The sequence below is a fragment of the Mycobacterium sp. ACS4331 genome (assembly GCF_001667265.1).
Taxonomy (GTDB): Bacteria; Actinomycetota; Actinomycetes; order Mycobacteriales; family Mycobacteriaceae; genus Mycobacterium.
Map to the genome: position 1 here is coordinate 1 of NZ_LZHW01000106.1, position 48,490 is coordinate 48,490.

Below are 48,490 nucleotides of genomic sequence, written 5' to 3' on the forward strand. Positions count from 1 at the left end.
CCCCCCCCCCCCCCCCCCCCCCCCCCCCCCCCCCCCCCCCCCCCCCCCCCCCCCCCCCCCCCCCCCCCCCCCCCCGGCGGGGCCCCCCCCCCCCCCCCCCGCCCGGTCCCTCATTGCCGAGAGTTCAGATCATCAGGGCTTCAGGTTGGCGACCATCGGCGCAACCTTCGTGCCGACCAGTTCGAAGCTCTTGCGGTAGACCTCCGGGTTGTCGGTGTACTCGTGACCGAACGAGATCAGGCTGCCGAACCCGCCGACCTCCTGGTAGAGCGCCTCGATCTTGGCCGCGACGGTCTCCGGCGAGCCCACGAGGTGGAAGTTGTCCACCATCCACTCGGCCGACAGCTCATCCGGCGAGATCGTGCCGCCGGTCATCAGTTCGCCCAGACCGAGGCTGATGAAGGTGGGGATGTTGTAGTTGCCCCACAGATCACCCATCGAACCGTTGAGGTAGGCGTCCCGCGCCTCTTCGTCGGAATCGGCCACGAGGACGTCGCGGCAGATCCGCCAGTCGCCGCGATCCGGGGTGTGACCCGCCGACTCCGCCGCGGCAGCGTAGGTGGCCCAGTGCTCACGCAGCACCGACGCATGCACCTGCTGGCTCATCGGGAAGTACCCGTTCTTGCCGGCGACGGTCAGGGTCGGCGACTTGGCCTGCATACCAGTCATGATCACCGGGATGCGGTCCTGAAGCGGCTTGAGGTGCGGGCCGTGGATGTCGTCCGAGTAGGCCGGCATGTCGACGGTCCAGTACTTGCCCTCGATGCGGAAAGGACCCTTGCGGGACCAGATCGCCTCGATGATCTCGATGGCCTCGGTCATCATCTCGGGGTTGTTCTTGCCCGTGTTGAACAGCTGAGCGTCACTGGGGAACGCGCCCGGCGCGAAACCGGCGATGTAGCGTCCGCCGGTCAGGTGGTCCAGCCACATGGTGCGGTGCGCCAGGGCAATCGGGTTGTGGTAGGCCAGGAGGTGAGCGGCGGCACCCAGTTTGATCTGTGACGTGATCTGCGAGGCTGCGGCGATCATGGCATCGGGGGCCGGGCTGGGCTCCCCACCGAGGGTGTAGTGCTCGGCGAAATATGCCTCAGACCAGTTGTACTCGTCGGCCCACTTGGTGATCTGGAGATCCCAGTCGGCGACCTGCTTGGCGGTGCGCTTCCCGTGGGAGTATCCGCGCGAATAGGGGATGTTGAAGATGCCGAACTTCATAGCTCGTCCTTTCTGCGGCGAGGGTGCAGAACCGGGAAGTCTCATCACCCGGCCTGTTGGCCCGAACCTGCCTCGAATCGGCAGGTCAGATCGCGTTGATCGCACTTTGTACATCTGTTGAAAGTGTCGTCACGGTCAACGTAATGCGGGGCGAGCAGGGTGTCAACAGGAACTTGAAGAGAAATGTTTCGAGTCCATATCGCCCTGTGGCACAGGGATATTGACCAGCCTGCGGGCCCTCCACCCCGTCCGAGCCCGGCAGCGCCCTGACCTGCACTTTCTACGCACGTAGGAGGGCGGCGACGTGCAGCTTGCACCTTCCGGTCGACCGGATTGCGGTATTCTCGGCGCCGTACGCGAGGGGGCACTGGTTAACCGGTGCGAAAGAGTATGGGAGTCCATGGGTGAAGAGATCGGGCAGCCGCTCGGAGGCGACAGCCATGGCCCTCGTGGAGGCGGCCCTGCAGATCATCCGTGAATCCGGGGTCAAGAGTGTCACCCACCGCAAGGTGTGCAGCTACGCCGGCGTCGCCCTGGGCAGCAGCACCTACCACTACGAGACCCTCGACAACCTGATCCTCGACGCGTTCGCGCACTACGTGGACGCCGTCTCGTCGAAGTACGAGGCCCACTTCGAAGGCGCCACGTCCGACGACGACCTGATCGAAGGCACATTGGCGCTGGTCAACGCGCTGACCACCGACGTGGGGAATGCGATCCTGGAATGGGAGCTGTTCGCCGAGGCGGGCCGCCAGGCCGCCTATCAGGAGCTGGGCCACAAGTGGTCACACCGGGCACGCACGGCGATCGAGCGGTACGTGTCGCCCAAGACCGCACACATGATGGAGGCCATCTGGGATGGTTCCACGGTGCAGCGGGTTCTCAACGGCGATGAGATGACCGACGACATGATCCGCGAACTCATGCGCGCAGCACTGGAATTGGACTCGACCAGGGGTTATCCCCGCCAGCAGGAGCCCATCAAACCCGCAAAACCGGCGAAGAAGGCCGGGGCGAAGCCCTCGACGAAGACAGCTGCGAAGCCCGCGAAGAAGGCTGGGTCGGCGGCGATCGCGAAGGCGACCGGGAAACCCGCGGAGAAGGCGGCGACGAAGCGCGCAGCGGCGACAGCGCGTCGCACCAAGGCCTCGTAGCCGCCTGCCGCGTCGTCACTGATTGATGACGAACACCTTCCGGATCTTCTCGTGCACGGTCCAGGTCATCTTCTCGCCCGGCTGGCACACGAGCACATCGCCGGGGCCGACTTCGACGGTCTTGCCCGACCCACCCTCGACAGTGGCGCGGCCCTGCAGGATCACGACGGTCTCCTGCCCCTGGTATTCGCTGTGCACACCGGGTTCGGCCTCCCACACGCCGTGCTTCTGGCCACCCTCGGCGTACAACACCGCGGAGCGGACGGGCGCGGTGCTCGCGGGCCGGTCCGCCTCGGTGAGCTCCACAGTCAGCGGGTCGTAGCGGTCGATCACAGTTGTCCTCACTTCTCTCTATCTGTTTCAGCCGGCCACAAGGGCCGGTTGGTCAAGCCGACGGAACTTCGAACGGAAGAACACCAGCGGCTGTGAATCCTGGTCGGACGCGGTGCGCATGCTCAGCACGTGTGCCGTGACGATCATGTGGTCCCCGCCTTCATAGGTTTGGGCCACTTCGGCCTCGATCCATGCCTGACACCCCTCGATCAACGGCGATCCCGTCTCCGGACCTGCAGCCCAACTGATTTCGGCGAACTTGTCGGTGCCGGACTTCGCGAAGGTCATCGCGACCCCCTCCTGCCCCTGTGCCAGGACGTTCACCGCCAACCTGCCGGTCGCCGCGATCAGCGGCCAACTGGTCGAACCGCGGTCCACCGACAGCAGGATCATCCGCGGTCGCAGGGACAGCGCCATGAACGACTGCACCGTCAATCCCACCGGGGCGTCGGCGCAGAATCCGGTCACGACCACCACACCCGTGGGGAAATGGCCCATGACCGTACGGTATTCGGCGGACAAGTCCTCATCTGTCGGCAAGGCACTGCTCCGATCTTTCGATACGACTGGCTCGAGCTGAGTTTCTACATATGATGAAACTATTAGTTGGCGGGCTCGTCAACCGATACGCACCCGCGAAAGAAAGGTCATCACATGAAGACCACCCTGACCGTCCAGACCGACGAACCAGCCCCCGTCTCCCACCTGGGCTCCGACCGAACCCGCGTGGCCTGCGACGCGTTGAAAAGCGGCAGGATGGTCGTCCTGTCGGACGGGCGTGAAGCGACACTCGTACTCTCGGCCGCCACCGCCACCGCCGGGTCCGTCGCCCAGATGATCCGGATGGGATCCGGACTGGTGTGCGTGTCAATGAGTCGAGACCGTCTGCGGCAGTTGTCGATTCCCCGGATGGCGGCCGAGGACGAGTCGCCCGCCAGCCGCTTCCACGTCGCGGGCGACGCCGCGGCCGGAATCGGGACCGGCATCTCGGCGGTCGACCGCGCCCACACTCTGCGCCTGCTCAGCGACCAGTCGAGCGTCAGCGCCGACTTCACCCGTCCCGGACACGTCATCCCAGTCAACGGCGACATCGACTCCCGGGTCTCACCCGGAACCGCAGAACTGGCCCTCATCCTGGTCGGGCTGACCAATGATCCCTCACCCGCGGCCGCATACTGCGCGCTGACCTCGGATCGGGATCCGTGCGAAGTGGCCGGGCCCGAGGAGGGTGCCGCGTTCGCAACGGAACACGGCCTGGCCTTCCTCGAACGGGAGGACGTCCTCACTGCGTTCTACCGGCAGTGAGGACGCCCGCCCCGCAGGTCACTCGTGGGGCATCTTGAAGGGGCCCATCGCGCCGGCGTCGACCACCATGGTCGTGCCGGTGACGTAGCGGCTGGCGTCAGACGCGAGGTAGAGCACCGCGTTGCTGATGTCCTCGGGCTGAACGAAGGGGATCGGCAGCGCATTCATGCCCATCAGGGCGGGAATCGAATCCTCCTGCGTGGCATTGGGTTTGCCACCTGAGAACAGCGTGTTGTACGCGTCGTTGTTGATCATCAGGGTGTCGACATTGGTCGGATTGACCGAGTTGACCCGGATGTGATGCGGCGCCAGCTCACCCGCCAGAGTGCGCATCAGGCCGTTCGCGCCATGCTTGGAGGCGGCGTAGTGGCCCACGTTGAGTTCAGCCACCAACCCGGAGATCGAGCTGATGATGATCACCGATCCCCCCTGCCCCTGGGCGAGCAGGTGCGGCACGGTGGCCTTGATGGTCTTCCACACGCCGGTGAGGTTGACGTCGAGCTGATCCTGGAACTGCTGCTCGGTGAGCTCCCACATCGGGGCGATGTCATTGACCGTGCCGGCGTTGGCCACCACCACATCGAGCCGTCCCAGTTCCCTGAAGCCGTCGTCGACGAAGGTTTTCAGGGCAGCGAAATCGCGGACGTCCACCTGACCTGCGATGATGCGCCGCCCGGTCTCACTCACCAGACGCACGGTCTCGTCCAGATCCTCCGGCGTCGACATCGCATACGGCACGGTGTCGATCTGCCTGCAGATGTCGACGGCCAGGATGTCCGCGCCCTGCTCGGCAAGTTTGATGGCGTGCGAGCGCCCCTGCCCTCGGGCCGCGCCGGTGACCAGCGCGACTTTGCCGGTCAGGTCGAGCGGATTGCTCATGAGTTCACTCCCAAGTGCTGAATTATTCCGACATTTGTAGGAATCGAGTGCACCGTACGGGCGCGGCCACGCCCTGTCAATGGATAGGGGGAACTCAATCCGTCTGTGCATCAACGTGTTAGCGGAGCGCACGCGAATTCAGGGCGCCGGGTTGACACCATCGCGAACCACCCCTACTGTAACCGCGATCACACTTTCAACAAATGTACACATTCGGGTCGCGGGGCCAGCTGTGAGCTGGCACGATCCTCGACTATCGGGGCTGACCCGATCCATCCGGATCACTTGTTGACAGCGGACAACGACGCAGCGTGCCGAGCGGCACAGCACTGACAGAAGGGCACAGACACAGATGACGACGCCTCGCCGACTCGTCGGACGAATCGCACTGGTGACGGGCGGCAGTAACGGCCAGGGCGCCGGACACACCCGCCGGCTGGCACAGGAGGGTGCGATCGTCTACTTCACCGACGTCGACACCGAGTCCGGATCCGCGCTCGAAGCGAGCCTGCGCGAAGAGGGCCTGGAGGTGCACTTCCGCAAGCATGACGTCGCCAGCTTCCAGGACTGGCAGGACATCGCGTCCGAGATCGACACCGACCAGGGCCGCCTCGACATCCTGGTCAACAACGCCGGAATCCTGGACCTGTTCACTGCCGAGGACGCCACCGAGCAGTCCTGGCAGCGCACGCTCGACATCAACACCAAGAGCATCTTCCTGGCCGTCAAGGCCACGCTGCCTCTGCTGCGCAAGAGCACGGCGGCCTCGGTGATCAACACCTCGAGCATCTTCGGCCTGATCGGCGCCGACGGCTACCTCGCCTACATCGCCTCCAAGGGCGCGGTGACCACGATGACGAAGTCGCTCGCCCTCACCTATGGCCGGGAAGGTATCCGGTTCAACAGCATTCACCCCGGCTACATCGACACCCCGATGCTTCGCGAGGAACTCGCCGGGCTTCCCGAGGGCTCAGCCGAGTCGATCCTGCAGACCGTCCCGCTGGGCCGCTTCGCGCTCGGCGAGGAGATCTCACCGTCCGTGGCTTTCCTGGCCTCCGACGATGCCGCCTACATCACCGGTGCCGAACTGATCATCGACGGCGGACACCTGGCTGGACGCTGAGCAGCGTCCCGCTATCTTCAACCACTGAATTGAGAGGGTGATTCACCTTGGAACTTCTCGGACAGCTGATCATCTGGGCGATGATGGCTTGTATGGTCGTAGGCGCCGGCGCCTACATCCTGCGGCCGGACTCGCCACTGGCGGGTGAATTCCGGGACGGCATCGGCGTCCTGGGACAGATCTTCATCCCCGTGGCCGGCATGATGGGCATCATCCCCCTGCTGGTGCCCGCCATCAACGCGACCGTCGGCCCGGTCTACGAGTGGCTGCATTCGGATCCTTCGATCGCGGTCGCCACCTTCCTGCCCAGCGACCAGGGCTCCTACGCGCTGGGGCTGGAGGTCGCCAACAGCCACGGCGCATGGATCCTGGCCTTCACCGTGGGCCTCACTGCAGGTGCGGTGATCGCCTTCTCGATCCCGGTCGGCCTGGCGCTCCTGGACAAGAAGCACCACAAGTACCTGGCGCTGGGCACGATGTGCGGCCTGCTGGCCATCCCCGTCACCTCGGTGATCATGGCAGTGATGCTGATGCAGTCCGGCGTTCTGCTCCGCGAGGAGATCGACACCGCGGGCCCGGGCACCAAGCCGTTCGACCTGTCCTTCGGTGAGGTGCTGCTGAATCTCATCCCGCTGGTCATCATCATGGTGGCGATGGCGCTGGCGCTGAGGTTCTTCACCGACCTCACGGTCAAGGCGTTCCTGGTCTTCGCCAAGGTCATCGTGGTCGTCACGACCGTCTCGATGACGGCGAACGTGGTCGAGTACTTCACCGGTGTCTTCACCAAGATCTTCGGCTCGTTCCCGCTGGCACCGTTCATCGCCGACGCCGACGACCAGTTCCGCGCGCTCGAGGTGTGCGGCTACGTCGCGGTGATGCTGGCTGGCGCGTTCCCGATGGTGTACCTGATCCGCACCGGTCTGGCCAAGCCGCTGCAGTCGGTCGGTGACCGATTCGGCGTCTCCGAGGCGGGTATCACCGGCTTCCTGGCCGGCGCCACCAACATCCTGGCGCTGTACCGCGTCATTCCGTTGATGCCGCCCCGCGACCGCGTGCTGACCATCGCCTTCTCGGTGTGTGCGGCGTTCGCCATCGGCGACTACCTGGCCTTCACCGCGAACTTCCAGCCGAACATGATCGTTCCGATGATCGTCGGAAAGCTGGCGGGCGGCGTACTCGCGGTCGTGATCGCGATGTGGTTGGCCGTGCCCTACCTCAAGCGGTTCGCCGCCGAGGACGAGGACGATATTGAATCGCCGGAACTCGAGGCCGACAAGGTCTAAAGGGATCCGACAACTGCGGCCGGCTCGTGCACCAGCGAGCCGGCCGCAGTGCATTGTCGACCCGGACGTCAATTCGCGAAGTAGGATTCCGCGCTGGAATGGGACGCATCAGCGTGCCATCGGAGCAAGGAGCTTCACGCAATGCATTTCGACTGGGACGCTTTCTGGGGACTGCTGTGGTACTCGCTGGTGATCTTCGCGTTCATCGCGTACCTGATCATCCTGTTCAACATCATCGTCGACCTGTTCTGGCGCGACCATAAGACGTCCGGCTGGCTCAAGGCCATCTGGGTGATCTTCCTGATCGTCTTCCCGTACCTGACCGCCTTCGTCTACCTGATCGTGCGCGGGCGCGGCATGGCACTGCGGGCCCAGCGAGCCGCTTCCGAGGCCAAGCTGGAGACCGACAAGTACATCCGGTCGGCCGCGGGACGCTCCCCGGCGCAGGAGATCGCCGACGCCAAGGAGCTTCTCGACGCCGGCACCATCACGGCTGACGAGTTCAACTCACTGAAGGCAAAGGCGCTCAGCTAGTTCGACCACGCGCACCGATGCGCCGGCCTTGTGACGGCGTATCGGGGCGTGTCCGGAACCGACTGACCCACAACCTCTTTCAGAACAACACGAACTGACCGCCGTCGGGCGTGGCGTCGACGAACTCCTCGATCCCCGTCCCGCAGACGACGTCGCCGACGTGCGCCATGAACTCTCCGTCGGAGACCACTGGAACCCCGAACTCCTTGGCCAGGAAGCCCTTTCCCTGTTCGGGCCGCGCCTCGTTGCAGATGACCAGCGATGTCTCGGGGTCGACATTGTCACAGTAGGCCAAGCCCGCGTGCAGGATTCGCTCCACCAGTTCCTCGTGCGTGCGGGTGCACTCGGCGGACAGCGCGACCCGCATGCCCTGCACCAGCGGACGACCCCGCACATACCGGCCCGGGTTCTGATACGGGCACGGCATCCGCGACGCCAACGCCTTCAACGGTCGTATCTCCTCATGCGTCACCCGCCCGTTGGGCCAGCGTCGCCGCATCGCGGGCCGCACCGGCAACCACACGTCACGCTGCCGTGCGCGCTCGAGCACCGGTGTCAGCAGGCGTGACAGGACCAGCGCATCGTCGAACGCATCGTGCGCCCGGGTCTGTGGGACGCCCCAGTGCCGGGCGAGCGTCTCGAGGCGCAGGTTGTCCAGGCCCAGCTCCAGCCGTCGGGCCAATTCCACCGTGCACATCACGGTGTCGACCGGCAGCACCGTGCCGGCCTGCTCGGCCTCAGCTGCGAGAAATCCGTAGTCGAATGCCACGTTGTGGGCCACCAGCGTGCGACCCTGCAGCAGGCTCATCAGATCACCGGCGATCTCATCGAAGGTCGGCTGATCCTCCAGCATCTCGGCCGTCAAACCGTGCACGTGGGTGGGCCCGGGATCAACCCCCGGGTTCAGCAGACTGGCCACCGACTGCTCGACCTGCCCGTCCGCGTCCAGCGCGAGCGCCGCGACGCTGATCACGCGGGCTTGGCCGGGACGGAAACCCGACGTCTCGACATCGACCACGGCCCAGCCCTCACCGGGTGCTGTCGCCGGTCGACCCCAGGAATGGCTCACAGCCTCAGAATGGCACGCACCGGTGACAAACCAGGCGTTGTGCGCAACCGTGTCTTCCCTCAGTAGATTGACTCCCGTGATCACCGCCCGAGGACGCCTGGCCCTGGCCGCGGGGTCGACCGCGCGCTGGGCCTCGCGGGTGACGGGCCGCGGTGCCGGCGCGATGATCGGCGGCCTGATCGCCATGACACTGGACCGCTCCATCCTGCGCCAACTGGGCCAGGGACGCCGCTGCGTGGTCGTGACCGGCACAAACGGCAAGTCGACCACCACCCGGATGACCGCCGCGGCGCTGGCCACTCTGGGCGAGGTCGCCACCAACGCCGAGGGCGCCAACATGGACGCGGGCCTGGTCGCCGCGCTGGCAGCCCGTCGTGACGCTTCACTGGCGGCCCTCGAAGTCGACGAGATGCATGTGCCCCACGTCTGCGATGCGGTCGATCCCGCGGTCATCGTGCTGCTCAATCTGTCGCGTGACCAGCTTGACCGCGTGGGTGAGATCAACCACATCGAACGCACCCTGCGCACGGGGCTGGCGCGCCATCCCGGCGCCGTCGTCATCGCCAACTGTGACGACGTGTTGATGACCTCGGCCGCCTACGACTGCCCCAACGTCGTGTGGGTCGCTGCTGGTGGAAGCTGGTCGAACGACTCCGTGAGCTGCCCGCGCAGCGGGGAGATCATCGTCCGCGAGGGCAGCGACTGGTCCTCGACCGGCACCGACTTCAAGCGGCCCAGCCCGCAGTGGTGGTTCGACGACGACACGCTGTACGGCCCCGACGGGCTGGCGCTGCCGATGAGCCTGGCGCTGCCCGGAGCGGTCAACCGCGGCAATGCCGCACAGGCCGTGGCCGCCGCCGTCACCCTCGGCGCCGACCCGGTGGCCGCCGTCGCCGCCGTCTCGGGCGTCGACGAGGTGGCCGGACGCTATCGGACCGTGCGGGTGGGTGACCACACCGTCCGGGTGCTGCTGGCCAAGAACCCGGCCGGCTGGCAGGAGGCGCTGTCCATGGTCGACACCTCGGCCGCGGGCGTGGTGATCTCGGTCAACGGTCAGGTGCCCGACGGCGAGGACCTGTCCTGGCTGTGGGACGTCAACTTCGAGCACTTCGTCGATCACCCCGTCGTCGCCGCAGGTGAGCGCGGTACCGATCTGGCCGTCCGGTTGGGCTACGCCGGCGTCGGGCACACGCTTGTCCACGACACCCTGACGGCGATCGCATCCTGCCCGGCCGGGCACGTCGAGGTCGTCGCCAACTACACCGCGTTCCTGCAGCTGAACCGGCGGTTGTCATGACGGTGCGGATCGGATTGGTGCTGCCCGACGTGATGGGCACCTATGGCGACGGCGGCAACGCCGTGGTGCTGCGCCAGCGACTGCGGTTGCGCGGAATCGACGCCGAGATCGTCGAGATCACGCTGTCCGATCCCGTGCCCGAGTCGTTGGACCTCTACACGCTCGGGGGCGCGGAGGACTACGCGCAGCGCCTGGCCACGAAGCATCTGATCCGGTACCCGGGTCTGCAGCGCGCTGCCGAGCGCGGCGCACCGGTGCTGGCGATCTGCGCGGCCATTCAGGTGCTCGGGCACTGGTATGAGACCTCTGCCGGTGAGCGCGTCGACGGCGTCGGTCTGCTGGACGTCACGACGTCACCGCAGGAGACCCGCACCATCGGCGAGGTGGCCGCCACCCCGCTGATCGACGGGCTTTCACAACCGCTGACGGGCTTCGAAAACCACCGCGGCGGTACGGTTCTCGGCTCCGCGGCGCGACCCTTGGCGGCCGTGACCAAGGGGGCGGGCAACCGCCTCGGCGACGGCTATGACGGTGCGGTGCAGGGGTCGGTGGTCGCCACGTACCTGCATGGCTGCTGTCTGGCCCGCAATCCGGAGTTGGCCGATCATCTGCTCTCCCAGGTGGTGGGGCCGTTGCCGCCGCTGGACCTGCCCGAGGTCGAGCAGTTGCGGCGCGAGCGCCTGGCCGCACCCCGCCGGGTCTAAGCGGCCGCTCCCCCTTTTTTGCCATAACAACGTTTGGGCGAGTTTGTGCGAGTGGATCGCGCCATTTCGTCGAGTTCGGCGCCGCCGCGACGCAGATACGCCTCCCGCACCCAGGTGACGACCTTCGCCTCGGAATCCTCCTTGAGGACGCGGATCACCTCCCACCCCTTCCGCTCGACCATCGGCAGCCGCCTGACATCCCGCACATACTGCATGCGATCGGTGCGATGCTGTTCGCCGTCGTACTCGACGGCCAGTTGAAGCTCACGCCAACCCATGTCCAGGAACGCAACTGGCACACCGTTCTCCAGCACCGGAATCTGCGTCTCCGGAACTTGAAAACCCTTGTCCACAAGGAGAAGTCGCAGCCAGCTCTCTTTAGGGGACGCCGCGCCCGCATCGACCAGCGGCAACAACTCCCGCAGTTGGCGTACACCCCGTGCCGGCCCGTATCGATCGATGAGCGCCAGGACTTCCCCGGCATCGAACGGAGCGGCCCGCATCAGCGCATCCATCCGGGCGATCGCGGCGTAGCGTTTGGCGAGCCTGCCGAGGTCATAAGCCGTGCGCGCCCCGTTGGTGACGGGCAGACCCGAGATCTCACAGACCTCGTCCTGGGCGTACCGGTCCATTCGAATGGCGAGGCCCTGCTGGCGTCGACGTTCGGTTCCCAGGAGCTCGACCGCGGCGGTGGCGTCCACCCAGTCCGCACCATGTAGCGCCGATGCGGCGACACCCGCGATCACACCTGTGCGATCAGAGGTCAGCCACGCACCGAGGCAGCGGTCTTGGAGCGTCGGCACGGCACGGTTGGGGACGTAGACTCCACGAAAAAGAGGCCGATAGAACCGGCGTAGATCACTGCGGGACATTCCGTCCGCGAGGGCTTCTCGGCCCAGGAAAACTTCCGTCATGCGCGCATAGTGAGCCTGAGCACTGACAGGACCCGCCGAGATCGACGAAATGGCGAAGGTTACTCACAGAAATGCGCCCAAACGTTGTTATGGGCGCCCAAAACCTAGGCCATGGCGCGGCGGCCGGCCAGCGCACGGCCCAGCGTCAACTCGTCGGCGAACTCCAGGTCACCGCCCATCGGCAGCCCAGACGCAATCCGCGTGACGGTCAGGCCCGGGATGTCGCGCAGCATGCGGACCAGGTAGGTCGCGGTCGCCTCGCCCTCGGTGTTCGGATCGGTGGCGATGATGACCTCGGTGATGTCGACGCCGTCGACACGTTCACCGATGCGGTTGAGCAGTTCACGGATCCGCAACTGCTCGGGCCCCACCCCCGACAACGGGTCCAGCGCACCACCGAGCACGTGGTAGCGGCCGCGGAACTCGCGCGTGCGCTCGACGGCCTGCACGTCCTTGGGCTCCTCGACGACACACACCAGCGTGCCGTCGCGGCGCGGATCGCTGCAGATGCGGCAGCGCTGTTCGTCGGAGACGTTGCCGCACATATCGCAGAACGTCACCCCGTCCCGGACCCGCCCCAGCACCGCGGTCAGCCGGTCGATGTCCGGCGGCTCCACCGACAGGAGGTGGAAGGCGATGCGTTGCGCGCTCTTCGGACCGATGCCGGGCAGCTTGCCCAGCTCATCGATCAAGTCCTGGACGGGGCCTTCGAACAAGTCAGAACCCCGGCATCCCCAGCGCGTTGCCCATGCCGCCGGCCAGCGGACCCAGCTTGGACTGCGCCAGGATCGTCACCTGAGAGGACGCATCCGCGAGCGCACCGACGATCAGGTCCTGCAGTGTCTCGGGATCGGACGGATCGATCACCTTGGGATCGATCGCGATGCCGACGACCTCGCCACTGCCCTTGACCGTCACCTGCACCAGGCCGCCACCGGCCTGACCGTGCACCTCGGTGTTGGCGAGCTTCTCCTGCGCCTCCATCAACTGCTGCTGCATCTGCTGCGCCTGCGCGAGCAGAGCGGACATGTCGGGTGCGCCTCCACCGGGTTGCATGCCTGATCCCTTCACATGTTGGTTGCGGCCGAGTCTCGACTTGGTTTCGCATGGGCGTTCTTGCGGTCTCGGCGCTTCAAGCGTAGTCGTCAGGAGGCTACGGTGGCGCAGTGCCCATACCAGCCTGCCTGCGTGTCGGCGCGCCGCTCGCCGCCGGCGTGCTCGTCGCCGCGTCCGTGATGATCTCGCCCACCGCCGTCGCCGCACCGTCGATCGCCGGGATGATCGTCTTCCTCGACCCCGGGCACAACGCCGTCAACGACGGCAACAGCAGACAGGTGCCCACCGGTCGCGGCGGCACCAAGGACTGCCAGACCAGCGGCACCGCGACGGACGACGGGTTCACCGAGCACTCGTTCACCTGGGACACCACGCTGCGGATCCGCGCCGAACTGATGAAGTACGGCGTCCGCACCGCGATGTCCCGCGGCGACGACAACTCCGCGGGACCCTGCGTCGACGAACGCGCGGCCCTGGCCAACTCGGTCCGGCCCAACGCCATCGTGTCGGTGCACGCCGACGGCGGACCGCCGTCGGGTCGCGGGTTCCACGTGCTGTACTCCAACCCGCCGTTGAACCAGGCCCAGGCCGGCCCCGCAGTGCGCCTGGCCACCACCATGCGGGACCAGTTGATGGCCTCCGGCATCCCGGCGTCGAACTACATCGGCTCGAATGGGCTGAACCCGCGCTCGGACATCGCGGGCCTCAACCTGGCGCAGTACCCGTCGGTGCTGGTCGAGCTGGGCAACATGAAGAACCCGGCCGACTCGGCGCTGATGAAGACGCCGGAGGGACGGCAGAAGTACGCCAGCGCCGTGGTGCGCGGCATCACGACCTACCTGGCAACCCAGCCCGCCGCCGTCAGCTGACACTCGCCCGATTGCGCCGGACGCCCCACACCCCGGTCAGAATCACGGCCACGGCGCTGGCCGCGGTGAACCACGGCAGCCCGATCGCGGTGATCAGCGGTACCGACAGCGCCGTCAGCAGCCCACCGCCCAGCAGCGGTTCGTACAGCAGCTGCTTGTAGCCGTAGGCGTCCGCGGTGGTGGTCTGACGACGCGGATCCACCATGTCGGCCAGGACGAATCCGGTCGCCACGTTGCCCTGGGACTGCCCGAAGTCGGCGATGGCGTGCTCGAACCAGTCCTCGCGATGGAACCGGCGGCCCACCCACAGCAGCGTGACGACGCTCCACCCCACCCCGATGACGGTGAAGATCACGATCGCCGGGACGTTCGAGCCGATGGTGGCCAGCGACATCGTGCCGATTGCGCACACCAGCAGGATGTCGAGCGCGATCGACGAGATCCCCGCCACGGCGCGCTTGTCCACCAAGTGCGCGCACCCGGTTCGCACCACCACCCACTGCACCAGGAAGCCGCCGACGACCGCGACGGGAAACAGCGGGAACGTGTCGAGGACATCGGACCCGAACGCCCTGACGACAGCGCGCGCACCCCACAGCATCGCGACCGACACCATGATCGCCACGCCGATGAGGGCGAATGCCACGGTCGCGGGGTGCAGACCCGTCTCTGCCTGCGGTCGGGTGTCCGACGGTGCGACGTGGATGTCATCGACGTCGTAGCGCTCGTCGCGGCGCAGCGGCTCATTGCGCCGCACGGAGACCTTCGGACTGCGCACCGCCCAGCGCACCAGGGCCGACCCCACGACGACGCCGGTCACCATGCTGATGGTGGCCAGCCCGAGACCGACGTCGACGAGTTCGGGTGCGCCGGCGTCAGTGAGCAGCTGACCCATCCCGGCGATGGTCCCGTGCCCGCCGGCAAACGACAGTTCCAGCAGGGAACCCGCTTCCGGCGCAAGCCCGAACACGGGGGTCAACACCAGCAGCACCGCCAGCCCGCCCAACGCGAACTGGCCGAAGGACAGGAATGACCCGAGCAGCGCGTGCGGCGCGGCCGCCTCCCACAGCTCACCCGGCTTGGGCAGGGTCTTCCCGATCATGATGGCGGCGAACACCACGTTGATCATCAGGCCGGGGATCACCCGCCAGATGTCGACGACCTGCTGCGGAAACAGGCCGTCGGTGCCGGTGAGTTCCCCCAGCACCTGCGGACCGAGCAGCAGCACCAGGAACCCGGCCACCACGCTGGCGGGGATGAACAGCGCGTTGAGCGCACGCACTTTGGCCCGCACCAGCCAGGAGACCAACAGCACGCCGCCGAGGATCGCGAGCGCGAGGCCAACACGTTGAGCGTCGCCGAGATGGGCAGTCACCGTCAGTCCTCCGATCGGTGGTGGCTGCCCAAGTCAATCAGGCTTCGAGTTCCTTCTTCAGGTTCTCCAGCACCTCTGCCTGAATCTTCTTGAGCCCCAACGGCGCGAAGGTCTTCTCGAAGAAGCCCTTGATGCCGCCGGCACCCGTCCAGGTGGTCTTGGTGGTGACGGTCGACCCCGTGCCCGCCGGCGCGACGGTCCAGTTGGTCACCATCGACGAGTTGGCATCCTTCTCGATGACGGTCTTACCCGCGACATCGACCGAGTTCTGCACTTCACGCACGCGTGACTTGGTGGCCTGCAGCTTCCACTTCACCACCGTGCCCGCACCCACGCCGCCCTGCAGCACCTCGTAGCTGCTGTACTGCGACGACAGGATCTTCGGGCGAACCGTCTGATAGTCGGCGACGGCGGCGAGCACCGCGTCGGGAGCGGCGTTGACCAGGACCGTGCTGGACGCGCTGACCTGTCCCATGATTCCCAAAAACTCCTCGTTGTGGTTCGTGCGGTCGCGTGGACCGCGCCCTGCGACTAGCGTATATCCGTGTCTGTTCTGGAAACCGACGCACCATCTGCCCACGCCCGCGGCGTGGAGCGGCTCCTTCGCAGCTACCGCGCGATTCCGGCGGCAGCGACCGTCCGATTGGCCAAGCAGACTTCCAACCTGTTCCGGGCTCGCGCCAAGAGCAACGCGCCGGGTCTCGACGTCTCCGGCCTGACCGGCGTCATCTCCGTCGACGCACACAACCGCACGGCCGACGTCGCCGGCATGTGCACATACGAGGATCTGGTCGCGGCCACGCTGCCGTACGGGCTGTCACCGCTGGTGGTTCCGCAGTTGAAGACCATCACCCTCGGTGGTGCCGTCACAGGCCTGGGCATCGAGTCGACGTCGTTCCGCAACGGTCTGCCGCATGAGTCGGTGCTCGAGATGGACATCCTGACCGGCGACGGCCGGATCGTCACGGCGGCACCCGACCGTCACCCGGATCTGTTCCGGGCGTTCCCCAACTCCTATGGCACGTTGGGCTATTCCGTGCGGTTGAGGATCGAGCTCGAACCGGTGAAGCCGTTCGTCGCGCTCGAGCACGTCCGTTTTCACTCCGTACCCGACCTGGTCGACGCCCTTGCGCGCATCGTGGAGACGGGCCGCCACGACGGGGTTCCGGTCGATTACCTCGACGGGGTGGTGTTCAGCGCCGACGAGTCCTACCTGTGCCTCGGCCGACAGACGCGCACCGCTGGCCCGGTCAGCGACTACACCGGCGACCAGATCTATTACCGGTCCATCCAGCACGCCGAGGGCAGCAGGCACGACCGTCTGACCATCCACGATTATCTGTGGCGGTGGGACACCGATTGGTTCTGGTGTTCCCGCGCATTCGGCGCGCAGAACCCGCGAATCCGCCGATGGTGGCCGCGGCGGTATCGGCGCAGCAGCTTCTACTGGAAGCTGATCGGCTACGACCAGCGGTTCAACATCGCCGACCGGATCGAGAAGCGCAACGGTCGCCCGCCCCGCGAGAGGGTGGTCCAGGACGTGGAGGTCCCGGTCGAACGAACCGCCGAGTTCGTCGACTGGTTCCTCAACAACGTGCCGATCGAGCCGATCTGGTTGTGCCCGCTGCGATTACGTGATCAGGACCGCTGGCCGCTGTATCCGCTGCAGCCCGGCCACACCTACGTCAACGTCGGCTTCTGGTCGTCGGTACCGGTGGGGCCGACACCGGGCCACACCAACCGACTCATCGAGGCCAAGGTCAGCGAACTCGACGGGCACAAGTCGCTGTACTCCGACGCCTATTACAGCCCAGAGGAGTTCGACGAACTCTACGGAGGGGAAACCTACAGAAGCATCAAGAAGACCTATGACCCCGACTCACGTCTGCTCGATCTCTATGCGAAGGCGGTGCAACGGCGATGACCACGTTCAAAGAACAGCCACTGACCAGGACCGGCAGGCTGAGCCTGGCGGAGATTCTCGAGATCTTCACCGCGGGCAGCGAGGTGCCGCTGAAGTTCACGGCCTACGACGGCAGCGCGGCCGGTCCAGAGGACGCCAGCCTCGGGTTGGACCTGCTGACTCCGCGCGGCACGACGTACCTGGCCACCGCGCCCGGCGATCTGGGCCTGGCCCGGGCCTATGTGTCCGGGGACCTCGAACCCCACGGCGTGCATCCGGGCGACCCCTACGACCTGCTGCGCGCACTGGCGCATCAGTTGGACTTCAAGCGTCCACCAGCACGGCTGTTGGCGCAGATCGTGCGTTCGATCGGCATCGAGCACCTCAGGCCCATCGCTCCGCCGCCGCAGGAGGCCCTGCCCCGGTGGCGACGGATCGCCGAAGGGATCCGGCACAGCAGGACTCGTGACGCCGAGGCCATCCACCACCATTACGACGTCTCGAACACGTTCTACGAGTGGGTGCTTGGACCGTCGATGACCTACACCTGCGCGTGCTACCCGACCGAGGACGCCTCGCTTGAAGAGGCCCAGGACAACAAGTACCGCCTGGTGTTCGAGAAGTTGCGGCTCAAGCCGGGCGACCGCCTCCTCGACGTCGGCTGTGGTTGGGGTGGCATGGTGCGTTACGCCGCCAGGCATGGCGTCCGGGCGATCGGGGTGACACTGTCGGCCGAGCAGGCGTCCTGGGCCCAGAAGGCCATCGCTGACGAAGGACTCGGCGATCTCGCAGAGGTGCGTCACTCGGACTACCGCGACGTCCGCGAGTCCGGTTTCGACGCGGTGTCCTCGATCGGGCTCACCGAACACATCGGGGTGCACAACTATCCGTCGTACTTCGGCTTTCTGCAGTCCAAGATGCGGCCGGGCGCACTGCTGCTCAACCACTGCATCACCCGTCCCGACAACCGGTCGAACGCCAGCGCAGGCGGATTCATCGACCGCTACGTCTTCCCAGACGGCGAGCTCACCGGATCGGGACGCATCATCACCGAGGCCCAGGACGTCGGGCTCGAGGTGGTGCACGAGGAGAATCTGCGACACCACTACGCGATGACTCTGCGGGACTGGTGCCGCAACCTGGTCGAGCACTGGGACGAGGCCGTCGAGGAGGTTGGACTGCCGACCGCCAAGGTGTGGGGTCTGTACATGGCCGGCTCACGCCTGGGCTTCGAGACCAATGTGATTCAGCTGCACCAGGTGTTGGCCGTCAAGCTCGACGAGAAGGGCCGCGACGGCGGGTTGCCGCTGCGGCCGTGGTGGCAGGCCTGAGGTCACTCCGCGGCTGCGGTGACGCTCGCCTGGCGACAGGCGTGCGACATCCGCGCACCGTGAAGCGTCAGCCCTCGATCTTGCGGGCACCCAATTCGTTCTGCAGCAGTTCCAGGGCCACCTCTTCAGGGTCCCGCCGCGGGCCCGCCTCGATGGGCTCCTCGGCGGCCTCGGCCAGCATCGACTCCTCTTCACTGCGCGGATCCACCACGGGCGGCGGCGCAGCGACAGGGGCTGCGGCAGCAGCGGATTCGGGCGGGGCGGCGTAGGTTCCGCCTGCTTCGCAGCGCACGCGCCAGTTGACGCCCAGTGCATCGCGCAGAGCCTCCCGGATGATCTCGACGTTGCGATCTTCGTTGAGCCGCTTGGCAAGTGGCGCCGCCGGGTGGCTGAGCACCAGGACGTCACCCTCGACCGCGAGCACCGTGGCGCCGTCGAGCATGACGTCGGTGGGCCGGCGCAGGTTGCGGACCTTCTCCCGCACCGTGGGCCACATGCTGCGGACGGCGGCGGCATTGGGCTGACCGACGGCGGCGGCCGCGGGGGCCGGTGCGGCCGCAGGCGTGGGGGCGGCCGGCGACGAGGCAGGGGCCGGTGTGGGCGCCGGCGGCGTGGGAGCCGGTGCCGACGGTTGCGCGACGGGTTCCGGGCGCGCCACAGGCTCGGGCCGGGCCACGGGTTCGGGCCGGGCCACCGGTTCGGGCCGGGCCACGGGTTCGGGCCGGGCCACCGGCTCGGCTGGCGGCGGCTCAGGTGCCGGCGGCGCGGGTGCCGCCGGTGCGTCGGCCTCGGGCGCGGGCGCCGCCGGTGCGGCGGGCTGCTGGGTCTTGCGGACGAACTGCTTGGGCGCGCGCGCAGCAGGAGCACCCTGCCCGGCCTCGGCGGCCGGGATCGACATGTCCAGACGCGTCTCGATGCGCTCAACCCGCTGCAGCAGCGCGGCCTCGCTGTCGCTGGCCGACGGCAGCAGCAGCCGCGCGCAGACCACCTCGAGCAGCAGTCTCGGAGCGGTCGCGCCGCGCATTTCACCGAGGCCGGCATGCACCACTTCGGCGTACCGAGTCAGGGTCCCGGGCCCGATCCGGCTGGCCTGGCCACGCATCTTCTCCAGCTCGTCCTCGGGTGCGTCGACGACACCGCGGGTCACCGCATCCGGCACGGCCTGCAGCACCAGCAGATCCCGGAAACGTTCAAGGAGGTCCATCGCGAACCGGCGGGGGTCATGGCCGGCGTCGATCACCGACTCGACGGCGCCGAACAACGCCGCGGCGTCCCCGGCGGCCAGCGCCTCGACCGCGTCGTCGATGAGGGCGACGTCGGTGGCCCCCAGCAGCGCGAGAGCCCGCTGGTAGGCCACATGGTTACCCTCGGCCCCGGCCAGCAGCTGGTCGAGAACGCTGAGGGTGTCACGCGGCGAGCCGCCGCCGGCGCGGATCACCAGCGGATACACGGCATCGTCGACGCGGACGTCCTCGGAGGCGGTGATCTTCTCGATGAGGCTGCGCATGGTGCGCGGGGCCAGCAGCCGGAACGGATAGTGATGCGTGCGCGACCGGATGGTCGGCAGGACCTTCTCGGGTTCGGTGGTGGCGAACACGAAGATCAGATGCTCGGGTGGCTCCTCCACGATCTTGAGCAGGGCGTTGAAGCCCGCCGTGGTGACCATGTGCGCCTCGTCGATGATGAAGATGCGGTACCGGGACTGGGCGGGCGCGTAGAACGCCCGGTCGCGCAGTTCACGGGTGTCGTCGACACCGCCGTGGCTGGCCGCATCCAACTCGACGACGTCGACGTTGCCGGGCCCGTTGGGCGCGAGCGCGACACAGGAGTCGCACGTGCCGCACGGTGTCGGTGTCGGTCCCTGCTCACAGTTGAGTGAGCGGGCCAGGATCCGGGCCGACGAGGTCTTGCCGCAGCCACGCGGACCCGAGAACAGGTAGGCGTGGTTGATGCGCCCCGCCTCAAGCGCGGTGCACAGCGGCGCAGTGACATGCTCCTGCCCCACGACTTCGGCGAAGGTTGCCGGTCGATACTTGCGGTAGAGAGCCACGACAGCAGGGTACCGAGTGCGTCGGACAGGCTCGCGGCCTAATCCGCACCCAGCAGTGACTCGGTGGCGGCCAGCAGCGTGCAGGTCGCCAGGCCGTCGATGGCCTCCCGCAGGTCAGGCAGCGACGGGAACGATGGTGCGATGCGAATGTTCTTGTCGTCGGGGTCTTTTCGATACGGGAACGCCGAGCCGGCCTCGGTGACGGCGATGCCCGCATCCTTGGCGAGCGCCACCGTGCGCCTGGCCGTTCCGGGCAGCACGTCCAGGCTCACGAAGTAACCGCCCTTGGGGTCGGTCCACGACGCGACCTTCGAGTCGCCCAGCCGGGACTCCAGGATCTCGGCGACGAGCGCGAACTTCGGCGCCAGGATCTGCTGGTGCTTCTGCATGAGCAGGCGCACGCCGTCAGCGTCGCCGAAGTACAACAGATGCCGAAGCTGATTGACCTTGTCCGGGCCGATCGTCTTCTTGCCGGCGTACTGCAGGTACCACGCGATGTTGCCGAGCGAACCGCCGAAGAAGCTCACCCCGGCACCCGCGAAGGTGATCTTCGACGTCGAGGCGAACACCAGGGGGCGATGCGGGTTACCGGCGGCCTCGGCCAGGCCGAGGATGTCGACCTGCTGCGGGAAGTCGTGGGTGAGCGTGTGCACCGCGTAGGCGTTGTCCCAGAACAACTTGAAATCTGGTGCGGCCGTGCGCATCTGGACAAGGCGGCGGACGACTTCCCAGGAGTACACGGTGCCCGTGGGGTTGGCGAAGACCGGTACGGCCCACATCCCCTTGATGGCGGGGTCAGCGGCCACCAGTTCCTCGATCAGGTCGACGTCCGGTCCGTCCTCGCCCATCGGGACCGGGATCATCTCGATGCCCATGGTCTCGGTGATCGCGAAGTGCCTGTCGTACCCGGGTGCCGGGCACAGGAACTTGACGCCGCCACCAGCCAGGTCCTGAATCCAGGGCCGGGGCGAGTCGACCGTGCCGTGCAGCAGTGCGAACACCACCGCGTCGTGCATCATCTCCAGGCTCGCGTTGTTGCCCGCGATGAGATTCGGCACCGGGATGCCCAACAGGTCACTGAAGATCGCGCGCAGTGCGGGCAGACCGTGCAGGCCACCGTAGTTGCGGGTGTCGGTGCCGTCGGGATCCTTGAACGAACCGGGTTCGTTGCCGGGCAGCGCCAGCAGCGCGTTGGACAGGTCCAACTGCTCGGGTGACGGCTTCCCGCGGGTGAGATCCAGCTTGAGGCCCTTGGCCTGCAGAGCGGTGTAGTCCCGCTGCTGCTGCGCATGCTCGGCTTCGAGGTCCGCACGACCAAGGGTGGAAAACGACACGTCGTGCCTTTCACATGCTGGAGAAAGATAGGGGACCCCGCGCACCCGACAGAGCCCGTTGACCCTTGCTGCCTTCCGGCCCTGGGGGAGTTCACAGGATAGACGCCGCGCGGGGTCCGTCGGCCAGTCTATCTTGTCGCCCGATTCGGCCGCCCGGCACCAGCGGTTCGGGATCTGGCGGGGTCCTCGGTTACCATTGCCGACGGAGGATTCGCCTAGTGGCCTATGGCGCTCGCCTGGAACGCGGGTTGGGTTAACAGCCCTCAGGGGTTCAAATCCCCTATCCTCCGCACTCGGTCCGGGGTGCCGGTGACTTCATCGGCACCCCGGACTCACGTGAGCGACCCAAGGAGGGGTATGCGGCGCGGCATCGCGGTGACCTGGCATTCGCTCGCTTTCCTGGCCGCGGCCGTCCTCTACTTCGTGTTCGTGCTGCCGCGCTGGTGGGAACTGCTCGGCACGTGGCCGCACGGCGTGGGCACCGCGGGCCGCATCCTGACCGGTCTGGTGCTGGCCTCCGCCGCGATTCCCGTGGTGTTGACCCACGTCAGGACCAGCAGGCCGGAGTTCGGGGTGCCCAAACTGGCCCTGACCCTGCGGCTGTGGTCGATCATCGGCCACGTCGCGGCCGGCACGTTGATCGTCGGCACCGCGATCGCCGAGATCTGGCTCGATCTCGACTCCTTCGGCCGTGGCCTCTTCGCCATCTACGGCGCCGCCGCGGCGCTGGCGCTGCTGGGTGCGACGGCCTTCCACCTGGCCTACGCCGCCGAGTTGCCGCCGCCCGCGCCCAAGCCGCTCAAGCTCGACCCCAAGTCCGCCGAGGAGGACTCCACCGGCGCCGCCGAGGAGAGCGACGACGCGGCCTCCTCCGAGAAGGCCGGCACCGAAGATGCCGCCCCCAAGGACGACGCTGACCGGCCCGACCCCGAAGAGTCCGAAGTCGAAGAGTCCGAAGTCGCCAGCACCGAGGTGGCCGACGAGGACACCCCGGCCCCGGCGTCCAAGCGCGGTCTGCGCAACCGCCGGCCCGCCAGAAACGCCACCACCAAAAACTGAGTCGGTCTAACTGATTTCGGCCCGAGACCACGTTCGGCCTCCTATGCTGAGCGAGTGCTCAACACTTCCACAGATTCCCGTCAGTACCGCGTCGTGCAGTGGACCACCGGCAATGTCGGCAAGAGCTCCGTGGCGGCGATCGCCAAGAATCCGACCTTCAACCTGATCGGCTGCTACGCCTGGTCCCCCGACAAGGTCGGGCGCGATGTCGGTGAACTCGCCGGCATCGAACCCCTGGGCGTGACCGCGACCAATGACGTCGACGAACTGCTGGCGCTCAAACCCGACGTCGTCGTCTACAACCCGATGTGGATCGACGTCGACGAACTCGTGCGCATCCTCGAGGCCGGCATCAACGTCGTGGCCACGGCATCGTTCATCACGGGCCACAACCAGGGCGACGGGCGCGACCGGATCGAACAGGCCTGCCAGCGCGGCGGGTCCAGCATGTTCGGATCCGGCATCAGCCCCGGTTACGTCAACCAGCTGTCGATCGTCGCGGCGGGCATCTGCGACCGAGTCGACCGCATCACGGTGAACGAGGCCGCCGACACCACGTTCTACGACTCCCCCGCCACCGAGAAGCCCGTCGGCTTCGGCCAGCCCATCGACAGCCCCGACCTGCAGGCCATGACCTCTCACGGCACCGGCGTCTTCGGTGAGGCCGTCCGAATGGTCGCCGACGCACTCGGCGTCGAACTCGACGAGGTGCGCTGCGACGCCGAGTACGCGCAGACCACCGCGGACCTCGACCTCGGCTCCTGGACCATCCCCGCGGGCTGCGTCGCCGGTGTCTACGCCAGCTGGAAGGGCATCGTCGCCGGTCAGACCCGCGTCGAGATCAACGTCCGCTGGCGCAAGGGCCAGACCCTGGAACCGGACTGGCAGATCGACCAGGACGGCTGGGTCATCGAGGTGGCCGGTCGGCCCACGGTGACCATGAAGGTCGGGTTCCTGCCCCCGCCGGACTTCGAGGCGACCACGCTCGAGGAGTTCATGGTGCTCGGGCACATCATGACCGCGACTCCGCCGCTGAACGCCATCCCGGCCGTCGTCGCCGCACCTCCGGGCATCGTGACCTACACCGATCTGCCGCTGATCCTGCCGCGAGGGGTCGTCGCCAGCTGACAATCCGGTTGAATTCGGCGCTGCCAGGCAATATAGAGAGGTAACGAACCGAACCTTCGCCCCGAGAGGCAAGTGATGGCTGTGATCCGACGAACCACGAGGGCAGCGCTTTGCGTGCTCACCGCGCTGCTGCTTGCCCTGGTCGCGCCACTGACACAGCCGGGTGCCGCGACCGCCGCGCCGCTGGACGCCGCGGCGGTGTCCGCGCGGGTCGAGCCGGGCCTGGTCCAGATCACGACGATGAACGACTTCCAGGGCATCATCGGCAACGGCACCGGGATTGTGTTGTCCCCCGAAGGCGAAGTGCTGACCAACCACCACGTGGTCCAGGGCGCCAACAGCATCCGGGCCACCCTGGCCACGGGGCAGGTGTTCGACGCCGACGTGCTGGGTTACGACCGCGACGACGACGTCGCACTGCTGCGCCTTCGAGGTGCTGGCGGGCTGACGCCGGCCCCGCTGGGTGACTCCAACACGGTGGCCCTCGGCGACCCGGTCATCACGCTGGGCAACGCCAACGGCACCGGCGCCCCGCTGACCCACGAGCAGGGCGCGGTGACCGCGCTCGCAAAGACCATCAGCGCTGAGGACGAACTGACCGGAAGCTCACACTCACTGGGCGGCCTGATCGAGTCGTCCACCAACCTGCGCTCGGGTGACTCGGGCGGCGCACTGGTCAACAGCGCGGGGCAGGTCGTCGGCATGAACGCCGCGGCCACGATCAACTTCCGCCTCGACGGTGAGTCCGAACCGGGCGGTCAGGGCTATGCGATCCCGATCAACCGGGCACTGGACATCGCCAACCAGATCCGCGCGGGCGCCGCGTCGCCGGAGGTGCACATCGGGCCGTCGGCCATGCTGGGCGTCGGAATCGACGCCAATGGTCGCAGCCGCTCCGGCGGCCTGCCGATCCGGTCGCTGCTGCGCGGCGGTCCGGCCGATCTCGCCGGCCTGCGCGCCGGCGACATCATCATGAGCATCGACGGCGTGCCGATCAGTTCTGCCAACGACCTCACCGACCTTCTCGATCAGCGCTATCCGGGCAACGTCATCGACGTGAACTGGATCGACCGCGCGGGGACGCCGTTCAACGGCAAGGTCACGCTGACGCCTGGCCCGGTCAGTTAGAGGCTCTGTCTCCGCGCGCGGCCCGTGGTCCTCTCATCCGCGGGCGGGCTGGGGTGGCTGGGGTCCCCGCTTGCGGGCGTCTGTACGACGACATGCCGTGCGCACTCCTGCCCCAGAGCGAGACTGGTCGCTGCGCCGGTGGGCGGAGTCCGCGCGCAGACCCCTCGCACCTAATGGTGCCGAGAGGCCGCTACCGCTATGGCCTGCAGTGTTTCCGCCGGACACTTGCCGGTGAACATCTCCATGCCCGACAGGAGCAATCCGGACAGATTGATCAGGCCGGTGATGAGGCCGTCGGTGCCATCCGGTTCTGATGCGTACGCAGCGATCCGCGCGCGTACGAAGTCGGAGTCGTCGTCCTGCTGCGCCCAGGCCGTCATCACATCCACAGCCCATCGGGTCAGTTCATCGTCAACCACAGCCGCACTCCGTACCGACAAGTGTCCAGATGAATTGGAGCGGGACAGCCGCGACGTCTCGCCGTCCCCGAAGGCCGACTCCTGAGTGACGTGGTGCATCGGCTGTTCCACGCAGCCAGCCTATGTGTCCATATTAACAGATGAACATATGATGAGATGGACAGATGGGATGACGCGCTCCAGCGAAGCGCGACAGCCCACACTTCACGACCATCAGAGAGGACCCGCATGGCCGAGTACACCCTGCCCGATCTGGACTACGACTACAGCGCACTGGAACCCCATATCTCCGGGCAGATCAACGAGATTCACCATTCCAAGCATCACGCCACCTATGTCAAAGGGCTCAACGACACCCTGGCCAAGCTCGAAGAGGCGCGCGCCAACGGTGACCACGGCGCGATCTTCCTCCACGAAAAGAACCTCGCCTTCCACCTGGGCGGGCACGTCAACCACACGATCTGGTGGAAGAACCTGTCTCCCAACGGTGGAGATAAGCCGACCGGCGACTTGGCAGATGCCATTGCCGATCAATTCGGTTCGTTCGACCAGTTTCGCGCCCAGTTCACCGCTGCCGCCAACGGATTGCAGGGATCAGGCTGGGCGGTGCTGGGCTATGACACGCTCGGTCAGAAGCTGCTGACGTTCCAGTTGTACGACCAGCAGGCCAATGTTCCGCTGGGCATCATTCCCCTGCTTCAGGTCGACATGTGGGAGCACGCGTACTACCTGCAGTACAAGAACGTCAAAGCCGATTACGTGACAGCGTTCTGGAACGTGGTGAATTGGGAAGACGTCCAGAATCGGTTCGCCTCCGCCAGGAGCAGGGCTCAAGGTCTGATCTTCTAAAGACTCGCGGCAGCGGGTGACCGGTGTTGCCTCCGGTCACCCGCGCCTTTGGGGTCTGTGTCCACGTCAGCAGGAGCGGCCCTCGTCACCGCTACGAAGTGACTTCAGCGTCTCAGGCGCCCGGCAGGGTGATCGGCCGAGCCGGCGTTGTGCTCGAACCTCCTATCTGCGGTTGCCCTCCTCGTCCCAGTTCGCCGCCACCTTCTTGCTGGGCTGCACGCGCGGGGGTTCGCCCGGCATCTTGGGGTAGTTCGGCGGATACGGCAGATCCCCGAGGCCACGCTGCTCGTCCTCGGCGACCATGTCCAGCAGCGGTCGCAGCGACTGCCGGTGCTCATCGATGCCCGCCCACGGGTCGTCACGCTCGGCGACAATCCCGGGCACGGTCAGCATGGTGTAGTCGTCGGGATCCGCGTCGCCCACCTCGGCCCAGGTCAGCGGCATCGACACCGTCGCGATCCGAGTGCGGCGCACCGAATACGGCGATGCCATCGTCCGGTCGCGGGCGTTCTGGTTGAAGTCGATGAAGATCCGCTGGCCCCGCTCCTCCTTCCACCACGACGTGGTCACCGCCTCCGGAGCACGCCGCTCGAGTTCGCGGGCCAGCGCGATGCCGGCCCGACGGACCTCGATGAAGTCCCAGTCCGCGGTGATGGGGATGAACACATGCACACCACGACCGCCGGAGGTCTTGGGGTAGCCGCGCAGGCCCAGTTCGTCGAGCAGGGGTTTGAGGACGTCGACGGCGACGCTGCGCGCCTCACGGAATCCCGTGCCGGGTTGCGGGTCGAGGTCGATGCGCAGTTCGTCGGGATGGTCGGTGTCCGCACAGCGCACCGGCCACGGATGCAGTGTCACGGTGCCCATCTGCGCGGCCCACACGATCGCGGCGGCATGGTCGATCTTCAACGCGTCGGCCGTGCGCCCCGACGGGAAGGTCACCACGCAGGTGTGCAGGTAGTCGGGGTGTTTCTGCGGCACACGCTTCTGATAGATCTCCTCGCCGTCGATGCCGTCGGGGAATCGCTGCAGATGCGTCGGACGGTCCCGCAGCAGTGTGACCATCGGATCGGCGACGGCGCGGTAGTAGTCGATCAGCCTGCCCTTGGTGCCGTCGGCGCCGAGGTCGGGGAAGAACGGCTTGTCCGGGTTGGTGACGCGCACAAGGACGCCGTCGACGTCGAGTTCGGTTGCCTTGCCTGCCATCATCGCGACTCCAGCACGTCGTAGAGGTCGTAGTGCACGGGCACGTCGAGTTGGTCGAAGGTGCAGCTTCGCGGTTCCCGGTCCGGCCGCCAGCGGACGAATCTGACCGCGTGCCGGAATCGCTGGAATCCCGGCTCGGCGCCCTCCATCTGGTCGTAGGCCACCTCGGCGACCTTCTCAGGCCGAATCGGGATCCACCGCTTGTCGGCCGCGGAGTTCCATCGGCTGGGCTCGCCGGATCGCAACCCCTCGCCCTCCCGCAGCGGTTCGAGTTCGGCCAACAGTTGACTTCGGGCCTTGGTGGTGAAAGAGGCTGCACCGCCGACCATCTGGAGTTCACCGTCATCGCGGTACAGACCGAGCAGAATGGATCCCACGCCGACACCGCTCTTGTGGATGCGGTACCCCATGGCGACGCAGTCGGCGTCGCGGGCGTGTTTGACCTTGACCATCTCCCGCTTCCCCGGCAGGTAGGCGCCGTCGAGACGTTTGGCGATCACACCGTCGAGCCCGGCACCCTCGAACGTCGTCAGCCACTCCTTGCCCTGCTCGGGATCCTCGGTGGTGCGAGTGATATGACACCAGGTCTTCTCGGAGATCAGCTCGCACAAAGCTTCTCGACGCTCGCGAAACGGCCGGTCCAACAGCGCGGCGGTCCCCGTGGCCAATGCATCGAATCCGATGAAATGCGCCGGTGTCTGTTCGGCGAGCATCGTGACGCGACTCGCGGCGGGGTGGATGCGCTGCGAGAGCGAATCCCAGTCCAGACGCACCCGACCGTCGATCTCGCGCGGCACCACCACCTCACCGTCGAGCACACAACGAGGGGCGGTCTCGTCGCGCAGTGCGTCCAGCAGTTCGGGGAAGTAGCGGCCCAGATCCCGGCCGTTGCGGGACTGCACGACGACCTCGTCGCCGTCCCGGAACACCACGGCCCGGAAGCCGTCCCATTTGGGTTCATACGACCACACGCCGGCCTCGTCGGGCACCCTGGTCTGCGCCTTGGCCAGCATCGGCTCGACGGGCGGCGCCACGGGCAGGTCCACAGCTGGCTCCTCTGTCTTCGGTGTCCTGTGCACCAGTACCCGCGGTGCACAACACATAGACCTCCACACCATCACAAACTCAGCGCGGTTGACAGGCACAACTCGGGTCGATTTAGATGACTGAGTGCGGCTGATCACACTGAGTGGAGTGGCCTGCGCGTTCGCGCTTTCGGCGCTCACCCTTCTTCCGACCTCCCCGGCGGCACAGGCTGATCCGGCCGCCGACTCCCAATGCTGGTACAACCTCACGGCACCGGCGGTCGTGTCGATGCCCGGTGGCGGTCAGGCCGTCTCCGCGGAGATCGGCATGACCCGCTGCTCGGGCCTGGCCCAGTCGGTTCGGACCACCGCATGCGTCGCACGCTCCGGGGACGGCGGATTCTGCACCACCGAGAACGGCTACGTGCCCAGCACGGCATTCGCACCGGGGGTGCCTCACGGGAACTTCACCGCGACCGGCGAGGGGTGCTACCGCGTCAGGTCGGATCTCGGCCTGGTGTGCGTTCCGGCAGGCCCCATCTCGGCGACGTTCTAGCTCCGATCCCACCCTGCGCCGAGAGTTCCCCGGTGAACGTATTCGCCGAGTTCGACCTGTGAAGAACTCAACTTCCGGCCGGCGGCACCAGCATGCTCTCCCACGTGCGTTCTGCGGGCGCGGCGTTGGCCAGGTCGCCCTGCCGGTACACCTGCCCGTCCGGTCCGACGTAGGTGCCCGTGGCCGGGTCGTACGTCGCGACCGCGATCGGCGGAAGTGACTGCTGCTGAACGACACCCGATCCCTCGGACGGCAATGCCACCGGCGGATGGGGCACCCCCTGACCGGACAGTGTCGCGTTCGGGTCACCCTTCCAACTGAGGCCGTCGTTGAGCGGCACGTACTCCTCGTCGCTCTCACACATCCTGGCCGTGGGAGCGCGCTTGCCCGGTCGGCCGATGCAGGGGAAGTTGCGGACGCCGCGGACGTTGAACATCGCGTCCTGCGGTATCCGGCAGTAGAGGTCGTCCTCGGTGCGCTCCGGTGCGTCCTCATGGGTGGCGTCGCGCATCTGGCTGGCGGGCAGGAAGCCCGTGGTGCATGGCGGCGGCAGGTTGAGGTTCAGGTTGAAGCTCAGGAATGCGCCCTTGTAGTCCAGTTTCACGTCCCGGTTGGCGACGCCGGTGCCCTGCTGAATCTGATTGCCCATCGGGATCAGCACCAGCAGCTGCTCGACCGCCGGGCTGTAGGTGACCAGAACCGGCGCGATGTTGGCCAGGTTCGCCATCATCACCGGAAGCGTGGGGTTCACCCGATCGAAGAGCTGACGCACCTGATCCGCTGCGGCCGGGCCCTTCTGGAGCAGTCCGGCGACAGCGCCGTCCTGCTCGCGCAGTTGCCCGGTGATGTCGGCCAGATTCACCGCCCACGCCTCGATCGAGTCCGCGGTGTCGGTCTGCGTATCGAGGATCGGCGCGGCGTTGTCGGCAAGGTTGGTCAGCGCGGGCAGGTTCGCCTTCGCGTCGATCGCCAGGTTGGTCGAACCCTTGACGAACCGTGATATCTCGGGCCCCAAACCGCCGAATGCGGTGTAGGACTCGTCGATCAACGTGCGCAGGTTGTCACCCGGGATGGCCTGCAGGCCGGTGTTCGTCGCGTCCAGCAGCGCGTTGATGTCCGGGGGCACCGATGTTCGCGAGCGCGGGATCACATCGCCTTCCGCGAGTGGCGGCGCGTCATCGGAGACCGGAAGCAGCGCGACGTACTGCTCACCGACGGCCGACCGGCTGTGCACCTGCGCGTCGACATCGCTGGGGATCGGCATGTCCGACCGCAGCGACAGCACGGCCTCCACGTCACCGGAGTCGGTGAGTATGACCCGCTCGACCAGACCCACTGTGGTGCCCAGATAGCTGACGTTGGAACGTTCGTACAGCCCGCCGGCCTCCGGCAGTTCGACCGTGACCCGGTAGTGGCCGTACCCGAACAACAGGTTCGGCAACCGCATGTAGCCGAATGCCATGACCGCGAAGCTGATTGCGGTCACGGTGAGGAAGATTGTGATCTGGATCCAGATCCGTCGTGTCATTCGCATGGTCAGCGTCCCTGGTCCATGCGGTACGGGATCACCAGCGGATTGGCCGCCGTGTATGGGCTGGGGAACTGTCCGATCGTGCGGCCCCACTGCATTTCGAGTTCGGTGAGATCGCCCTCCCAGCGAGTGCCGGTGAACATCGCGGCGTCGAGCCGGCTCAGCGTCAGGTCGATGACGGCGGTCAGATTGCCGTAGTCACCGCGCACCCAGTTCTCCAGCGTCTCATTCGGCCAGGGGTAGGTGGCGTAGTAGCTCAGTGACCGCGTCAACGACGGGCCCGCATCGGCCAGCGCCTTCAATGTCGGACTCAGCTGCGTCAACTCCTTCACCAGATTCTCCTTGGTCTGGTTGACGGTGTCGGCGGCCAGTGCACTGAACCTGCCGAGCGCCACGAGCGCGTCGGCGAACTTCTGGCGTTGTTCCGAAAGCACCTCGAGCGCATCGGGAATCGTCTTGAGAGCCCGGTCCACGACGGGTTTCTGCTCGGCGACCTGGCCGACCAGATTGTTCAGACTGTCCGAGGCGCTGATGATGTCGTCGGTCTGGTCGTCGACGTACCTGGTGAATTCGTCGAGTTGGCTGATGAGACTTCGTAAGTCGTTCTCGCGTCCGGCGAACGCCGTGCTCAGGGCCGCGGTGATGTCCTGGATCTGTCCGATTCCACCGCCGTTGAGGATCAGCGAGACCGCGGCGAGGGTCTGTTCGGTGGTCGGATAGGAACTCCCCGAGGACAGCGGAATCACATCACCCTGACGCAGACGTCCTTCGGGGGGCACATTGCGCGGCGGTGTCAGCTCAATGTGTTTGGAGCCCAACAGGCTGGTCTGCCCCACCGCGGCCGTGACGTTGGCCGGCAGATCCACATCGCCGTTCAGCGACATCGTCACCAGCGCGTGCCAGCCCTCGCGCTCGATCTTCGTCACGTTGCCCACCGTGACGTCGCCGACGCGAACCCGGGAGTTCCGTTCGATGTTGTCGACGTCCGGAATGTGCGCCTGCACCGTGAAGGCCTCCGGCCCGCGCCCCTCGGTCCCGGGGAGCGGCAGCGAGTTGGCGCCCTGCCACCCACATCCCGCCAGCGACAGCGCAATTGCGAGAGGAGCGACGACCATCGCTCGCGACGCCGGCATCACGGTGCACCCCCGGGAACCATGATTCCCGCCAGGCCGCCGGACGGGTCGGTCGGCTCGGCCGAGCCGGGCACCTCGGCCGCCAACGGTGCTGGGGCTGGGGCTGATGCGGGCACGTCCCCCGGCGGGGGAACGTAGTCGGGGCGCAACCAATCCTCGCTGTAGGTGATCTCGTTGGGACGCGCGGTCGCTCCGACGAACGGATTCAGGCCCAGCGGCGGGAAGTTCCAGTGCCGATTCTTGACGATGGGCGCCAGGTACTGCACGCAGAGTTTGGCCGACTGCTCCGCACCCAACCGGGACGCGGCCTGGATGGCTCCGCAGATGAAGGACAGCGGGTTGGAGAAGTTGGTGAGCGCCAACGCGCCCGTGAGCGCGCCCTGGGCCGGTTCGTAGATGTTCACGAAGTTCTGGAAGGCCGTCGGCGCGATGTGAAGGGTCTCCTTGAGGTCACCGAGACTCTGGTTCAGCGCAGTGGTGAGCGAGGCGAGCCGGTCCGAGGCCGTGCCGACGTTCTCCTGATTGTCGGCCAGGAAGTCCGTCACGTCGGCCACCACGGAATCGATGTTGGCCACCGCGGATCCGACTTCGTTGGGGGTGTTGCTCAGCAGAGCCGTCGCCCCGGCGAGGTTCTGGTTCAGGCCGCGCAGGGTGTCGGTGCTGCTCTGTAGGGCGGACACTAGAATCGACAGGCTCTTGATGCTGGAGAACAGGTCCGTGCTGTGGTCACCCAACGCGGAGAAGGCCTGCGACAGTTTGATCAGCGTGTCACGAATGTCGGCGCCCTCCCCGCGCAGGTTGTCGGCGGCGGTGTTGACGAATGCGCCGAGCGTGCTGACTCCGCCGGGCTCGGTCGGTTGGAGTGTCTCCGTCAGCCGCCGAAGCTGCTCACGGAAGTCGTCCCACTCCACCGGGACAGCCGTGCGCTCCTGGGGGATCACCGCGTTGTCCTGCATGGTCGGACCGCCGTCATAGGCCGGCGTGAGCTGAATGGCCCGCACGGACACCAGGGACGGCGACAGGATGACGGCGTTCGCGTCCGCCGGCACCTGCTGGTCGGCATCGAACCAGAAGCTGATCTTCACGGTGTCGGTCTGCGGTTCGATCCTGTCGATCTTGCCGACCGGAACGCCGAGGATCCGGACCTCGTCACCGACGTAGATACCGTTGCTGTTGGCGAAGTACCCGACCACGTGCACACGGTTCACCTGGTCCGACGCGCGCACCGCGACCACCAGTCCCGCGACCAGAAGCAGCGTGAGGATCACCGAAAGGCTGGCTCGCATATCGCGTTTCGTCATCGTCCGCTGCCCTCCTCGGACGGATTCTGCGCACCCGGTTGCGGCGCGCCCGGCCCGGGCACGTCAATGGGCGCCGAGACCGGCGGCGGCGTGATGATCGCGGGTGGTCCTGGGGGCGGCCCACCCGGCGCCGGGGCAGGCGGCGGTTGGCGATACGGGTAGCGCGGATCACCCGGATTTCCGGTGATGGCGTCGGGCAGTGTCAGGCGCGGCTCCCCGCCCTGACCGGTCCGCGGGTACGGCGCGGGCAACGCGGGCGTCCCGGGCTGGCCGACCTGCGGGTCGCTCAACTGAGAGGGCAGCAGCGTCGCGGGATCCAGCCCGAGATCGGAGAACGCGGCGTCGATGAACGGTTGCACGAACTGTCCGGGCAGCAGGTTGGACAGGTAGGCCTTGAAGAACGGACCGGAGGACACCGACTCTCCGAGCGACATCGCGTACTTGTTCAGCTTCTTGATGGACACCTGGATGTCCCGTTTGTGATCGTCAAGGATCGCCAGCGCCTCGTTCAGCTTCTCGACCGCGGGGGCGAACCCCTCCCGGTTCTCGGCGATGAAGCCCTTCAACTGCTGGGCGACGGCCGAAGTGTTCACCGACAGCTGGTCCAGGGCGCTGCTCTGGGTCTGGAGTTGCGCCAGCAGGGCGTTCGCGTCGACCGCGAGGCTGACCACCTGTGTGCTGCGGTCGGAGAGCACGGCGGTGGCCTTCCGCGCATTCTCCAGCAGCTTCCGCAGCTCGGCATCGCGCCGATTCAGGGTCTCGGAGAACTGGCCGACCCCCTCGACCGCGGCCTTCAATGCGGGCGGGGTGTCCTTGAACGTCTCACTGAGCACCGCCAGCGACCGTGACACCTGATCGGTGTTGAGCCCACTGATCTGGGCGGTGATGTCACCCAACGCGTCGGGCAGCTGATAGGGCGCCTGGGTCCGCTCGAGCGGGATCGGCCCGTCGATCTTCTGGTCTCCGCGTGGCGTGAGCTCCAGGATCTTGGACCCCAACAGGCTTTTCGTCTTGATGGCCGCCTCGGACCTGTCCCCGACATGGATGCGCCTGTCGACGTTGAACCGCACGGCCACCTGCCGGCGGTCGAGGCTGATGCTCTCCACCCGCCCGACCTCGAAACCCGAGACCTGCACGGGTGCGCCGACGATCAAACCCCCGGCCTCCGCGAACATGCCGGTGTAGGTCTTGTTGGTGTTGAAGACCGGGATCTTGTCGTAGTTCAACGCGCCGATCGCAATGGCCATAACGATTCCGATGCCGACTGCACAGAGCACCAACGGATTTCGCTCAGAGAAACGTTTCATCGCGGCGCGCACCTCCCCGAGTCCTGGCCGGCGAGTTTGATGAAGACCGGTTGGCCGCCCTTTCCGTTGACCTTGAGCACGGCGTCGCACAGGTAGAAGCTGAAGTAGTCGCCGTAGAGGCCGAACCTGCTCAAGGTCTGGTACTTGCTCGGCAGGGTCGACAACAGCGTGTCCAGGTATGCCTTGTCCCCGGCCACCAGACCGGCCGTCCGGTCCGTCTCGGCCATCACGGTCTTGAACGGTTCGCGTGCCTGCCGCAGCAGATCTGCCGTGGTGCCCGCGGCCGCATCGGTATAGGCGATGGAGTTGGTGATGTCCTCTTTGCGCTCCGCGAGCGTGCCGACAGTGCGCGACAGGGCGTCGACGGCTTTGCCGAACTGCGTGTTCTCATCGCTGAGGGAACCCAGTACGGTGTTGAGGTTGGTGATCACCTCACCGATCAACTGATCGCGGTCACCGAGTTTGGCCGTCAGCGCGGCGGTCTGGGTGAAGAACGCATTGATCGTGTCGCCCTGTCCCTGGAACGCGCTGATGAGTTGACTCGACAGCGCATTGACCTGGTCGGGATCCAGCGCCCGGAACAGCGGCCGGAAACCGCCGACGAGTGCATCGAGGTCCAGCGCCGGCGAGGTCCTGGCCAGCGGAATGGTCTGGCCGGGCAGCAGGCGCCGGGTGTCGCCCGCACCCTCCTCCAGCGCCAGGTATCGGCCGCCGATGAGGTCGTCGTACCTGATGACGGCCCTGGTTCCGTGCGTGAGGATCACCGAGTCGTCGACCCCGAACTCCACGACCACCGTGGTGTCGGGCTGGATGACGATCTTGTCCACCTTGCCGACCTCGACACCGCCGATGCGGACGAACTGCCCGGCCTGCAGACCGGAGACGTTGCCGAACACCGCGCTGTAGGCGTTCTCCTTCTCGAATCGCAGATGGGAGAACACGGCGAACATGGCGAACAGGAAGAAGGCGCAGACGGTGAGGAAGATCCCCAACCGCCACACCGTCGCACTGAGGTTGCCTCTCACTGACCCGACTCCTGTTGCGGTAGATGCGGTCTCGGTGTCGGCTGGGCCTGACCTGGATGCGCCGGGACGAACGGCTCCGCCCCGGCGGTGGGGCCGGGATCGCGGGGAGCACCGGGCGGCGGCGCCGGCGGCAGCCCCGGATACAGCGGTGTCCCGTCCGGCGCGTACTGCGGCGCGCCGTAGGGCGGTGCACCGGGGTACGGGATCGGCCCAGGCGCGGGGCCACCGTCCTGGTAGCGCACGCTGGGCGGTTCGGGAATGCCCCGAGTGGTCGGGAAGTAGTTCGCCCACCCGGGGAATCCGATACCTGGGTTGGGCCGCCAGTCGAGTCCGGTTCCCCATCCGGTGTTGGTGACCAGCTGCCGCACCGGGAAGTTGTCCTTGGCGTCGGGAAGCGAACCGCAGCTCGGCCTGCCCCCGGGGCCGCCCTTGGCGGCGACGATCGGCAGGTTCTCCGGATACTTGTAGGGGTTCTCACCGGCAAGGAGCGCGACGTCGAGGATCACCGACTTGCCGTTGCCGCCCACGATGTCCCAGCCGCCCTCCTCCAGCATCGTCGTACCGCCCTGCAGGATGCAGGTGTAGGTGGGGCTGTACTTCAACAGCAGGTTCGTGGTCGGTTCGAGCGCGTTGATGCTCGTCGCGATGTTCTTGACGTTGGGTCCCAGCAGGGCTGTTCCGCTGTTCGCCATGCCCGTGACGTTCAACAGCAGCGCATCGAGTGCCTGGGCGTTGTGGGCGATCGTGGTGCTCGTCGTGCTGAAGGAGTCCAGGATCTTCACGATGTTGCCCGCTGCGGCACCGTAGGTGTCGCTGAAGTCGCGCAGCGAATTCCAGTCCTGCCGGATCGCCTCGGCACGCGGATTGAGTTGCAGCAGAACCTCGTTGGCCGCCGTCGTGGCCTCCCCGATTCTCTGGCCCTGACCGCGCAGCCCGTCCGCGAAGGCGCCCAGCACGGAGTTCAGCTTGGCCGGGTCGACCTGGTGCAGGAGTTCGGTGAGATTGCCGAACACCGTGTTCACCTCGGTGCTCACGTTCTGCGAGTCGATCACCGCGCCGGCGCGCAGGCGCGCCGAACTCGGTTTGTCGGGATAGATGAGGTCGACGTATTTGGCACCGAATGCGGTGGTCGCACGGATCTGGGCCCCAACGTTCGCCGGGATCTTGTCGGCCTGATCGGGGAACAGCTCCAGGTTCAGCGTCACCCCATCTTCACCGGGCTGGACCGCATGGACACGGCCCACCTGGACGCCGCGCATCTTGACCTTCCCACCGGGGTCCATGACCAGTCCGGCTCGGTCAGAGGTCAGCGTCACCGGCACGAAGGACCGGAACGAACCGCGGAACAGACTCAGGCACACGAACACCAGGAGTCCGAGCACCACGAACAACACCAGCGTCCACCACGCAGGATCCACTCTGCGCTGCCCACGTCGAGTTTCCACAGCGCTACCCCGAGAGGTTGAAACTGCCGGACTGACCGTAGATGGCCAGTGAGACGAACATGGTCACCGCGACCGCCGCGATGAGCGAGGTGCGGACCGCGCGTCCGACCGCCTCACCAACCCCGGCGGGACCGCCGGATGCGTTGTAGCCGTAGAAGGTGTGCACCAGCATCACCACGATCGCCATGACGATCGCCTGGAAGAACGACCAGATCAAGTCGATGGGATTGAGGAACGTGTTGAAGTAGTGGTCGTAGACGCCGGTCGATTGGCCGTAGACCAGCGTGGTGCCCACCCGCGTCGCGAGGAACGCCATCAGCACGGCAACGCAGTACAGCGGGATCACGACGATGACACCGGCCACCATCCGGCTCGAGGCCAGGTACGCGACGGACCGGACACCCATGACCTCCAGCGCGTCGATCTCCTCGCTGATCCGCATCGCACCCAGCTGGGCCGTGGCGCCCGCGCCGATGGTGGCGGCCAGGCCGATCCCGGCGACCAGGGGCGCGATCAGGCGGACGTTGAGGTAGGCCGAGGTGAACCCGGCCAGCGCCTCCACCCCGATCTCCTGCATCTGGCTGTAGGCCTGCACAGCGATCAGGGAGCCCGCTGACAGCGTCAGGAATCCGACGATCACCACGGTGCCGCCGATGATGGCCAGCGCGCCGGTGCCCAGGCTCATCTGAGCGATGAGTCTGACCACTTCGATCTTGTAGTGCACCACTGCATCCCAGATGCCGCGGACGGTCAGTCCGTAGAACTCGGTCTGCTCACCGAGCCGGCGCCAGCCGGCCACGACCCGCCGCGTTCGCTCCCGGGTGCGGACGTGGAGGGTGCTGGGTGCCGCCGACGTCATGCCCCCGCCTTCACAGCGACGGCCGTGGCGATGACGTTGATGACGAACAGCGCCAGGAAGGTGAAGACCACCGTCTCGTTCACCGCGTTGCCGACACCGGCCGGCCCGCCACCGACGGTGATGCCCTTGTAGCAGGCGATCAGTCCGGCCGTCATGCCGAAGATCGCCGCCTTGAGGAGGCAGACGATGACCTCAGGCGTACCCACCAGGAGCGTCAGGCCCGCGGCGAAGGCGCCCGGCGTGACGTTCTGGAGGAACACGGAGAAGAAGAACCCGCCCACGATCCCCGTCATCGTCACCGTCGAGGCCAACATCAGCGAGATCAGGGTGGCCGCCAAGACCCGCGGCACCACCAACGCCTGGATGGGGTCGATGCCCAGCACGCGCAGCGCATCGATCTCCTCGCGGATGGTGCGGGCGCCCAGGTCCGCGCACATCGCGGTGGCGGCCGCGCCGGCGATCACGAGAACCGTGACGACTGGGCCGATCTGGGTGACCGCACCCAGCGCCGCGCCCGATCCCGAGAAGTCAGCCGCACCGATCTCCACCAACAGGATGTTCAGTGTGAAGGTCGTCAACACCGTGAACGGGATCGCCAGAAGCACGGTCGGCATCATCGAGACACGCGCGACGAACCAGCACTGGAGCAGGAACTCGCGCCACGCCCATGGCGGACGAAACATCTGGACGACGGTGTCCAGGCACATTCCGAAGAACTCGCCCAGTGCGATCGCAGGCGCCGGCCCGCGCACAGTTCGCACTCAGCGACGCCTGGTCTTAGCGGGCGACCTGCGGTTCACCTCAAACACGGCCCCTCCTGAGACGCATGCGATTTCGCGCCAGTGACGACTGTGATCGAAACCACAATCGCGGGCAACCGTATAACACTCAAACACCCGCCAGCAACAGAATCGGGCAAAAATTAGTCGGCCGACGAAATTGACATAGTTTGCTATGTGAACGGTGGACCCTCCCCCAGAGTCGTTCGCTCTCATAAGAAGTTCAGTGGAGTGCGGATCCCAGGGTGCGGCTCGACGGCACTGTTTGCCACACAGCCCCTCCATTGGGGCTAAGCATGCTGGGCGCGACACCCAGCGGGGCCACACTCGGGCGGGCGCGACGGATTACGGCGCCGACGGGAAGTCCAAGCCCAGCAGATGCGAGCCCAGCTCCGAGAGGATGTCCTTCAGCTGTGCCATCCGCTCGGGACCGATCACGGCCTCGACGTCCGCGTCGAGTTCCGCGCCGATGTCGCGGGCGTCCGCGATCAGCGCCCGGCCGGCGGCGGTGTACCGGACGATCTTGGCCCGAGCATCGTCGGGGTCGGGCACGCGCTCGAGGTAACCGAGGTCCTCGAGATCGGTGACGAGTTGTCCGATCGCATTCTTGGACACGTCCGCAGCCTTGGCGATGTCGGTGATGCGGCTTCCGCTCCAGTCCAGGTAGACCATCAGCCGCGCATGCGCCGGTCGCAGTCCGGGGTGCCCGCGCTCACGGGCACGCTCGTTGCTGGTCCGCGCCATCCATTCGCCGAACTCGATGGCGTTCCGCTGCAGTGAGTTGCGATAGAAGTTCGAGACACCGGCATCCTCGGGCAGACCACGAAATCTTCGACGTTCACTCATGTGTCGTCACCCTTTGCAGGACTGCTCATTTCGCGACCTCCGACCATCTGACGCCCATAGCTGGGCGCTCTTCGCACACCGCGTCAGCCGCCCACGGGACGATCCATTCTCCCGTCGAGTGGTTGACACCACACCCCATATTAGTGAAGCTGTCTTCACTATATTAAGGATCGGACGCCAGCATGGACGCACTGCTCGCGAGCGCGGAACTGACCCCGCCTGCGCTGATGGATCCCGGCGGCACCTGGGTCTTCAACGTCGCGGTTCCCATCGTCGGCGGCACGCTGATACTCCTGGCGGTCCTCGACGTCATTCGGCGGCGCCGCTTCACCTGGGGATTCCTCTTCCTGTTCTGCAGCCTCTCCATCTACTGGATGGAGACCGTCGGCGACTGGGCTCAGCACCTGATCTACAGTCCCGCCTTCGCGCAGCACCACATGCTCGAATGGCTTCCCGTCAAGACCCCGAACGACCCACTGTTCATGCCGTTCGCGTACGCGGTCTACTGGGGCGTGCACGCGCTGCTGATCCTGTGGCTCAGCCAGTGGCTGGCCACGAAGACCGGCTGGAGCATGCTGAAATCGCTTCTGGTGCTGGCGATTCCCGTGAACTACGTCTGGGACTTCGTGGTCGAGGGGGCGGCGACCGCGATGGGGTGGTGGACGTATGACCCCGGGATCGGCCCGGTGTTGGAGTGGCCGAGCGGAGGTCGGATCACTCTGCTGTGGACGATCGGGTTGATGTGCGTCTGGCCGAACCTGATCGCCTACTGGGCCGGCAAGCCACCGATCCGCGGCCTCAATCACCTCGAACGCTTCTGCGGTCTCAAGCGATTCACCGTCCCGAAAGGGTCCGCCGGATACGGGGTTTCCGATCCCAGCGGCACCCGCGAATCGGGCAGCGTCGCGACCGCGACGCGCGTGAGATCCAAGCAGCAGGAGTTCGACGACCACCTCAACTACGAGGTCACCATTCCGCGCTGGCGGTTCGAGCTGATGCGCCTGGGCGCCTGGTTCGTGGGATTTCAGGTCAGTGCCGTCCTGCTGCTCGGCGTCCCGCTGCTGCTGATGCGGACACTGACCGGCTTCGCCAGCCCCTACATTCCCTGATCGGAAGGACCGCGACCATGAAGGACCTGCCCGCGGAGTTCTTTCTGCCTCCCGAGAGCGACCGCGACCTGTGGCGCGAAACGGCTCGGCTGCTGGCCGGCAGCATCGCCTTCATGCTGGCCTTGGCCGTGCTTGTCCTCAACACCCGCGGGATTGTGGTGCGGCTCTGAGAATCCGGCCACCAAGCACCACCGGCCTCGTTAACCTGGTCAGCGATCTGCGTTTCGGCGACAGGAGGCAGAGCAACGATGAGCACACCGGCGAAGTGTCCGATCGTCGACTACGAGTTCGCCCGTGGCCCAGACCCTGCGGGCACCAACTTCCTCCGGCTCGACGAACTGCAGCGCCAGCACCGGCCCTTCTTCCGCACCGAGGAGGCGCAGGGCTACTGGGTGTTCACCGATCACGACGCCATCCGGGAGGGACTGCAGCATCCGGAGCTGTTCTCGAACTCCGTCATGGTGCCGACGGAGCCGAATCCGCCGTACAAGTGGATCCCGATCATGTTGGATCCGCCGGAGCACGGGAAGTGGCGGCACGTGCTCGGCCTCTACTTCTCGCCGAAGCGGGTCAAGGAGATGGAGAGCGCCCATCGCAGGTTCGCGGTCGACCTGATCGAGGGCTTCCGCTCGAAGGGGTCCTGCGACTTCTACGCCGACTTCGCGGCCATCTTCCCCACCACGATCTTCCTGCAGATCATGGGCATGCCCGTCGAGAAACTCGATGAGTTCATGGCGTGGGAGGACAAGATCCTGCACGCCACCGAAGAGCGGGATCCTGACGGGTCGCTGGCGCTGAACGCCATGATGGAGGTCGTGGGCTACTTCAGTGAGCTCATCGGCGAACGGCGGGCCGATCCGTCCAAGCGTGGCGACGACATCGTCAGCCATGCCCTGGAGTGGCGCATCGATGGCGAACCGCCCGCCGACCAGGATCTGTTGTCCTGCATGCTGTTGCTGTTCATGGCCGGTCTGGACACGGTCGCGTCGCAGCTGAGCTATTCATTCCACCACCTGGCCACCCATCCCGAGCATCGCCGGGAACTGGTCGCCGACCCGGGTATCGCCGCACGTGCGGTCGAGGAGTTGATGCGGGCCTACCCGATCGTGCAGACGGCGCGGATCGCGACGGCGGACGTCGACTTCCACGGCTGCCCGGTGCGCAAGGGGGACCTCGTCGCCTTCCCGTTGGGGATGGCCAACCGTGACCCGAATGAACACTCGCGCGGCGGGACGGTCAGTTTCACCACCGGTGCGCCGCGCCACATCAGTTTCGGCGCGGGCCCCCACCGCTGCCTGGGTTCCCATCTGGCTCGTCAGGAGATGACGGTCGTGCTGCAGGAATGGCATCGACTGATCCCCGACTACCACATTCCGGACCCCTCCGAGGTGGTCGAGCACTCCGGCGGCGTGTACGGAATCGAACGACTTCCGTTGGCGTGGTAGACGAGTCGCGCATGAACTCCAGCCGTTCATGGCTTCGCTGGATTGTCGGCGGCAGCCGCATCCTCCTCGGCTTCGTGCTGCTGCTGAATCCGCGGTATGCCGCCAGGACCTGGCTGGGACCCGACGGCGCGAGCCCCGGAGTGGCGCTGTTGTTCCGCAGCATCGGGGCCCGCGACGTCGCCCTGGGTGCGGGTCTGTTGACCGCGCCGCCCGGGGACACCGCGTGGGCCCGCGCCGGCACCGTCGCCGACGTCGGCGACGCGGGCGCCTCCCTGCTCAATCTGAGGTCGGTCCCCGCCCGCCGGGTGCTTCCCGGCGCGGCGCTCGCCGCCGTCTTCGCGGTGGCGGGCGCGGTGCTGTCGGTGCGCGTGGGTCGCTGACCGGGCCACTCCGCGCTCCCTCACGTTGCTAAACTCGGTACCTGCCCTGCCCGGTGAGCCTGCCGAACCCCGAAACGCCGCCGCCGATGCAGAGAGGAACTCGGAGGTCGACGCAGTGGCCCGCGGTCCACACACCAACACGCCCATCGACCGATCTCCGAATGTTGAGCCGGTGCGCACACCGAAGACGGCCGAGATCGTCGCCCAGTCGCTGCGCCGGCAGATCGTCACCGGCGAACTCAAGGACGGCGACTATCTGCCCAACGAGCCCGAGTTGATGAATCAGTTCGGCGTGAGCCGCCCCTCACTGCGCGAGGGCATTCGGGTGCTCGAATCCGAACGCCTCGTGGAGGTGCGACGCGGCTCCCGGACGGGGCCCCGGGTGCGGGTGCCGGGCCCGGAGATCGTTGCCCGGCCTGCCGCTCTGCTTCTCGAGTTGTCCGGCGCGACGGTGGCCGACGTGATGGTCGCGCGCACGGCCATCGAACCGCTGTCGGCCAGAATCCTGGCCGAACGGGGCACTGAATCGGCCTATGCCGAGCTGGAAGCCATCCTCGACGAGGAGATCCCGCCCGCCTGGAAATCCGGACACCTCGCCGAAGTCTCCGCCAGATTCCACCGTCGTCTGGTCGAGTTGTCCGGCAATGCCGCGCTGAGCATCGTCGCCGGAATGCTGCACGAGTTGGCCGAACGCCACACCGCGGCGGCGATCAAGCGCAGACGCACGGTGTCGGAGGCGGATTACCTGATGATGACGCGGTCCTACCGACGGCTGATCGGTCTGCTGCGCGCCGGTGAGGGCGACAAGGCGGAAGCTCATTGGCGCCGCCACATGGAGCGAACCCGCGAACTTGCGCCCCGCGGACTGGCGAACGAGAAGGTCCGCGACATCACGGACTGACCCGCCACAATGGGGCGATGGACCTTCCCGTCGGACCCCCGGTGTCGCCGATGCTGGCCAAGTCCGTCGACGCCATCCCGCCCGGTGCGTCCTACGAACCGAAATGGGACGGGTTCCGGACGATTGTGTTCCGCGACGGCGATGAGGTCGAACTCGGCAGCCGCAACGAGCGGCCGATGACGCGCTATTTCCCCGAGATCGTCGCGGCGGCCATCACCGAACTCCCGCCCCGATGCGTTGTCGACGGCGAGATCGTGATCGCGACCGCCGCTCGCCTGGACTTCGAGGCGCTGCAGCTTCGTCTGCATCCGGCTTCCAGTAGGGTCCGGATGCTGGCCGAACAGACACCGGCGCAGTTCATCGCATTCGACCTGCTCGCCCTGGGGGACGCCGACCTGACCGGCCTGCCCTTCGCGGAGCGTCGCACAGCCCTCGAGAGCGCGCTGGCCGGCGCCGGACCGACGTTCCACGTCACACCCGCAACGACGGATCTCGCGCTGGCACGACGCTGGTTCGACGAGTTCGAGGGCGCCGGCCTCGACGGCGTGATCGCCAAACCACTGGAGCTGACCTACCAACCCGACAAGCGCGTGATGTTCAAGGTCAAGCACCGGCGCACCGCCGACTGTGTGGTGGCCGGATATCGCCTGCACAAGTCTGGCGCCGACGCCGTGGGCTCACTGCTGTTGGGCCTCTACGACGAGGACGGTTCGTTGGCGTCCGTCGGCGTGATCGGCGCGTTCCCGATGGCGACCAGGCGTGCCCTGTTCACCGAATTGCAGCCGCTGGTCATGACTTTCGACGGCCACCCGTGGAATTGGGCGGCGCACATGGCCGACCGCGACATCACCAAACGCTACGAGGGTGGGTCGCGGTGGAACGCGGGCAAGGATCTGTCGTTCGTGCCCCTGCGCCCCGAGCGCGTGGTCGAGGTGCGCTACGACCACATGGAGGGCCGGCGGTTCCGGCACACCGCGCAGTTCAACCGGTGGCGACCCGATCGCGATCCGGCGTCGTGCACCTACGCGCAGTTGGAGCAACCCGCGACGTTCGATCTCAGTGAGATTGTGCCGGGCCTCAGACGCACGCCTTGACCTCAACAATGGTTGATGTTCCACCCTGGGATGATGAGACAGCTCCGCAGTGACCTCTGGGAAACCCGCACCGACAGCCCGTTTCCGGGCCTGACCACCCACGGCTACGTCTGGACCGGCCGCGCCGGCGGCAATGTGCTGTTCTACTCGACGGCCACCGACGCCGACTTCGACGCGATCGACGAGCTGGGCGGGCTCACGGATCAGTACCTGTCCCACCGTGACGAGGCGGGCCCGATGCTCAAGCAGATCTCGGCGCGGTTCGGCGCCCGCCTGCACGCTCCTCTGGGGGAGCGCGCCGAGATCGAAGTGCACGCGCCGGTCGACACAGCTGTGGGCACTCGACACGTCGACGACCTGGGCATCGAGGTCATTCCCACCCCCGGCCACTCACCGGCCAGCACGTGTTACCTGGTGACCGCTGTCGACGGCACGCGGTACCTGTTCACGGGCGACACTCTCATCCGCGGCGACGACGGGCGCTGGTTCGCCGGTTTCATCCCGCCCATCAGCCAGGCGGCTCCACTGGCCGAGAGCCTGCGGCTGCTCGCGACGCTCACCCCCGACGTGGTGATCTCCAGCGCCTTCAGGGGCGACTCCGGCGTGCACGAGATCGAGGCCGGGACGTGGACCACCTGTGTGCAGGAGGCTCTGGCGGGTATCGGCTAGATTGCCGAACATGACCCGCCCGCCCGGCGCGGGCCGGTTCGCGCCCAGCCCGTCAGCCGACCTGCACATCGGCAACCTGCGCACCGCGCTGCTGGCGTGGCTGTTCGCCCGTTCGACCGGACGCCGCTTCCTTATCCGCGTCGAGGATCTCGACGACCGGACGTTCAACGATGTCGCGGCACGGCAGCTGCACGACCTGGCCGCCATCGGTGTGACCGCGGACGAGGAACCCGAGTATCAGACGGGCCACACCGCACGCTACGACGCCGTCATCGACTCCCTGACGGGGCGCGGCCTGGTCTACGAATGCTTCTGCAGCAGAAAGGACATCCTGTCGGCGCCGCGTGCCCCGCATGCGCCCGAGGGCGCCTACCCCGGCACCTGCCGCAACCTGACCGCCGCCGAACGCGCCGACCGCCGGGCCGCCGGGCGTCCTCCCGCACTGCGGTTGCGCTCCGACGTCTCCGAGTTCACCGTGTCCGACGTGCTGCACGGCAGTTACACCGGAGTCGTCGACGATCTGGTGTTGCGCCGCGGCGACGGCGTGCCGGCCTACAACCTCGCCGTCGTCGTCGATGACGCGGCGCAGGGCGTGGATCAGGTGGTCCGCGGCGATGACCTGCTGCCGTCGTCACCACGGCAGGCGTACCTCGCCACCCTGCTGGGCCACCCGGTGCCCGAGTATGCGCACGTGCCCCTCGTCCTCAATGAGGAGGGCAAGCGATTGGCCAAACGTGATGGCGCGGTGACGCTTTCCGAGATCGGAGTCGATCAGGCGCTGGCGCAGATCGCGGCCTCACTGGGGTTCACCGGAGCCACCGCCGAGGAGATGCTCGGCGAGTTCGAGCCCACCCGCCTACCCCGCGAACCCTGGATCTACCACCCGGGCGGGCGATGAGCGCTTTCAAGGAATCCTGAGCAGAACCCTGTAAGTCCCCCGCCACAGTTGTTACGTTCCGCCGGTGAGCCATTACCTGCGAAGAGCGCTGCTGCCGCTCATCGTGCTCGTCGCGCTGACCGCGACGGCCTGCGGATCGGCGCCCACGGACACGGGCGGCGGTGTCCTGCGAGTGGGCACCGAGGGGGTCTACGCGCCGTTCAGTTACCACGATCCGGCCACCAATGAACTGACCGGATACGACATCGACGTGGCCCGCGCGGTCGGCGAGAAGCTCGGTCGGCCCGTCGAGTTCGTCGAGACGCCGTGGGACTCGATCTTCGCGGCGTTGGAGGCCAACCGCTTCGACGTGGTGGCCAATCAGGTCACCATCACCCCCGAACGACAGGCGAAATACGATCTCTCCGAGCCCTATTCGGTCGGTGAGGGCGTCATCGTCACGCGGGCCGACGACGACTCCATCACCTCGCTGGATGACCTCAGGGGCAGGGTTGCGGCCGAAACCGCCACCAGCAACTGGTCCGAGGTCGCCCGCAAGGCCGGGGCCCGGGTCGAGGCCGTCGAGGGCTTCACCCAGGCGATCAAGCTGCTCAACCAGGGTCGCGTCGACGCCACCATCAATGACAGCATCGCGGTGTACGCCTACCTGGCCGAGACCGGGGACACCTCGGTGAAGATCGCCGCCACCACCGGCGAGAAGAGTGAGCAGGGATTCGCCGCCCGCAAGGACAGCGGCCTGCTGAGCGATCTCGACAGGGCACTGGAGGACCTGCGCGCTGACGGCACACTCACCGCGATCTCCCAGAAGTATCTGAAGGCCGACGCCTCGGGCACCGACGCGAAGCCGCAATCGCGCTCGGCGTGGGCGCTCATCGGTGACAACCTGTGGCCGCTGGCCAAGGCCGCGATCACCAAGACCATTCCGCTGACCATCATCAGCTTCATCATCGGACTGGTGATCGCCCTCGTGGTCGCCCTGGCCCGACTCTCCCCCGACCGGATCCTCAGTTCCGCGGCGCGGTTCTACATCTCGATCATCCGAGGGACCCCACTGCTGGTGCAGCTGTTCATCGTCTTCTACGCCCTGCCCGAGTTGGGTGTGAAGATCGACCCGTTCCCCGCGGCGGTGATCGCGTTCAGTCTCAACGTCGGCGGCTATGCGGCCGAGATCATCCGGTCGGCCATCCTGAGCATCCCCAAGGGGCAGTGGGAGGCCGCCGAGACGATCGGCTTCAACTACGTTGGGGCACTGCGTCGGATCATCCTGCCGCAGGCCGCCCGGGTCGCGGTGCCACCGCTGTCGAACACACTGATCTCGCTGGTCAAGGACACGTCGCTGGCATCCACGATCCTGGTCACCGAGCTGCTGCGGACGGCGCAGATCGCCGCGGCGCCGACCTTCGAGTTCTTCGCGCTGTATGGCACGGCCGCGGTGTACTACTGGGTCATCTGCCTGGTCCTGTCGTTCAGCCAGGGCCGCGTCGAACGCCGGCTGGAAAGGTATGTCGCCCGATGACAGAAGAGCAGATCGAATACCGTGTCACCGCCGAGGGCGTGAAGAAGTCTTTCGGCGACAACCAGGTGCTCAAGGGCGTCTCGTTCACAGTGGAGCAGGGCACCGCGACGACGATCATCGGCCCCTCGGGTTCCGGCAAGACCACACTGTTGCGCACCCTCAACGCGCTGGACCGGGCCGACGCCGGTGTGATCCGAGTCGACGACGTCGAACTCGACTTCTCGAAGCCGCAGCCCAAATCCGAGGTGCGCAGGTTCCAGTCGCGCAGCGGCTTCGTGTTCCAGTCGCACAACCTCTTTCCGCACAAGACGGTCCTGGAGAACGTCACGGAGGGACCGCTCATCGTGCAGAAGCGGCCCAAGGACGTCGTCATCGCCGAGGCGGTCGAACTCCTCGACCAGGTCGGACTCGCGGCCAAGAGGGACCAGTACCCGTATCAGCTGTCCGGCGGGCAGCAGCAGCGCGTCGGCATCGCGCGGGCCCTGGCGCTCAAACCCAGACTCGTGCTGTTCGACGAGCCGACCTCGGCATTGGACCCCGAGTTGGTCGGCGAAGTGCTCTCCGTCATCAAGGATCTGGCGGTGCAGGGCTGGACGCTGGTGATCGTCACCCACGAAATCCAGTTCGCCAAACAGGTCTCCAATCAGGTGCTGTTCACCGATCAGGGCATCATCTTGGAACGGGGCACGCCCGAGGAGGTCATCGCCGACCCGAAGGAGGAGCGCACTCGGCAGTTCCTGCAGCGGATTCTCAATCCGCTCTGATCCGGTTGGGGCGCCCTCGTTCTGAGGTGTTCGTTCGGCTGTTCGGGTGCAACTGCCGCGCCACGCTGCAGTCCGGAGCCTGGGGCCGTTATCCACAGTTGAGACTTCATCCACAGATTGGCGGCCTGGTGATGGTCCAGGGGTCACCCCGGGACAACAATCGAACGTATGTGCGATTCGGGGTTTGATCCGGGTGATGACGCGGCTGTCGTCTCCGCGATCAGCGGTTTCGCACGGGCGGAGGCGGCTGCCGCTGCGGGTCGGTTGGCCGCGATCCATGCGCTGATGGAACTGCGGGTCACCGATGAGGACGAATGCGCCCGGTGGGCCTGCGACACCTGGGACGCCTGCGCGGCCGAAATCGGCGCCGCGCTGAGCATCAGCAGCCGCAGA

At 66.7% G+C, this 48,490-nt stretch carries 50 protein-coding genes, 1 tRNA gene and 1 other RNA gene; 27 read left to right on the forward strand and 25 right to left on the reverse strand.

What is annotated here, in order from left to right; genetic code table 11:
• Window positions 1-132 precede the first annotated feature (132 nt).
• Complete coding sequence (locus tag A5727_RS25500; RefSeq protein WP_068257258.1) at window positions 133-1,212, reverse strand: LLM class flavin-dependent oxidoreductase; 1,080 nt, start codon at window positions 1,210-1,212, stop codon at window positions 133-135.
• A 440-nt stretch (window positions 1,213-1,652) separates the two neighbouring features.
• On the opposite strand from A5727_RS25500, the gene A5727_RS25505 reads away from it, so the two are divergent.
• Window positions 1,653-2,366 carry a TetR/AcrR family transcriptional regulator gene (locus A5727_RS25505; protein ID WP_068257261.1) on the forward strand — a complete coding sequence of 238 codons (714 nt, stop codon included), beginning with the start codon at window positions 1,653-1,655 and terminating at the stop codon, window positions 2,364-2,366.
• 15 nt (window positions 2,367-2,381) lie between these two features.
• On the opposite strand, the gene A5727_RS25510 is transcribed toward A5727_RS25505, so the two are convergent.
• Together A5727_RS25510 and A5727_RS25515 are read right to left on the reverse strand one after the other, a co-directional pair.
• Entirely contained in the window at window positions 2,382-2,711 is a 330-nt protein-coding gene (locus A5727_RS25510) for a cupin domain-containing protein (RefSeq protein ID WP_068257264.1), read from the reverse strand.
• Between the two features lie 15 nt (window positions 2,712-2,726).
• A complete protein-coding gene (locus tag A5727_RS25515) occupies window positions 2,727-3,197 on the reverse strand; it encodes a flavin reductase family protein (protein WP_082950040.1) in 471 nt (156 codons plus the stop codon).
• Between the two features lie 156 nt (window positions 3,198-3,353).
• Here A5727_RS25515 and A5727_RS25520 point away from each other — a divergent pair, with 156 nt between their 5' ends.
• Window positions 3,354-4,004 (forward strand): 3,4-dihydroxy-2-butanone-4-phosphate synthase, encoded by a 651-nt coding sequence (locus A5727_RS25520; protein WP_068257270.1) that lies wholly within the window; start codon window positions 3,354-3,356, stop codon window positions 4,002-4,004.
• A gap of 18 nt (window positions 4,005-4,022) precedes the next feature.
• On the opposite strand, the gene A5727_RS25525 is transcribed toward A5727_RS25520, so the two are convergent.
• Window positions 4,023-4,883 (reverse strand): mycofactocin-coupled SDR family oxidoreductase, encoded by an 861-nt coding sequence (locus tag A5727_RS25525; RefSeq protein ID WP_068257273.1) that lies wholly within the window; start codon window positions 4,881-4,883, stop codon window positions 4,023-4,025.
• Window positions 4,884-5,235: 352 nt separating this feature from the next.
• Between A5727_RS25525 and A5727_RS25530 the strand changes: the two genes are divergently transcribed.
• The 3 genes from A5727_RS25530 to A5727_RS25540 all read left to right on the forward strand — a co-directional run bounded on the left by A5727_RS25530 (window position 5,236) and on the right by A5727_RS25540 (window position 7,823).
• A complete protein-coding gene (locus tag A5727_RS25530; RefSeq protein ID WP_068257275.1) occupies window positions 5,236-6,006 on the forward strand; it encodes an SDR family NAD(P)-dependent oxidoreductase in 771 nt (256 codons plus the stop codon).
• A 47-nt stretch (window positions 6,007-6,053) separates the two neighbouring features.
• Window positions 6,054-7,289: an ethanolamine utilization protein EutH gene (locus A5727_RS25535; RefSeq protein WP_068257277.1), complete on the forward strand. Its 1,236-nt coding sequence runs from the start codon at window positions 6,054-6,056 to the stop codon at window positions 7,287-7,289.
• Between the two features lie 141 nt (window positions 7,290-7,430).
• Window positions 7,431-7,823 carry an SHOCT domain-containing protein gene (locus A5727_RS25540; protein WP_068257279.1) on the forward strand — a complete coding sequence of 131 codons (393 nt, stop codon included), beginning with the start codon at window positions 7,431-7,433 and terminating at the stop codon, window positions 7,821-7,823.
• Between the two features lie 79 nt (window positions 7,824-7,902).
• Here the strand turns inward: A5727_RS25540 and A5727_RS25545 are convergent, their stop codons facing one another.
• Window positions 7,903-8,892, reverse strand: a complete 990-nt coding sequence (locus A5727_RS25545) for a DEDDh family exonuclease (RefSeq protein WP_068257281.1) — start codon at window positions 8,890-8,892, stop codon at window positions 7,903-7,905.
• Window positions 8,893-8,968: 76 nt separating this feature from the next.
• On the opposite strand from A5727_RS25545, the gene A5727_RS25550 reads away from it, so the two are divergent.
• Together A5727_RS25550 and A5727_RS25555 are read left to right on the forward strand one after the other, a co-directional pair.
• On the forward strand, window positions 8,969-10,189 hold the full coding sequence (locus A5727_RS25550) for a Mur ligase family protein (RefSeq protein WP_068257284.1): 1,221 nt from the start codon (window positions 8,969-8,971) through the stop codon (window positions 10,187-10,189).
• A complete protein-coding gene (locus tag A5727_RS25555) occupies window positions 10,186-10,893 on the forward strand; it encodes a type 1 glutamine amidotransferase (RefSeq protein ID WP_068257286.1) in 708 nt (235 codons plus the stop codon). Before A5727_RS25550 ends, A5727_RS25555 begins: the two co-directional genes overlap by 4 nt.
• Here A5727_RS25555 and A5727_RS25560 read toward each other — a convergent pair.
• From A5727_RS25560 to A5727_RS25570, 3 genes are all read right to left on the reverse strand, one after another.
• Window positions 10,890-11,807: a putative endonuclease domain-containing protein gene (locus tag A5727_RS25560; RefSeq protein WP_068257288.1), complete on the reverse strand. Its 918-nt coding sequence runs from the start codon at window positions 11,805-11,807 to the stop codon at window positions 10,890-10,892. The two genes, A5727_RS25555 and A5727_RS25560, sit on opposite strands and share 4 nt — an antisense overlap.
• 104 nt (window positions 11,808-11,911) lie before the next feature.
• A complete protein-coding gene (gene recR, locus A5727_RS25565; protein WP_068257291.1) occupies window positions 11,912-12,523 on the reverse strand; it encodes a recombination mediator RecR in 612 nt (203 codons plus the stop codon).
• Window position 12,524: 1 nt separating this feature from the next.
• Window positions 12,525-12,863 (reverse strand): YbaB/EbfC family nucleoid-associated protein, encoded by a 339-nt coding sequence (locus A5727_RS25570; RefSeq protein ID WP_068257294.1) that lies wholly within the window; start codon window positions 12,861-12,863, stop codon window positions 12,525-12,527.
• Window positions 12,864-12,979: 116 nt separating this feature from the next.
• Here A5727_RS25570 and A5727_RS25575 point away from each other — a divergent pair, with 116 nt between their 5' ends.
• Entirely contained in the window at window positions 12,980-13,732 is a 753-nt protein-coding gene (locus tag A5727_RS25575) for an Rv3717 family N-acetylmuramoyl-L-alanine amidase (RefSeq protein WP_068257374.1), read from the forward strand.
• Here the strand turns inward: A5727_RS25575 and A5727_RS25580 are convergent.
• Window positions 13,725-15,107, reverse strand: a complete 1,383-nt coding sequence (locus A5727_RS25580; protein WP_068257300.1) for a sodium/glutamate symporter — start codon at window positions 15,105-15,107, stop codon at window positions 13,725-13,727. The two genes, A5727_RS25575 and A5727_RS25580, sit on opposite strands and share 8 nt — an antisense overlap.
• A gap of 37 nt (window positions 15,108-15,144) precedes the next feature.
• On the reverse strand, window positions 15,145-15,582 hold the full coding sequence (locus A5727_RS25585; RefSeq protein WP_068257302.1) for an SRPBCC family protein: 438 nt from the start codon (window positions 15,580-15,582) through the stop codon (window positions 15,145-15,147).
• 69 nt (window positions 15,583-15,651) lie between these two features.
• Here A5727_RS25585 and A5727_RS25590 point away from each other — a divergent pair, with 69 nt between their 5' ends.
• Window positions 15,652-17,031 (forward strand): FAD-binding oxidoreductase, encoded by a 1,380-nt coding sequence (locus tag A5727_RS25590; protein ID WP_068257305.1) that lies wholly within the window; start codon window positions 15,652-15,654, stop codon window positions 17,029-17,031.
• Window positions 17,028-18,341: a class I SAM-dependent methyltransferase gene (locus A5727_RS25595; protein ID WP_068257308.1), complete on the forward strand. Its 1,314-nt coding sequence runs from the start codon at window positions 17,028-17,030 to the stop codon at window positions 18,339-18,341. Before A5727_RS25590 ends, A5727_RS25595 begins: the two co-directional genes overlap by 4 nt.
• A gap of 67 nt (window positions 18,342-18,408) precedes the next feature.
• Here A5727_RS25595 and A5727_RS25600 read toward each other — a convergent pair whose 3' ends face one another.
• The 3 genes from A5727_RS25600 to ffs form a co-directional block, all read right to left on the reverse strand.
• Window positions 18,409-20,391 carry a DNA polymerase III subunits gamma/tau gene (locus A5727_RS25600; RefSeq protein ID WP_068257309.1) on the reverse strand — a complete coding sequence of 661 codons (1,983 nt, stop codon included), beginning with the start codon at window positions 20,389-20,391 and terminating at the stop codon, window positions 18,409-18,411.
• A 38-nt stretch (window positions 20,392-20,429) separates the two neighbouring features.
• The gene (locus tag A5727_RS25605; RefSeq protein WP_068257311.1) at window positions 20,430-21,725 is read right to left on the reverse strand and encodes an aspartate aminotransferase type Ic; all 1,296 of its coding nucleotides are present in this window, start codon (window positions 21,723-21,725) and stop codon (window positions 20,430-20,432) included.
• 26 nt (window positions 21,726-21,751) lie between these two features.
• Window positions 21,752-21,846, reverse strand: an RNA gene (gene ffs / locus A5727_RS25610) — signal recognition particle sRNA small type.
• Between the two features lie 83 nt (window positions 21,847-21,929).
• Between ffs and A5727_RS25615 the strand changes: the two genes are divergently transcribed.
• From A5727_RS25615 to A5727_RS25630, 4 genes are all read left to right on the forward strand, one after another.
• A tRNA-Ser gene (locus A5727_RS25615) sits at window positions 21,930-22,015 on the forward strand.
• A gap of 67 nt (window positions 22,016-22,082) precedes the next feature.
• Window positions 22,083-22,784: a lipid uptake coordinator LucA gene (gene lucA / locus A5727_RS25620; RefSeq protein ID WP_068257313.1), complete on the forward strand. Its 702-nt coding sequence runs from the start codon at window positions 22,083-22,085 to the stop codon at window positions 22,782-22,784.
• 54 nt (window positions 22,785-22,838) lie between these two features.
• Entirely contained in the window at window positions 22,839-23,912 is a 1,074-nt protein-coding gene (locus A5727_RS25625) for an NAD(P)H-dependent amine dehydrogenase family protein (RefSeq protein WP_068257319.1), read from the forward strand.
• A 114-nt stretch (window positions 23,913-24,026) separates the two neighbouring features.
• Window positions 24,027-25,040, forward strand: a complete 1,014-nt coding sequence (locus A5727_RS25630; protein WP_353612286.1) for a S1C family serine protease — start codon at window positions 24,027-24,029, stop codon at window positions 25,038-25,040.
• A 170-nt stretch (window positions 25,041-25,210) separates the two neighbouring features.
• Here A5727_RS25630 and A5727_RS25635 read toward each other — a convergent pair whose 3' ends face one another.
• A complete protein-coding gene (locus A5727_RS25635; protein WP_231992226.1) occupies window positions 25,211-25,570 on the reverse strand; it encodes a hypothetical protein in 360 nt (119 codons plus the stop codon).
• A gap of 117 nt (window positions 25,571-25,687) precedes the next feature.
• Between A5727_RS25635 and A5727_RS25640 the strand changes: the two genes are divergently transcribed.
• Window positions 25,688-26,308 (forward strand): superoxide dismutase, encoded by a 621-nt coding sequence (locus tag A5727_RS25640; RefSeq protein WP_068257326.1) that lies wholly within the window; start codon window positions 25,688-25,690, stop codon window positions 26,306-26,308.
• Window positions 26,309-26,470: 162 nt separating this feature from the next.
• Here A5727_RS25640 and ligD read toward each other — a convergent pair whose 3' ends face one another.
• Both ligD and A5727_RS25650 read right to left on the reverse strand, forming a co-directional pair.
• A complete protein-coding gene (gene ligD / locus A5727_RS25645) occupies window positions 26,471-27,514 on the reverse strand; it encodes a non-homologous end-joining DNA ligase (protein WP_068257329.1) in 1,044 nt (347 codons plus the stop codon).
• Window positions 27,514-28,560, reverse strand: a complete 1,047-nt coding sequence (locus A5727_RS25650; protein WP_157521567.1) for an ATP-dependent DNA ligase — start codon at window positions 28,558-28,560, stop codon at window positions 27,514-27,516. Before A5727_RS25650 ends, ligD begins: the two co-directional genes overlap by 1 nt.
• A gap of 124 nt (window positions 28,561-28,684) precedes the next feature.
• On the opposite strand from A5727_RS25650, the gene A5727_RS25655 reads away from it, so the two are divergent.
• Window positions 28,685-29,095 (forward strand): hypothetical protein, encoded by a 411-nt coding sequence (locus A5727_RS25655; protein ID WP_068257335.1) that lies wholly within the window; start codon window positions 28,685-28,687, stop codon window positions 29,093-29,095.
• Between the two features lie 67 nt (window positions 29,096-29,162).
• Here A5727_RS25655 and A5727_RS25660 read toward each other — a convergent pair whose 3' ends face one another.
• From A5727_RS25660 to A5727_RS25700, 9 genes are all read right to left on the reverse strand, one after another.
• Window positions 29,163-30,629 (reverse strand): MCE family protein, encoded by a 1,467-nt coding sequence (locus A5727_RS25660; protein WP_068257338.1) that lies wholly within the window; start codon window positions 30,627-30,629, stop codon window positions 29,163-29,165.
• Window positions 30,630-30,631: 2 nt separating this feature from the next.
• Complete coding sequence (locus tag A5727_RS25665; protein WP_157521568.1) at window positions 30,632-31,759, reverse strand: virulence factor Mce family protein; 1,128 nt, start codon at window positions 31,757-31,759, stop codon at window positions 30,632-30,634.
• Window positions 31,759-33,060: an MCE family protein gene (locus A5727_RS25670; protein WP_068257344.1), complete on the reverse strand. Its 1,302-nt coding sequence runs from the start codon at window positions 33,058-33,060 to the stop codon at window positions 31,759-31,761. Before A5727_RS25670 ends, A5727_RS25665 begins: the two co-directional genes overlap by 1 nt.
• Complete coding sequence (locus tag A5727_RS25675; protein WP_068257380.1) at window positions 33,057-34,367, reverse strand: MCE family protein; 1,311 nt, start codon at window positions 34,365-34,367, stop codon at window positions 33,057-33,059. Before A5727_RS25675 ends, A5727_RS25670 begins: the two co-directional genes overlap by 4 nt.
• Window positions 34,364-35,392 carry an MCE family protein gene (locus A5727_RS25680; RefSeq protein WP_068257347.1) on the reverse strand — a complete coding sequence of 343 codons (1,029 nt, stop codon included), beginning with the start codon at window positions 35,390-35,392 and terminating at the stop codon, window positions 34,364-34,366. Before A5727_RS25680 ends, A5727_RS25675 begins: the two co-directional genes overlap by 4 nt.
• The gene (locus A5727_RS25685) at window positions 35,389-36,810 is read right to left on the reverse strand and encodes an MCE family protein (protein ID WP_231992227.1); all 1,422 of its coding nucleotides are present in this window, start codon (window positions 36,808-36,810) and stop codon (window positions 35,389-35,391) included. The genes A5727_RS25680 and A5727_RS25685 overlap by 4 nt, the downstream gene beginning before the upstream one ends.
• Before the next feature lie 31 nt (window positions 36,811-36,841).
• Window positions 36,842-37,696 carry an ABC transporter permease gene (locus A5727_RS25690; protein WP_068257352.1) on the reverse strand — a complete coding sequence of 285 codons (855 nt, stop codon included), beginning with the start codon at window positions 37,694-37,696 and terminating at the stop codon, window positions 36,842-36,844.
• Window positions 37,693-38,403 (reverse strand): MlaE family ABC transporter permease, encoded by a 711-nt coding sequence (locus A5727_RS25695; protein WP_068257383.1) that lies wholly within the window; start codon window positions 38,401-38,403, stop codon window positions 37,693-37,695. Before A5727_RS25695 ends, A5727_RS25690 begins: the two co-directional genes overlap by 4 nt.
• Before the next feature lie 417 nt (window positions 38,404-38,820).
• Window positions 38,821-39,321, reverse strand: coding sequence for a MarR family winged helix-turn-helix transcriptional regulator (locus A5727_RS25700; protein WP_082950042.1), 501 nt, complete (start codon window positions 39,319-39,321; stop codon window positions 38,821-38,823).
• Between the two features lie 182 nt (window positions 39,322-39,503).
• Between A5727_RS25700 and A5727_RS25705 the strand changes: the two genes are divergently transcribed.
• The 11 genes from A5727_RS25705 to A5727_RS25750 form a co-directional block, all read left to right on the forward strand.
• Window positions 39,504-40,430 carry a spirocyclase AveC family protein gene (locus tag A5727_RS25705; protein WP_082950043.1) on the forward strand — a complete coding sequence of 309 codons (927 nt, stop codon included), beginning with the start codon at window positions 39,504-39,506 and terminating at the stop codon, window positions 40,428-40,430.
• Window positions 40,431-40,447: 17 nt separating this feature from the next.
• Complete coding sequence (locus tag A5727_RS27955) at window positions 40,448-40,600, forward strand: DUF7156 family protein (protein ID WP_197507758.1); 153 nt, start codon at window positions 40,448-40,450, stop codon at window positions 40,598-40,600.
• Between the two features lie 78 nt (window positions 40,601-40,678).
• Window positions 40,679-41,875 carry a cytochrome P450 gene (locus A5727_RS25710; RefSeq protein WP_068257355.1) on the forward strand — a complete coding sequence of 399 codons (1,197 nt, stop codon included), beginning with the start codon at window positions 40,679-40,681 and terminating at the stop codon, window positions 41,873-41,875.
• A gap of 11 nt (window positions 41,876-41,886) precedes the next feature.
• Window positions 41,887-42,255, forward strand: a complete 369-nt coding sequence (locus A5727_RS25715) for a hypothetical protein (protein ID WP_068257358.1) — start codon at window positions 41,887-41,889, stop codon at window positions 42,253-42,255.
• A 172-nt stretch (window positions 42,256-42,427) separates the two neighbouring features.
• Window positions 42,428-43,156, forward strand: coding sequence for a FadR/GntR family transcriptional regulator (locus A5727_RS25720; protein WP_231992228.1), 729 nt, complete (start codon window positions 42,428-42,430; stop codon window positions 43,154-43,156).
• 17 nt (window positions 43,157-43,173) lie between these two features.
• A complete protein-coding gene (locus A5727_RS25725) occupies window positions 43,174-44,250 on the forward strand; it encodes an ATP-dependent DNA ligase (RefSeq protein ID WP_068257364.1) in 1,077 nt (358 codons plus the stop codon).
• A gap of 33 nt (window positions 44,251-44,283) precedes the next feature.
• Window positions 44,284-44,919 (forward strand): MBL fold metallo-hydrolase, encoded by a 636-nt coding sequence (locus A5727_RS25730; protein WP_068257392.1) that lies wholly within the window; start codon window positions 44,284-44,286, stop codon window positions 44,917-44,919.
• Between the two features lie 10 nt (window positions 44,920-44,929).
• The gene (gene gluQRS, locus A5727_RS25735; RefSeq protein ID WP_068257367.1) at window positions 44,930-45,817 is read left to right on the forward strand and encodes a tRNA glutamyl-Q(34) synthetase GluQRS; all 888 of its coding nucleotides are present in this window, start codon (window positions 44,930-44,932) and stop codon (window positions 45,815-45,817) included.
• Window positions 45,818-45,881: 64 nt separating this feature from the next.
• Entirely contained in the window at window positions 45,882-47,333 is a 1,452-nt protein-coding gene (locus tag A5727_RS27230; RefSeq protein ID WP_082950044.1) for an ABC transporter permease subunit, read from the forward strand.
• Complete coding sequence (locus tag A5727_RS25745; RefSeq protein ID WP_068257371.1) at window positions 47,330-48,097, forward strand: amino acid ABC transporter ATP-binding protein; 768 nt, start codon at window positions 47,330-47,332, stop codon at window positions 48,095-48,097. The genes A5727_RS27230 and A5727_RS25745 overlap by 4 nt, the downstream gene beginning before the upstream one ends.
• A 168-nt stretch (window positions 48,098-48,265) precedes the next feature.
• The coding region (locus tag A5727_RS25750; protein ID WP_353612288.1) for a DUF222 domain-containing protein at window positions 48,266-48,490 on the forward strand (225 nt) is incomplete at its 3' end.

Excerpts from the sequence above, each read along its gene's own strand:
- gluQRS (WP_068257367.1), top strand. The coding sequence starts at position 44,930 with ATGACCCGCCCGCCCGGCGCGGGCCGGTTCGCGCCCAGCCCGTCAGCC.
- A5727_RS25555 (WP_068257286.1), top strand. The coding sequence starts at position 10,186 with ATGACGGTGCGGATCGGATTGGTGCTGCCCGACGTGATGGGCACCTAT.
- A5727_RS25710 (WP_068257355.1), top strand. The coding sequence starts at position 40,679 with ATGAGCACACCGGCGAAGTGTCCGATCGTCGACTACGAGTTCGCCCGT.
- A5727_RS25640 (WP_068257326.1), top strand. The coding sequence starts at position 25,688 with ATGGCCGAGTACACCCTGCCCGATCTGGACTACGACTACAGCGCACTG.
- A5727_RS25505 (WP_068257261.1), top strand. The coding sequence starts at position 1,653 with ATGGCCCTCGTGGAGGCGGCCCTGCAGATCATCCGTGAATCCGGGGTC.
- A5727_RS25560 (WP_068257288.1), bottom strand. The coding sequence starts at position 11,807 with ATGACGGAAGTTTTCCTGGGCCGAGAAGCCCTCGCGGACGGAATGTCC.
- A5727_RS25540 (WP_068257279.1), top strand. The coding sequence starts at position 7,431 with ATGCATTTCGACTGGGACGCTTTCTGGGGACTGCTGTGGTACTCGCTG.
- A5727_RS25595 (WP_068257308.1), top strand. The coding sequence starts at position 17,028 with ATGACCACGTTCAAAGAACAGCCACTGACCAGGACCGGCAGGCTGAGC.
- A5727_RS25705 (WP_082950043.1), top strand. The coding sequence starts at position 39,504 with ATGGACGCACTGCTCGCGAGCGCGGAACTGACCCCGCCTGCGCTGATG.
- A5727_RS27955 (WP_197507758.1), top strand. The coding sequence starts at position 40,448 with ATGAAGGACCTGCCCGCGGAGTTCTTTCTGCCTCCCGAGAGCGACCGC.
- A5727_RS25520 (WP_068257270.1), top strand. The coding sequence starts at position 3,354 with ATGAAGACCACCCTGACCGTCCAGACCGACGAACCAGCCCCCGTCTCC.
- A5727_RS25690 (WP_068257352.1), bottom strand. The coding sequence starts at position 37,696 with ATGACGTCGGCGGCACCCAGCACCCTCCACGTCCGCACCCGGGAGCGA.
- A5727_RS25500 (WP_068257258.1), bottom strand. The coding sequence starts at position 1,212 with ATGAAGTTCGGCATCTTCAACATCCCCTATTCGCGCGGATACTCCCAC.
- A5727_RS25530 (WP_068257275.1), top strand. The coding sequence starts at position 5,236 with ATGACGACGCCTCGCCGACTCGTCGGACGAATCGCACTGGTGACGGGC.
- A5727_RS25695 (WP_068257383.1), bottom strand. The coding sequence starts at position 38,403 with ATGTGCCTGGACACCGTCGTCCAGATGTTTCGTCCGCCATGGGCGTGG.
- ligD (WP_068257329.1), bottom strand. The coding sequence starts at position 27,514 with ATGGCAGGCAAGGCAACCGAACTCGACGTCGACGGCGTCCTTGTGCGC.
- A5727_RS25525 (WP_068257273.1), bottom strand. The coding sequence starts at position 4,883 with ATGAGCAATCCGCTCGACCTGACCGGCAAAGTCGCGCTGGTCACCGGC.
- A5727_RS25700 (WP_082950042.1), bottom strand. The coding sequence starts at position 39,321 with ATGAGTGAACGTCGAAGATTTCGTGGTCTGCCCGAGGATGCCGGTGTC.
- A5727_RS25730 (WP_068257392.1), top strand. The coding sequence starts at position 44,284 with ATGAGACAGCTCCGCAGTGACCTCTGGGAAACCCGCACCGACAGCCCG.
- A5727_RS25570 (WP_068257294.1), bottom strand. The coding sequence starts at position 12,863 with ATGCAACCCGGTGGAGGCGCACCCGACATGTCCGCTCTGCTCGCGCAG.
- A5727_RS25665 (WP_157521568.1), bottom strand. The coding sequence starts at position 31,759 with ATGCCGGCGTCGCGAGCGATGGTCGTCGCTCCTCTCGCAATTGCGCTG.
- A5727_RS25515 (WP_082950040.1), bottom strand. The coding sequence starts at position 3,197 with ATGGGCCATTTCCCCACGGGTGTGGTGGTCGTGACCGGATTCTGCGCC.
- A5727_RS25715 (WP_068257358.1), top strand. The coding sequence starts at position 41,887 with ATGAACTCCAGCCGTTCATGGCTTCGCTGGATTGTCGGCGGCAGCCGC.
- A5727_RS25725 (WP_068257364.1), top strand. The coding sequence starts at position 43,174 with ATGGACCTTCCCGTCGGACCCCCGGTGTCGCCGATGCTGGCCAAGTCC.
- lucA (WP_068257313.1), top strand. The coding sequence starts at position 22,083 with ATGCGGCGCGGCATCGCGGTGACCTGGCATTCGCTCGCTTTCCTGGCC.
- A5727_RS25675 (WP_068257380.1), bottom strand. The coding sequence starts at position 34,367 with ATGAAACGTTTCTCTGAGCGAAATCCGTTGGTGCTCTGTGCAGTCGGC.
- A5727_RS25745 (WP_068257371.1), top strand. The coding sequence starts at position 47,330 with ATGACAGAAGAGCAGATCGAATACCGTGTCACCGCCGAGGGCGTGAAG.
- A5727_RS25585 (WP_068257302.1), bottom strand. The coding sequence starts at position 15,582 with ATGGGACAGGTCAGCGCGTCCAGCACGGTCCTGGTCAACGCCGCTCCC.
- A5727_RS25670 (WP_068257344.1), bottom strand. The coding sequence starts at position 33,060 with ATGACGAAACGCGATATGCGAGCCAGCCTTTCGGTGATCCTCACGCTG.
- A5727_RS25660 (WP_068257338.1), bottom strand. The coding sequence starts at position 30,629 with ATGCGAATGACACGACGGATCTGGATCCAGATCACAATCTTCCTCACC.